This window comes from Maribacter algicola (assembly GCF_003933245.1).
GTDB classification, from domain to species: domain Bacteria; phylum Bacteroidota; class Bacteroidia; order Flavobacteriales; family Flavobacteriaceae; genus Maribacter; species Maribacter algicola.
Window position 1 is genome coordinate 1095761 of record NZ_QUSX01000002.1, and the last position, 57671, is coordinate 1153431.

Annotated in this window: 50 protein-coding genes (2 of these 50 running past the window's edge); 33 read left to right on the forward strand and 17 right to left on the reverse strand. The window is 39.3% G+C overall.

Annotated elements, in window-relative coordinates:
• Positions 1-620 carry the 3' portion of a 3'-5' exonuclease gene (locus DZC72_RS14025; RefSeq protein WP_125223529.1) on the forward strand. Its footprint begins 31 nt before the window's first position, so the window shows 620 of its 651 coding nt (coding positions 32-651); its start codon lies off the left edge, out of view; it ends in the stop codon at positions 618-620.
• Here DZC72_RS14025 and DZC72_RS14030 read toward each other — a convergent pair whose 3' ends face one another.
• Complete coding sequence (locus DZC72_RS14030) at positions 621-1571, reverse strand: phosphoribosylaminoimidazolesuccinocarboxamide synthase (RefSeq protein WP_125223530.1); 951 nt, start codon at positions 1569-1571, stop codon at positions 621-623.
• 5 nt (positions 1572-1576) lie between these two features.
• A complete protein-coding gene (locus DZC72_RS14035; protein ID WP_099547317.1) occupies positions 1577-2530 on the reverse strand; it encodes a PhoH family protein in 954 nt (317 codons plus the stop codon).
• 129 nt (positions 2531-2659) lie between these two features.
• Between DZC72_RS14035 and DZC72_RS14040 the strand changes: the two genes are divergently transcribed.
• Positions 2660-3490, forward strand: a complete 831-nt coding sequence (locus DZC72_RS14040; RefSeq protein ID WP_125223531.1) for an SAM hydrolase/SAM-dependent halogenase family protein — start codon at positions 2660-2662, stop codon at positions 3488-3490.
• Between the two features lie 298 nt (positions 3491-3788).
• Positions 3789-4907: a DNA polymerase III subunit beta gene (gene dnaN / locus DZC72_RS14045; protein WP_125223532.1), complete on the forward strand. Its 1119-nt coding sequence runs from the start codon at positions 3789-3791 to the stop codon at positions 4905-4907.
• Between the two features lie 64 nt (positions 4908-4971).
• Here dnaN and DZC72_RS14050 read toward each other — a convergent pair whose 3' ends face one another.
• Both DZC72_RS14050 and DZC72_RS14055 read right to left on the reverse strand, forming a co-directional pair.
• Entirely contained in the window at positions 4972-5337 is a 366-nt protein-coding gene (locus DZC72_RS14050) for a DUF4870 domain-containing protein (protein ID WP_125223533.1), read from the reverse strand.
• Positions 5338-5411: 74 nt separating this feature from the next.
• On the reverse strand, positions 5412-5822 hold the full coding sequence (locus DZC72_RS14055; RefSeq protein WP_125223534.1) for a hypothetical protein: 411 nt from the start codon (positions 5820-5822) through the stop codon (positions 5412-5414).
• Positions 5823-5918: 96 nt separating this feature from the next.
• On the opposite strand from DZC72_RS14055, the gene mnmE reads away from it, so the two are divergent.
• Together mnmE and DZC72_RS14065 are read left to right on the forward strand one after the other, a co-directional pair.
• Positions 5919-7325: a tRNA uridine-5-carboxymethylaminomethyl(34) synthesis GTPase MnmE gene (gene mnmE / locus DZC72_RS14060; protein WP_125223535.1), complete on the forward strand. Its 1407-nt coding sequence runs from the start codon at positions 5919-5921 to the stop codon at positions 7323-7325.
• 242 nt (positions 7326-7567) lie between these two features.
• A complete protein-coding gene (locus tag DZC72_RS14065) occupies positions 7568-8707 on the forward strand; it encodes a site-specific integrase (RefSeq protein ID WP_125223536.1) in 1140 nt (379 codons plus the stop codon).
• Positions 8708-8918: 211 nt separating this feature from the next.
• Here the strand turns inward: DZC72_RS14065 and DZC72_RS14070 are convergent, their stop codons facing one another.
• Complete coding sequence (locus tag DZC72_RS14070) at positions 8919-11144, reverse strand: FtsX-like permease family protein (protein WP_165869329.1); 2226 nt, start codon at positions 11142-11144, stop codon at positions 8919-8921.
• 737 nt (positions 11145-11881) lie between these two features.
• Here DZC72_RS14070 and DZC72_RS14075 point away from each other — a divergent pair.
• The 6 genes from DZC72_RS14075 to DZC72_RS14100 all read left to right on the forward strand — a co-directional run bounded on the left by DZC72_RS14075 (position 11882) and on the right by DZC72_RS14100 (position 15862).
• Positions 11882-12169 carry a helix-turn-helix transcriptional regulator gene (locus tag DZC72_RS14075; RefSeq protein WP_125223538.1) on the forward strand — a complete coding sequence of 96 codons (288 nt, stop codon included), beginning with the start codon at positions 11882-11884 and terminating at the stop codon, positions 12167-12169.
• Positions 12166-13023 (forward strand): toprim domain-containing protein, encoded by an 858-nt coding sequence (locus DZC72_RS14080; RefSeq protein ID WP_125223539.1) that lies wholly within the window; start codon positions 12166-12168, stop codon positions 13021-13023. Before DZC72_RS14075 ends, DZC72_RS14080 begins: the two co-directional genes overlap by 4 nt.
• A gap of 161 nt (positions 13024-13184) precedes the next feature.
• Positions 13185-13481 carry a mobilization protein MbpA gene (gene mbpA, locus DZC72_RS14085; protein WP_125223540.1) on the forward strand — a complete coding sequence of 99 codons (297 nt, stop codon included), beginning with the start codon at positions 13185-13187 and terminating at the stop codon, positions 13479-13481.
• A gap of 5 nt (positions 13482-13486) precedes the next feature.
• Complete coding sequence (locus DZC72_RS14090; RefSeq protein ID WP_317127159.1) at positions 13487-14347, forward strand: relaxase/mobilization nuclease domain-containing protein; 861 nt, start codon at positions 13487-13489, stop codon at positions 14345-14347.
• 4 nt (positions 14348-14351) lie between these two features.
• Positions 14352-14807: a DUF6730 family protein gene (locus tag DZC72_RS14095; RefSeq protein ID WP_125223542.1), complete on the forward strand. Its 456-nt coding sequence runs from the start codon at positions 14352-14354 to the stop codon at positions 14805-14807.
• Between the two features lie 233 nt (positions 14808-15040).
• Entirely contained in the window at positions 15041-15862 is an 822-nt protein-coding gene (locus DZC72_RS14100; protein WP_125223543.1) for a hypothetical protein, read from the forward strand.
• A gap of 135 nt (positions 15863-15997) precedes the next feature.
• Here the strand turns inward: DZC72_RS14100 and DZC72_RS14105 are convergent, their stop codons facing one another.
• Together DZC72_RS14105 and DZC72_RS14110 are read right to left on the reverse strand one after the other, a co-directional pair.
• Positions 15998-16975 (reverse strand): nucleotidyl transferase AbiEii/AbiGii toxin family protein, encoded by a 978-nt coding sequence (locus tag DZC72_RS14105; RefSeq protein WP_125223544.1) that lies wholly within the window; start codon positions 16973-16975, stop codon positions 15998-16000.
• Positions 16972-17703, reverse strand: coding sequence for a DUF6088 family protein (locus DZC72_RS14110; RefSeq protein WP_125223545.1), 732 nt, complete (start codon positions 17701-17703; stop codon positions 16972-16974). Before DZC72_RS14110 ends, DZC72_RS14105 begins: the two co-directional genes overlap by 4 nt.
• Positions 17704-18521: 818 nt before the next feature.
• Here DZC72_RS14110 and DZC72_RS14115 point away from each other — a divergent pair.
• Entirely contained in the window at positions 18522-18881 is a 360-nt protein-coding gene (locus tag DZC72_RS14115; protein ID WP_125223546.1) for a helix-turn-helix domain-containing protein, read from the forward strand.
• Positions 18882-19145: 264 nt separating this feature from the next.
• Here DZC72_RS14115 and DZC72_RS14120 read toward each other — a convergent pair whose 3' ends face one another.
• The 4 genes from DZC72_RS14120 to DZC72_RS14135 form a co-directional block, all read right to left on the reverse strand.
• On the reverse strand, positions 19146-19355 hold the full coding sequence (locus tag DZC72_RS14120) for a hypothetical protein (protein WP_243641750.1): 210 nt from the start codon (positions 19353-19355) through the stop codon (positions 19146-19148).
• Between the two features lie 150 nt (positions 19356-19505).
• Positions 19506-20009: a peptide-methionine (S)-S-oxide reductase MsrA gene (gene msrA, locus DZC72_RS14125; protein WP_125223548.1), complete on the reverse strand. Its 504-nt coding sequence runs from the start codon at positions 20007-20009 to the stop codon at positions 19506-19508.
• 108 nt (positions 20010-20117) lie between these two features.
• Positions 20118-20369, reverse strand: coding sequence for a peptide methionine sulfoxide reductase (locus DZC72_RS14130; protein ID WP_125223549.1), 252 nt, complete (start codon positions 20367-20369; stop codon positions 20118-20120).
• 10 nt (positions 20370-20379) lie between these two features.
• A complete protein-coding gene (locus tag DZC72_RS14135) occupies positions 20380-21942 on the reverse strand; it encodes a protein adenylyltransferase SelO (RefSeq protein ID WP_125223739.1) in 1563 nt (520 codons plus the stop codon).
• 444 nt (positions 21943-22386) lie between these two features.
• Between DZC72_RS14135 and DZC72_RS14140 the strand changes: the two genes are divergently transcribed.
• Positions 22387-23130: a tyrosine-protein phosphatase gene (locus tag DZC72_RS14140; RefSeq protein ID WP_125223550.1), complete on the forward strand. Its 744-nt coding sequence runs from the start codon at positions 22387-22389 to the stop codon at positions 23128-23130.
• Positions 23131-23320: 190 nt separating this feature from the next.
• Here DZC72_RS14140 and DZC72_RS14145 read toward each other — a convergent pair whose 3' ends face one another.
• Genes DZC72_RS14145 through DZC72_RS14160 form a run of 4 tightly spaced genes read right to left on the reverse strand, consistent with a single transcriptional unit; the run spans position 23321 to position 29576 of the window.
• Positions 23321-25693 (reverse strand): GumC family protein, encoded by a 2373-nt coding sequence (locus DZC72_RS14145; protein WP_125223551.1) that lies wholly within the window; start codon positions 25691-25693, stop codon positions 23321-23323.
• Positions 25694-25742: 49 nt separating this feature from the next.
• Complete coding sequence (locus tag DZC72_RS14150) at positions 25743-26504, reverse strand: polysaccharide biosynthesis/export family protein (RefSeq protein WP_125223552.1); 762 nt, start codon at positions 26502-26504, stop codon at positions 25743-25745.
• A gap of 46 nt (positions 26505-26550) precedes the next feature.
• Positions 26551-28491 (reverse strand): polysaccharide biosynthesis protein, encoded by a 1941-nt coding sequence (locus DZC72_RS14155; RefSeq protein WP_125223553.1) that lies wholly within the window; start codon positions 28489-28491, stop codon positions 26551-26553.
• Positions 28488-29576, reverse strand: coding sequence for a DegT/DnrJ/EryC1/StrS family aminotransferase (locus tag DZC72_RS14160; protein WP_243641757.1), 1089 nt, complete (start codon positions 29574-29576; stop codon positions 28488-28490). The genes DZC72_RS14155 and DZC72_RS14160 overlap by 4 nt, the downstream gene beginning before the upstream one ends.
• Before the next feature lie 277 nt (positions 29577-29853).
• On the opposite strand from DZC72_RS14160, the gene DZC72_RS14165 reads away from it, so the two are divergent.
• From DZC72_RS14165 to DZC72_RS14180, 4 genes are all read left to right on the forward strand, one after another.
• Positions 29854-31251, forward strand: coding sequence for a nucleotide sugar dehydrogenase (locus DZC72_RS14165; protein WP_125223555.1), 1398 nt, complete (start codon positions 29854-29856; stop codon positions 31249-31251).
• Positions 31248-32279 carry an NAD-dependent epimerase/dehydratase family protein gene (locus DZC72_RS14170; RefSeq protein ID WP_125223556.1) on the forward strand — a complete coding sequence of 344 codons (1032 nt, stop codon included), beginning with the start codon at positions 31248-31250 and terminating at the stop codon, positions 32277-32279. Before DZC72_RS14165 ends, DZC72_RS14170 begins: the two co-directional genes overlap by 4 nt.
• A 36-nt stretch (positions 32280-32315) precedes the next feature.
• Positions 32316-33590: a nucleotide sugar dehydrogenase gene (locus DZC72_RS14175; protein ID WP_125223557.1), complete on the forward strand. Its 1275-nt coding sequence runs from the start codon at positions 32316-32318 to the stop codon at positions 33588-33590.
• A 1084-nt stretch (positions 33591-34674) separates the two neighbouring features.
• Positions 34675-36546: an Ig-like domain-containing protein gene (locus DZC72_RS14180; protein WP_125223558.1), complete on the forward strand. Its 1872-nt coding sequence runs from the start codon at positions 34675-34677 to the stop codon at positions 36544-36546.
• 204 nt (positions 36547-36750) lie between these two features.
• Here DZC72_RS14180 and DZC72_RS14185 read toward each other — a convergent pair whose 3' ends face one another.
• On the reverse strand, positions 36751-37659 hold the full coding sequence (locus tag DZC72_RS14185; RefSeq protein WP_125223559.1) for a hypothetical protein: 909 nt from the start codon (positions 37657-37659) through the stop codon (positions 36751-36753).
• A 6-nt stretch (positions 37660-37665) separates the two neighbouring features.
• A complete protein-coding gene (locus DZC72_RS14190) occupies positions 37666-39129 on the reverse strand; it encodes an MBOAT family O-acyltransferase (RefSeq protein WP_125223560.1) in 1464 nt (487 codons plus the stop codon).
• A 154-nt stretch (positions 39130-39283) separates the two neighbouring features.
• Here DZC72_RS14190 and DZC72_RS14195 point away from each other — a divergent pair, with 154 nt between their 5' ends.
• The 16 genes from DZC72_RS14195 to DZC72_RS14270 all read left to right on the forward strand — a co-directional run.
• On the forward strand, positions 39284-40618 hold the full coding sequence (locus DZC72_RS14195; RefSeq protein WP_125223561.1) for a flippase: 1335 nt from the start codon (positions 39284-39286) through the stop codon (positions 40616-40618).
• Complete coding sequence (locus tag DZC72_RS14200; RefSeq protein WP_125223562.1) at positions 40615-41991, forward strand: phenylacetate--CoA ligase family protein; 1377 nt, start codon at positions 40615-40617, stop codon at positions 41989-41991. The genes DZC72_RS14195 and DZC72_RS14200 overlap by 4 nt, the downstream gene beginning before the upstream one ends.
• 35 nt (positions 41992-42026) lie before the next feature.
• Positions 42027-43142, forward strand: coding sequence for a glycosyltransferase family 4 protein (locus DZC72_RS14205; RefSeq protein ID WP_125223563.1), 1116 nt, complete (start codon positions 42027-42029; stop codon positions 43140-43142).
• A 2-nt stretch (positions 43143-43144) separates the two neighbouring features.
• Entirely contained in the window at positions 43145-44410 is a 1266-nt protein-coding gene (locus DZC72_RS14210) for a glycosyltransferase family 4 protein (RefSeq protein ID WP_165869330.1), read from the forward strand.
• Positions 44411-44486: 76 nt separating this feature from the next.
• Positions 44487-45686, forward strand: coding sequence for an O-antigen ligase family protein (locus tag DZC72_RS14215; protein ID WP_125223565.1), 1200 nt, complete (start codon positions 44487-44489; stop codon positions 45684-45686).
• Positions 45687-45897: 211 nt separating this feature from the next.
• On the forward strand, positions 45898-47013 hold the full coding sequence (gene gmd, locus DZC72_RS14220; RefSeq protein WP_125223566.1) for a GDP-mannose 4,6-dehydratase: 1116 nt from the start codon (positions 45898-45900) through the stop codon (positions 47011-47013).
• Between the two features lie 741 nt (positions 47014-47754).
• Positions 47755-48855 (forward strand): GDP-L-fucose synthase family protein, encoded by a 1101-nt coding sequence (locus DZC72_RS14225; protein ID WP_125223567.1) that lies wholly within the window; start codon positions 47755-47757, stop codon positions 48853-48855.
• 65 nt (positions 48856-48920) lie between these two features.
• Positions 48921-49793 (forward strand): glycosyltransferase family 2 protein, encoded by an 873-nt coding sequence (locus DZC72_RS14230; protein WP_125223568.1) that lies wholly within the window; start codon positions 48921-48923, stop codon positions 49791-49793.
• 21 nt (positions 49794-49814) lie between these two features.
• Positions 49815-50939: a non-hydrolyzing UDP-N-acetylglucosamine 2-epimerase gene (gene wecB / locus DZC72_RS14235; RefSeq protein ID WP_125223569.1), complete on the forward strand. Its 1125-nt coding sequence runs from the start codon at positions 49815-49817 to the stop codon at positions 50937-50939.
• A 97-nt stretch (positions 50940-51036) separates the two neighbouring features.
• Positions 51037-52110 carry a glycosyltransferase family protein gene (locus tag DZC72_RS14240; protein ID WP_125223570.1) on the forward strand — a complete coding sequence of 358 codons (1074 nt, stop codon included), beginning with the start codon at positions 51037-51039 and terminating at the stop codon, positions 52108-52110.
• A gap of 3 nt (positions 52111-52113) precedes the next feature.
• On the forward strand, positions 52114-53118 hold the full coding sequence (locus DZC72_RS14245; protein WP_125223571.1) for an SDR family NAD(P)-dependent oxidoreductase: 1005 nt from the start codon (positions 52114-52116) through the stop codon (positions 53116-53118).
• Positions 53119-53121: 3 nt separating this feature from the next.
• Positions 53122-53565: a WxcM-like domain-containing protein gene (locus tag DZC72_RS14250; RefSeq protein ID WP_125223572.1), complete on the forward strand. Its 444-nt coding sequence runs from the start codon at positions 53122-53124 to the stop codon at positions 53563-53565.
• Positions 53566-53594: 29 nt separating this feature from the next.
• Positions 53595-54746 carry a polysaccharide biosynthesis C-terminal domain-containing protein gene (locus DZC72_RS14255; protein WP_125223573.1) on the forward strand — a complete coding sequence of 384 codons (1152 nt, stop codon included), beginning with the start codon at positions 53595-53597 and terminating at the stop codon, positions 54744-54746.
• Positions 54747-54919: 173 nt separating this feature from the next.
• Positions 54920-56053 carry a non-hydrolyzing UDP-N-acetylglucosamine 2-epimerase gene (wecB, locus tag DZC72_RS14260; protein WP_125223574.1) on the forward strand — a complete coding sequence of 378 codons (1134 nt, stop codon included), beginning with the start codon at positions 54920-54922 and terminating at the stop codon, positions 56051-56053.
• A gap of 9 nt (positions 56054-56062) precedes the next feature.
• The gene (locus DZC72_RS14265; protein ID WP_125223575.1) at positions 56063-57262 is read left to right on the forward strand and encodes a glycosyltransferase family 4 protein; all 1200 of its coding nucleotides are present in this window, start codon (positions 56063-56065) and stop codon (positions 57260-57262) included.
• Between the two features lie 220 nt (positions 57263-57482).
• Positions 57483-57671, forward strand: partial view of a glycosyltransferase family 4 protein gene (locus tag DZC72_RS14270; RefSeq protein WP_125223576.1) — the 5' end (the start) only. 948 nt of this gene lie beyond the right edge of the window; only the first 189 of its 1137 coding nucleotides appear in the window; it begins with the start codon at positions 57483-57485; its stop codon lies beyond the right edge, outside the window.

The following is a 57671-nucleotide window of genomic DNA, read 5'->3' on the forward strand; positions in this document are numbered from 1 at the left end:
CAGAATATTGGAAAGAATATGTCGCACTATTTAGACCATCATTGCCCACGGAATTTGACCAACTCACTTTTGTGGTTCTGGATACGGAGACTACTGGTTTCGATAAAACAAACGATCGTATCCTTTCCATTGGTGCCCTAAAATTAAAGAGCGATCGTATCCAAGTGGATGATATGCTGGAAATTTATATAACTCAAGAAGCCTTTAAGAAGGAAAGTGTGCCCATTCATGGCATATTAAGGAATAGCAATCAAGATTGCATTTTAGAGGAGGAAGCAATACCTAGGTTCCTAAAATATGTGAAAAACCATATTATAGTGGCCCATCATGCGGGTTTTGACATTGGCATGATCAATAGTGCGCTCAAAAGACTGGGATTGCCCAAACTAAAAAACATTTGTTTGGATACAGGGGTTTTGTTTAAAAAGACGCTCATCAAATCCTATCTTGTCCAGCCCAAAGACCACTATTCCCTGGATGAATTGGCCGAAAAATTTTCGATTTCCAAAAAGGATAGACACACGGCTTTGGGGGATGCCTACATTACGGCAATCGCCTTCCTAAAAATTTTGTCAAAACTCAAGGAGAAAAAAGAACTAACCCTTAAAAATTTGAAATAATCAGGTTCCTAAATAATCCAAAATGTTCCTTTCTATCCGTTCGTGGATGTTTGAAGTGTCCGCCTTTTGAAAGGGTTCACCCGTGATATTTTCATAAAGCTCAATATACCTTTCAGAAACGGATGATATATACTCATCTGACATTTCAGGGACTTTTTGACCTTCTAGACCTTGGAAACCATGGGAAATAAGCCATTGCCTTACAAACTCCTTGGACAACTGTTTTTGGGGCTCATTTCTATCCTGTCTTTCCTGATAACCATTTGCGTAAAAGTATCGGGAAGAGTCCGGGGTATGTATCTCATCGATGAGTACTATTTTACCGTCCTTAGTTTTCCCAAATTCGTATTTGGTATCTACCAAAATTAGACCTCTTTCGGCTGCGATTTCCGTTCCTCTTTGAAAAAGAGCTTCGGTATATTTTTCCAGTATCTCGTAATCAGTTTTGGATACTATGCCTCTCTTCAGAATATCCTCCTTTGAAATATCTTCGTCATGATCCCCCATTTCGGCCTTGGTGGCCGGAGTAATAATGGGCTTTGGAAATTTATCGTTTTCTTTTAGACCTTCTGGCATAGGAACTCCGCAGAGTATTCTTTTTCCTGCCTTGTATTCCCTGGCCGCGTGACCAGACATATAGCCTCTAATGACCATCTCTACCTTGAAAGGTTCGCAGGAATGGCCAATTGCTACATTTGGATCTGGTGTCGCGGTCAACCAATTTGGAACAATATCGGATGTGGATGCCATCATTTTGGTAGCTATCTGGTTCAGAATCTGACCTTTGTATGGAATCCCTTTGGGCATTACTACATCAAAGGCGGAAAGCCGATCGGTGGCAATCATAATGAGTCGGTCATCTTCAAGGGCATATACCTCCCTAACCTTTCCTTTATACACGCTTTTTTGCCCGGGAAATTTGAAATTGGTATCAAAAATGGTGTTGGCCATGTCCTTTAGTTTTGGTGTTCTATGGTTTTATAGGCTTCTATGACTTTCTTCACCAGTTTGTGGCGAATCACGTCCTTATCGTCCAAATAAATAATTTCTATTCCTTCTACATTTTGTAAGATCAGTAGAGCCTCTTTTAACCCAGAAATTGTTCTTCTGGGCAAATCTATTTGACCAGGATCTCCGGTTAATAAAAACTTCGCGTTTCTGCCCATACGTGTCAGGAACATTTTCATTTGGGCATGGGTGGTATTTTGGGCCTCATCCAGAATAACAAAAGCGTCGTCCAAAGTCCTACCGCGCATGAAGGCCATGGGGGCAATCTGTATGGTCCCGTTTTCGATATAATGTGCCAACTTTTCGGCTGGAATCATATCCCTAAGTGCGTCGTATAAGGGCTGCATATAAGGATCTAGTTTTTCTTTTAAGTCCCCCGGTAAAAAACCAAGGTTTTCACCAGCTTCGACCGCAGGCCTCGTTAAGATGATTCGGCGTACCTGTTTTTCCTTCAATGCCTTCACCGCAAGTGCTACTCCGGTATATGTCTTCCCAGTTCCAGCAGGACCAATGGCGAACACCATATCGTTCTTTCTGGCCGCATCCACCAACCTCCGCTGATTGACCGTCTGTGCCTTTATCAACCTGCCACTTACCCCGTGCACCAAGGTTTCCCCACTATTTTCCGGGCCGTGATAGTCTTTGGAATCCGTGCTGGTAAGCACCCTTTCGATGCTATTTTCGTCCAACTTGTTGTACTTTATGAAATGCTCCGTAAGCATATCAAAGCGTTTGTCAAATTCCTCCAGTTGGTCCTCTTCCCCATAGGCCTTTATTTTATTGCCCCTGGCTACAATTTTTATTTTAGGAAAATACTTCTTTAAAAGTTCTATATTTTCATTTTGTTGTCCAAAAAACTCTCTTGGACTTACCTCGGTGAGTTCTAATATGATTTCGTTCAAACAGTGGGATTTTGAAGATTTTAATTGGACCAAGTTTAATTTCGCCTGGCTGTTTTTTTGTTTAATTTTGTATATCAAATTTAAGTAAAAATTAAGTTTGACTAACCAAAAACATATCAACATTGCTGCATGGCAATTATCACCCTTACTACTGATTTTGGACTGAAAGACCACTTTGTTGGGGTGCTAAAAGGTTCTATTTATAGCGAGTTGCCCGATGCCAAAATTGTTGATATTTCCCATGGCATTACCCCCTTCAACATTCAGGAATGTGCATACATTCTCAAAAACTCCTACAATAGCTTTCCAAAAGGTTCCATTCATATTGTGGGCGTAGACTCAGAGGCCACCCAGGAAAACCAGCATATAGCGGTTTTGATCAATGGTCACTACTTCGTTAGTGCCAACACCGGGGTGATAGGACTTATTACTTCAGAAATCAAGCCGGATAAAATCGTTGAGATCAAAATTCCCAATCCCTTTCACGGTTCCTTTCCGGTATTAAGTGTATTTGTTCAAGTAGCATGCCATATAGCCCGTGGCGGTACTTTGGAGGTCGTTGGCAAGCCTTTCAACGAACTCAAGGATTTACGTGAATTTATGCCAAGGATCGCAGACGATGGTAAAAAAATTATTGGGAGTGTCATCTATATTGACAATTATGGAAATGTAGTTACCAATATTCAAAAAAATCTTTTTGAGTCCTATAGAAAAGGTCGTGATTTTGAACTTTCGGTGAGGAACCATAAAATCAAAAAAATACATAAGGCCTATAATGACATCATTGATTTCTCCATTGAAAAAAGTAGACGGAAAGGAGACGGTGACCTGTTGGCGCTTTTCAATTCATCTGATTATATAGAACTTGCCATATTCAAAAGCAACCTCAAAACGGTTGGCGGAGCATCCACACTGTTGGGGCTGGATTACAGGGATACCGTAATGGTCGATTTTTTGTAAAAATTAGACCTTAAAAATTCCGTTAACAAAGTCTTTTTCCTTCCATGTCGATGTTATTATGAGTATTATTTCCAGATATAGTTAATAACTCCGTCTCCATTTTTGCCCAAAACACCAAATCAACCCTTATAGAATGGGAAAATAACGTCACTTGTAACCCTGTCTTACTGTTGATAAGTTTGTTTCCTATAAATAAGCATTTAAAATATCTTTGTTTGATAGCAAAAGCGGCAGCCCATAGGCATTTCCCTTTAGGCAAATAAGGCTTTTGGTATTGAAATAAAACATAGAACGACCAATGAAATTTATTGTCTCCAGTACGTATTTATTAAAACAACTGCAAATATTGGGTGGTGTTATAAACAATAGCAATACCCTACCTATTTTGGACAACTTCCTCTTTGATTTGAGCAAGGATAAACTTACGGTGTCGGCCTCTGATCTGGAGACCACTATGAGCTCCGTATTGAATGTGGATTCCGATAATGAAGGAACGATTGCGGTTCCCGCTAGATTGCTTTTAGAAACCTTGAAGACTTTTCCGGAACAACCACTGACATTTATTGTAGCCGATAATAACACCGTAGAAATTAGTTCCAACCATGGTAAATATGCTTTGGCCTATGCCGATGGCGCCGAATTTCCAAAGGCTGTGGAACTTTCAAGTCCCAGTTCAACAACTCTGTTGGGCGACATCTTGGCAACAGCCATTAATAAAACGATTTTCGCTGCCGGTAATGACGATTTACGTCCGGTAATGAGCGGTGTTTTCTTTCAATTTTCTCCGGAGAACCTAACATTTGTTGCCACTGATGCACACAAATTGGTAAAATACCAAAGGGAAGACGTCTCAGCTTCACAAGTAGCGGAGTTCATCATGCCCAAAAAACCCTTGACACTTTTAAAGGGAATTTTGGCAGGTAGCGAGTCGGACGTATTGATCGAATACAACGAAAGCAATGCAAAGTTCACCTTTGACGATACCGAGCTGATTTGTCGTTTGATCGATGGAAAATATCCAAACTATGAGGCGGTAATACCAAAGGAAAACCCAAACAAATTGACCATTGCGAGAAACCAGTTTCTAAGCTCGGTCAAGCGGGTCTCCATATTCTCCAATAAAACAACGCATCAAATTAGACTAAAGATCGCAGGTGCAGAACTGAACATATCAGCTGAGGACCTGGATTATTCCAATAAAGCCGAAGAACGTCTAACTTGTTCCTATCAGGGTGACGACATGCAAATAGGTTTCAACTCAAGATTTCTTGTTGAAATGTTGAACAATCTAGGGTCCGATGAAGTTTCACTTGAAATGAGCTTGCCTAATCGTGCAGGGATTCTAACGCCCATAGACGGTTTGGACGAAGGTGAAAATGTGACCATGTTGGTAATGCCCGTCATGCTGAACAATTAACTCGACACACATAAAATTAAAAAGGGGACCCAAATTGGCTCCCCTTTTTTTTATTTTAATCCTCTTACGATATAAACCGAATGGTTCCAAAGTAACTGGGCGATTCCCCATTCGCGGCCTTGACCGCATTCACTATGGGCATAACAAAGGATAAAATTCCAGCAAAGACCAAGAGTAGGATTCCAGCGCCCAAAAGTAAAATTGTGGGTATTCCAATAATTACGTACAATATCAAACTAAGTTGGAGGTTGATAATAGCCTTACCATGTTCATTCATTCCAAGTACGGAATCCTTTGTACTTAACCATAATATCAAAGGAACTATGAGTCCGCCAAATCCAGTGATGTAATCCAGATACTGACTAAGATGTGCGATTACCAACAGGTTCCTATCCTCCCTAAATACTATACTTTGATTTACTGCTTCCATTTTTGATTGATTTTAAGATGAATAACTACCTATATGACGGCAATAAAGTGGATTTGTTACAAAAATGTACCTACCTATTTTTTCCTTTTTAGCTTTTCCAATTTTTTGGATTTCTTCATGAGTTTCTCATTCAAGGTCTCAATTTTCTTATTCATTTTTTCAATATCATTTGGGGAAAGCTTCCCTTTTTGAGTGTCCTTTTCCAATTTTTCCTGAACGGAGATAAGCTGCTTTTCAATTTTGGAGATATCCTTTTCCTTGGATGTTATTTCTTTCATTAATTTTTCGGCCTCTTTGGCCTCCTTTTCAATACGTGCTTCCTTTTTCTCCTTTTTTTCCCTTTTATTGACCTCTTTCCTAACCTCCTTCAGCTCCTTTCTTTGTTGCTTTTCCAAAGCGGTTTCGGAAGGTAAAGTTTCTTCTTGTGCGTATAAGGAAGATATCGACGTAAATAATACTAGAATGAATGTAAAACCGATTTTCATAGTTGTGTTCTTTTATGCATTTGTTTGAATGTACTAATAAAACCCGTCATTAAAAAATTGCCGAACAGCTACTTTTTAATTGATTATTTTTGCGATATGAAGAGAAATGAGACCATAGTAGCCTTGGCTACCGCCTCAGGAGCGGGTGCCATTGCCGTTATTAGAGTTTCAGGAAAAGAAGCGATTACCATTACCTCCAAGCTATTTAAATCCGTTAGTGGAAAAAATCTCGAGACACAAAAAACACATACTGTTCACTTGGGACACATAGTGGATGGTAACAAGATTCTGGATGAAGTCCTCGTTACCGTCTTCAAATGTCCGCACTCATACACCGGTGAAAACGTTGCGGAAATATCCTGCCATGGTTCGCCCTATATCCAGCAGGAAATCATCCAGCTTTTTTTAAGGAATGGTTGCCGCATGGCCCAAGCCGGTGAATTTACATTGCAGGCCTTTCTTAACGGCAAAATGGATTTGAGTCAGGCGGAGGCCGTTGCCGACCTAATAGCATCGGACAATGAGGCCAATCATCAAATTGCCATGCAACAAATGCGGGGCGGGTTCAGTAATGAAATCCAGAAGTTAAGGGAACAACTGTTGAACTTTGCCTCCTTGATAGAACTGGAACTGGACTTTGCCGAAGAGGACGTAGAATTCGCTGATCGCACGCAATTTAAATCCTTGGTCAGTCGAATTCAAGAAGTATTGAAGAGGCTGGTGAATTCCTTCGCTGTGGGGAATGTTATAAAAAATGGTATCCCAGTGGCCATTGTGGGCGAGCCCAATGTTGGAAAGTCCACTTTACTGAATGCCCTGTTGAACGAAGAACGTGCAATCGTTTCGGACATTGCAGGAACTACTAGGGACAGCATTGAAGATGAAATTTCCATTGGAGGAATTGGCTTTCGGTTTATCGATACTGCCGGGATTCGTGAAACCGATGATATCGTGGAAAGTATCGGTATCAAAAAAACATTTGAAAAAATAGCTCAGGCTCAAGTAGTTATTCTTTTAGTTGATGGCGGCACTTTAAATCATGTAAATTCCACAGGCGATAAACTCCGACAAATAAAAGCGGAGGCAGAAAAAATAAGGGACAAGAATCCTGGAAAACCCTTTTTGTTGTTGATAAATAAATCCGATATTCTTTCTGGAGAGGCCAAGACTAATATTCAGTCAAACTTGGGAGAAGCTCACTTCATTTCGGCAAAAACCGGAAACGGTGTAGAAGATCTACAAAACCATTTACTACAATTTGTAAATACGGGTGCCTTGCGAAACAATGAGACTATCATCACGAATAGCCGTCATTACGACTCCCTCCTAAGGGCGTTGGAATCCATTGAAAAAGTTCAGATGGGCCTAAGTGAAGAACTTACCAGTGACCTTATGGCCATAGATGTTAAGGAAACCCTTTATCACCTAGGGGAAATAACGGGAGAGGTCACCAATGATGAGCTTTTGGGAAATATATTTGCCAATTTCTGCATCGGGAAATAACCGCTGGTTTTATTTGGTCTCATTTGGCTTCATTTGATTGCAAATCAGATAGTTAAAAAAAAGTTTTATCCTCGTTTATTTTCCTTTTTCCACCCATTTTCATACTTTTAGTACACCTCTGGTACACCTCGAACCCAATTTTAACAAAAAGGTGTACCAAAGGTGTACCAATTTCACCTCAGGTACCGCAGTTATTATCATTGAATTTTTTTTCGAGGTGTACTCATTTAAAAATTAAGGTTATGATTATAAGTCTAAAGCGGAAAAAACTTAAAAGTGGAAAGTCCAGTTTGTACCTCGAATTCTATGGTGGAAGTCGAAAGGACAAAAATGGCACGAAAAAGCATGTTAGGAGTTTTGAATATCTGAAACTATACGTCTATGATAAACCTCAAAATGCGGAGCAACAACGAAAGAACAAAGAAGCGTTGAAATTGGCCGAAAGTATTCTTACCATTCGTCAGTCGGATTTCATTATGGGCAAGTATAACATGAGGAATGAAAAGAAAGGGCAAATCACTTTTTTGGATTTCTTTCGCCAGATGAAAGAAGAACGCTACGAAAGCAATGCCAATTATGGCAATTGGGATGCAGCCCTAAAACATATCGAAAGATACTGCCCAGAGCATGTACAATTAAAAGATATAGATTCCGATTTTGTGAAAGACTTCAAGAAATATTTGGATACCAAAGCCAAGACGAAAGGAGGCACTCCCCTATCCCAGAATTCAAAATACACCTATTTCAATAAATTCAGGGCTGCACTTCGTGAGGCCTATAACGAAAGTTTTATCCAGCACGATGTTGTTAAATCGGTAAAAAGTTTTGAGCAAGCTGAATCGGTACGGGAATATCTTACCCATTCCGAATTACAGGCGTTGTCCCATGCTCATTGCAAATATCCTGTTTTAAAGAATGCCTTTATTTTTAGTTGCTTAACTGGACTACGATGGAGCGACATTGATAAAATGAAATGGTCAGAGGTCAGGGATGAAGATCAGGGTGCACGGGTCATCTTCCGGCAGAAGAAAACCGATGGATTGGAATACCTCTATATTTCAGGACAGGCAAGAAAATTGCTTGGTTATCGAAAAAACCCAAGCGACAAGGTATTTAAAGGCCTTAAATATGGTGCGCATTTTAATGCCCAAATCCTTTCTTGGTGCATGCGGGCAGGTATAACCAAACATATCACTTTCCATAGTGCTAGACATACCAACGCCGTTTTACTGCTGGAAAACGGAGCGGATATTTATACCGTTTCAAAACGACTTGGGCACCGTGAAATTCGCACTACGGAAATCTATACTAAAATAATAGATGAAAAAATGAAAGCGGCGGCAAACATGATCCCAGAATTGGAGATGAACATTGCAGTTTAAAGCAGCCAGCCAATTTGGGTCTAATGGAATTTTATAAAAGGTTACTTTGTTAGACTATTAAAAAAGAGGAAAATGAGATAAATATGTGTTATACTACTTCTATAAGTCTTGCAAGATGGCCGTTTTATTTGGATTCGTGAGGAAAATGCACTGTTTACCGTGAATTGTTACAAAATAAAAAATCGAAGCCCTTTAGTTGATACAACAATTTCTACTCAGTGCTTATTTCCTCGATTGGATTTTTTCTGGTCGCTTTTATTGTTTGCATACTTAAAGTCAACACAGAAATTAAAATTACAATAAGGCCCGATAGAATAAAAATCCATATGCTGAGATCAATCCTGTTTGCGAAACGTGTAAGCCATTGATTCATCAAATAATAACCCATGGGGATTGCTATTATGAAAGCTAGGAGTATACGTTTGCTAAACGCGTAAGTCAACAAATTCACAATATCTCTTGTCGAGGCTCCTAGTACTTTTCGAATTCCCATTTCTTTAGATCTACTTTGAGTAACTGCCCATGACAAAGCAAACAAGCCGAAACTTGCCAATATCATACTTATAATTGCAAAAGTCACAATGATATTATAGAAAAATGTGTCCTCTTTATACTTCTTCATGAGTTCTTCTTCAAGAATTTTGTAAGAAAAGAAATAATCTGGAAATAGTTCTTTCCATTTTGTTTCAATTTCCGGAAGAAGTAATCCTAAGTTAGTGCCTTGGTAATCAATGAGTAATAAAGGTCCATCCTCATAGTAAGCTATTATAACTGGCGGAATCTCCTCTTTAAAAGAACCACATGTAAAATCTTCCACAACACCAACAATTAAATCCTCAGTACCGGGCACTTTTTTTCCAATTGGATTACTTAGGTCAAACTGACGGATCAGTTTTTGATTGACAAGTTTACCGTTACGTACCGCCGAAGGCAAACTACCTTCGATTAAATTTAAATTAAGCGTTTCAATGAAATCTTTATCACCCCCAAATAAAAAGGGTGTATAATACTTTTCATTTTCAAGTTCATATCGCACCATTCGATTTCCGGATATCGGGTTTCCACCACTAACGGTTACACCTTTAACATTTGGCAACTGAGCAATTTTCTGTTTGAGGACAGGAAGAACTTTCGAGTATTTCGGGTCGGGGGTATCAAGTTGAATAATATTTCGGTTGAAACCGAGCGGAGCATTCTCAATATAGTTCATTTGTTCAATAATCGAGATGGAGCATATTGTTAGTGTAATTGAAATAATGAACTGGAAAGTGAAGAGAAATCCACTAAAGGTAACCTTGGAGGATTCGTTTTTCATTAAATTGACAGGTTTCATCCTCCATTGTTTGGATACGGAAAATGTTACTACCAAGGCGGCCGAGAAAAGAATGACTAAACCTATATATGAAGCAACCTCTATATTCAACAAATACTCTGGTGATAGGTTCGCCTCAAAAACAGAATTGAATACAGGAATTGTTAGAAGTGTTATAATAAGCGATAATAAAAAACTAGTAATAATGTAAAATCCCGCTTCTGCTATTGAGAAGTAGAACAATCCTTTTTGAGTAATTCCAAGAGTTTTTTTAATACCCATTTCCTTTCTTCTATCCTGCCAAAAAAGCAAGAATAGATTTATGAAATTAAAGCTTGCAATAAAGAGAATCAAGCCGCAAACTATATACCCGACCTTCAAAAAGGTAGGGTTTCTTGTTTTCATGTATTTCATTTTATTTTCAGCGGTGAAATAAGAATTACTTAAGGGCTCAAAGAAGTAGTCCATTTTGCCAGGGCCAAGTAATCCTGGTCGTATATTATCTGCCTTGATCTTGCTTTGCAAGGCTTCCGTAGAACTATTGCTCGTCATTAAAGCATAGCTGGGTCCGCCATTCCATCTATTTTCAAAATTGGAATGATGCACTAAGGCATCAAAAGATAAATGACTATTTGAGTTCGACTTTTTTGCAATAGCCGAAACGGTCATTTGCTGGATAGTATCGGGAGTAATTAAAGAAACAGACTTGCCGACCGCTTCCGAATCCCCAAATAAAATAGCAGCCTTTTCTTGTGTGAGTACAATATTACCAGGTGACAATCCCCCACTCTTATTTCCTTGACCAATAGGGAAATCAAAAACTGAAAAGAATGACTCATCGGCCAACAAAATATTTAAATCATTAAAAATGGTTTTTTCAACCTCAATTGAAGCTTTATCTAAATTTCCAATCTGACTTACATCGGCAATTTCTGGATAATTGTTGGTTAAATAGCCATAAAGAAACTTGGGTATATAAGGAATGCGGCCACTTTCGCCAAATGGATCATTACTGAATACTTGGAATATCCTATCTTGCTTGGAATGAAATTTATCCGTATTTGTTTCATAAACAAGAAATGATATGAGGATATTGCAACATACAAAAGCCACTACTAGGCTCAATAGAATAATAGAAGTATATATTTTATTTGCCCACAAATTCCTGATTATAAGTTTAAGATTATGACGTATCATAGAATGTTCAATAATTTAAAATATCCTATAATTAATGCTTGTAGCATAACTCACATTAATTATATACTTCTTTATTAAAAATAACAAATCCCTTTATAGTAACATATATCAAGGAATAAAATTAATCTAGAGCTAACTTCACAGCAATGAGCTTTGCTCATTTCGTGAAGTTCTATTCATAGATTTTCACTCCTGCTATTAAGTCGATATAGTAATTGATATTGACTAGAAATAAAATTTCTTTATTTCTTTGGTCCCAAGAAGCAAATCTTTAATATAATATGACAGCATTCATCAAAAAAATGTAAACATTCTTCAAATAACAATTATGTAATGGCCTGCTCCAAAACAATATTTTCGACCCTTTTTAAACCAGAATTTTCATATTCAGCTTTCTTAAATTGTTGATAACTCAAAATTCTTCCATTTTTAGCAAAAGTCAAATGATACCATTTGAAGCCATTTGAAACCAATTCTAAAATACGACATTATATATGGTTTCATTTGAATTCATTTAATGTAACTTATTGTATATCAGATTTTTGTGAATAACTAAAATCAAAAAACCAACTTTCCCCTTTCCTTTATTTTACCTTTATCCCAAGAATTCTTTAAAAGAAAACAAAAGCGCTTTTGTTCATTTCGTAACCCTAAAAAGGAAACCAATGGACAATTTTTTAATCCTTGAACGACTTGATCGTTTAGAACGGCTTTTAACAGCTCATAAGGAAGTACTCACCTTTGAGGAAACCTGTGACTATACCGGAATATCGAGAAGCTATCTGTACAAATTGACAGCATCTGGAAATATCCCGCACTCCAAACCCAACGGTAAACTGATATTCTTTGAAAAGGCCAAACTCAATACATGGCTTTTACAAAACGGCCGAAAGTCAAGGTCCGAAATCGAAACGGAAGCCCTGAACTACACCTTCAAAAACAAACGTAGATGAAAAGGGAACAAATAAGTTGGGAAAAAGTCCGTGCCGTTTGCATCGTAAAAACGATGGCAAAGGCCGGACACTTTCCGAAAAGGGAGACGGAGAAAGAAGCTTGGTTCCTAAGTCCGTTTCGGCCGGAAACCCATGCCTCTTTCAAGGTGTCTAAAATCAAGAACCTATGGTTCGACCACGGGGCGGGTTTTGGGGGAAATGTTCTCGATCTGGTTGTCCGGTTTTACGACTGCCGCCTTCGAGACGCGCTCGACTTCTTGTCGGACGTACCGCCCTCTCTTTCTTTTCACCCGCAACCGTTTATTCCACCATCCAACGATAAATTGATTATCAAAAGTGCCAATCCTATTTGGCACTACGGACTGAAAGTTTACTTGAATAAACGAAACATAACCCTAGAAACCGCAAAAAAATATTGCAAGGAAGTCCATTACTCCCGAAAAGGAAACCACTATTTCGGTATCGGACTACAGAACGATTCCGGTGGCTGGGAACTTCGAAACATGTACTACAAGAGTTCTTCCTCCCCAAAGGACATTACCTATTTTTCAAACGGATGTATGCAGTTAGTGGTGACGGAAGGAATGTTCGATTTTTTAACGGTCACCAATTTCTGTCACGATAAAATGTCCTTTCTCATTTTAAACTCGCTCTCCTTTCTTAAAAAGGCCATGAAACACATAGAAATGTTCAAGGATGTGAAACTGTATCTCGACAATGATAAAGCAGGAAAAGAAGCGACAAATTGGTTGATGCAAAACCATAAAGGATGCATCGATAAATCTTATTTATATAAAGACTACAAAGATATTAATGAGATGTGGATAGGGACAAATGGAGGATACGGAAGGTAGCTGTAAAAATGCGTCTGAGTAAGAATTCAAGATGTGTCATTGTCATGACAAATCTTGCTTTTGCTCCCGTTGGTCGCAAAAGAATGGGAATTGTTAAATGAGTTTTTGATATATGAATTGGCAAAGACTAATTCGATTGAAAAAGAATAAAAAAACATAAAGTGAAAAAGGAGTTTGTACAATTTCGATGTTCCATTTATGAGAAGAAACTGCTCAAAATCAAGGCCAAAAAGAGCGGACTTACCATAAGTGAATATTGTCGCCGTGCCGCCTTTGACCATAGAATTGTCGAACGGTTTTCCAATGAACAAATCGATGTTTACAAACTGTTGGTCCAGTATCAAATCAATTTTAAGCGTATAGGGAATATGTACCGAAAACGAAATCCAAAATTGGCTGATGAAGTGGTACAACTGGCCAATGAAATACGTAAACATCTTTACAATTTCAAGAAATGATAGGCATGGGAAAATCCATATCGCACACAGGAGCTTCTATGGGTTATGGGTGGAACGAGGAGAAAGATGCCAAGGTAGTTTATCGCGAACATTTAGCAGGCGACAATCCCAAAGAAATTACACAGGAATTCAAAATCATTCAATCGCAAAACCATCGATGTAAAAAGAATACGTTGAGTTTCGTCCTAAGTCCCACAATAGAAGATGGGCAAAAATTAAAAGAAAAAGAACTGAAGGAAATTACAGAAAGATTCATCAAAGAAATGAAGCTACAAGAACGACAAGCCATCGCTTTTGTACATCAAGATAAAAGTCACTTACATATCCATTTATATGTAAACCGAATCGGTTTTGACGGCAAGGCATACAAAGACAACTATATCGGAAAACGCAGCCAACAGGCGGCAGAAAAAGTAGCTCAACAAATGGGATTGACAACGGTAAGAGAAGTGCAACAAGAAAAACTGAACGAAATTAAAAATGTACGCCAGGAAATAAAACATGTCCATGAAAAGGTTATTGCAGAAATGAAACCCAAAGATTTTGACCAATACATCAAGTATATGAAACAAAGGAATGTAGAAGTCATTCCAAGCATCAATAAATCGAATCAGTTGCGGGGTTTCCGTTTTGAATACAACGGCCAAAACCTTAAAGGAAGTGAAGTACATCGTTCAATGTCAATGGGGCGAATCGCCGAACGGATTGGTTTTGATAGAAATGTTGCCCAAAAAATAGCCAAAGAAAACGCACTATCAATGCTAGGAAAAACTGTAGGGTTAACGCCCACCTTGGCAGCGAATATTGCAAAAAAGGCAATTAAAATGACTGTTAAGAAAACAATTGGATTAGGAATGGAAATATGATATCATGGCAAAACTAGACGAAATAGCAGAATTATTAACGGAAGAAATCAAGGAATTCGAAAACTCGGTCAGTCGCCTGGAAGAACTGCAAGCTTTTTTGATGAACTATAAAATAAAGCCCGACACCTCTGATATTGACTTTATTTTGAGACAATACAATGACCATCAAAAGAAAGCAATCGAAGACCAACACAAACTAATGGGGAACGTAATCTACTATATTAAAAAGTCAATGACTTTTCCGAAATGGGCAACAAAGCTGTTTTGTGGTCTCTTAGTAATTATCTTTCTGGTATTGGGGTATTCCGTTTACAAAGTCTCCCGAATCCCTGAAATAAGGCAAGTAGCTTTTGGTCAGGGAGAGGAAAAAGCGGTTGGGCATTTCAGGGCATTCTTCGAGGCCAGCCCAGAGGCCAGCGAACTCTACCAAAAATGGCGAGAACCCCAAAGCAAAAAGTAGGGTGCGCCCTATCCGGTTTTTGCTTCACGCTAATCTGCCGGAATCGCTACAAAAACCGGACAGGATCCACGCGCAAAGTTTTTGGGGTAAGATTTGGGAACTAAAATAAAGTATGACAAGATGATATTCTGCCTACATACCTCGTTAATAAGTGCTTACAACTAAAAACTATTGGACTCATTCCTTTGCTTAAATTTGGAAGTAATGACGAATTATGATTAATCGGTGTTGCAATGACCAATAAGTTTAATAATATACAGTTTCCTACTCATCTTATCCCCGTGGGATATATTGCGTTGGTTTGTCTTGGATATTTTGTTAAATCAATCTATTACCAAAAATTTGATATTGAAATAGAAAACTACTTAAATTTTCAGGAGTATCTCTTTATTTTTTTACCGATTGGTTCGGGCATAATCGTGGCTCTAATAGCAATTACAGCTTTTTTTGGCGGACTTTACGTTATTACCACAGACTTTGTGGACAAGAACCCAACCAAGGAAAAATTGAGGCGAACCAAGCCACCTTCTACCCAAAATGATTGGAAAATAAAAAATAAAGTTTTGAGATTTTTAATCAGGGCGAAAGACATATTCCAAGGAGTACTAATATTTTCTCTTTTTTTCGGGCCTATAATTTTGCTTCTTTACTATGGAATCACAAAAGATATTAGCGGAAGAGTAGTTGTGCTTACCTCCCTTATATGGGGATTCTCGATTATGTCATTCTATTTTTTTGGTAACTTAAGAAAAGAAAAAGAACCTTGGAAGAATCTCATACTACTTTACGCCTTCCTGATTTCCATGTGTCCTATGATTATAGACATTAAAATGGATAAGGCCGATTTAATCTTATCAGGCGATGCGAATAAATCCGTTAAACTCTTATTACAGGAAACAATTATATCAACGAACGACTCTCTCATTTATATAGGACAAACCAAAGATTTCCTTTTTCTAAGAGATTTGAAGGCAAACGGAAATCATATTTATAATAAGAAAGATATAAAAGAATTGATTTTTACTGACCTTCGAAAAGATAAGCGAGCAGACTAGTTTAATTTACGAGCATCGATTGACAACAATTGATACTTACTTATTAAATCTAAAAAGGTGATTTGTCAATTAATAGATATTGTTGCCTTCATTTAATAGCAAATCAATAAATTATTGAAAGGTATTAGTCTTTCTTCATAGCCCTATTGACCAGTCAACTTTTTGCAAACGCTGCGACACTTCAATAATTGTGGACAAAACTTCCTTTTCATTTGGAAATTCTCCATAAACCAAAAACTTAAAATCATTCTGATAGGTGTCTTTAAGTTGGTTCCACGTTTCTTCAGGTTCTTTAAAAATCAACGCTTCTTTTGGGTGGTGCTTTAACCAATCGTTGTTGTTCTTAAAACTTTGCAAGTCATCATGGGCAACTTTTAGGAGCATTGCATCAAAAGCATCTGAAGTAAAAAACGCTTGAACCGTTTCATCTTTAAGTAGTTGATAAATATCGTACACATGCCTGATTTTAGCATTGAGGTCGATAATTGGTTTTTCAGTATATGAAAACCGTACCAAACTCATTATCTTTTCACAAAGCGTTCTTCGAGAATCCAATACAAGAGCTTCAAAGGGCAATAGGTTGTATTCTTCCGCCAATGTCGTTTGGTTATTGGCATTCATCATATCATAGATATAGGTATTCAGGACTCGTTTAGTGTGTGGTTCAAAATAGCCCAACCAAGTTGCTTCTATGATAATTGCATCCCTTATCTGCCCGTAATTTCCTTTGAAAATTTTGGGGTAGTTATATGCTATCTTTCGAATCATTCCCATTTTGTTGGTAATCCCTTCCATTTCTACTTCCACGAATGGTGAGGTTATTTCCTTGGTAATTTTTTTGAGCTTCGTCTTTAGTTGGTTCCCTGTTTCTTCTTCTCTTCGTATTACGACTAAATCAATATCCTCGGAAAAACGTTCAATGAACTTATAACACTTTGACAAGGCCGTGCCACCCTTAAATATGACTTCATCTTTAATAGCACTATTAAAGATTAGTTTTAAGGCATAGCATACCCAATAGTCCTTTTCGATGTAGATATCTGAAATACCCATCTGTTGTGCGGTTGCTTGTACCGCTTGCCTGAAAAGTTCTTCGTTTTCGTGCAACTTCATTTTATATTCCAGTATTTAGCATTTGACAACACCTTTTCAGAAATATCAAAATTATAAACCGTTATTGGGTTTAAACTATCTTGAAGGTCTCTTATTTCAATCTCTGCCTGGCAATCAATCTCTCTTAACAATGCACCCAATAAAGCTCTGGTTGCGGGGGAATATTTAAAAGCCAATTTTATAAGTTTTATCTGTTCGCTAGTTTTCAATTCGCGCAATAATGCCATAAATCGAATACAACTTTTATCAATATTGGTATCCGGTATTTTCTTTACGTAACGCATGGCATCCAATAATCGTAATAACGGAATATTTTCTTTATTTATCGTATTCTTTTGTTTGATGAATGAGATTCTAAAACGGCCTCTTTTAAAAGATGGCCTTATTTCCCGTTTACCAATCTGTATCGTATTACTTACTTGTGTGGTAAGCCCTAGGGAATTATAAACGCTATACCCCGTAATATATCCGACAAGTTTGCCATCTTCCTCCAACAAGTCTTTTACAATTTGGTGTTGGTCTGGCAACAAAGTACCAAATACGGTTTCTTGCGGCTTGAAGTATTTACCTTTGGATAGCTTGTTTATCTTACCGGAAGCAGCCATTCTATTTAGATGTTTAATGATGGCTTCCCTCCTAGTCACCTCGTTCATAAAATCCATATAGGTAAACACATATCCTTTGGGCAACTTATTAATCTTATCTTCAATGTATTCAGAGGTTTTCATTGGAAACTATTTCTACAAAGGTATTTAAAATGTCCAGTTTATTTATTAAAAAACTGGACATATTTTAATAAGTGCTGATAACTTTAGTTGCATTGTTTCATTAGTCCCTGTAACTTGCGAGTGTCTTTACCACTCGCAAGTTACAGGGACTATAGCATTGCATGACTATTTTAATCTGAAGTATCCCATTAATACCTTCTTCCAAGAAATCTAAAAGGCCAACGAGTCAAGTTTTTTGCGCAAAAAACTTGACATAAAACTACTGAAATAAAAAAGCATTTATACCATATAAGTCCATGTTCCTGCAGCAGTTGGAAAACCTATGGTTTTCCAACACCCTCGGCACCGTACATAACCGCATGGAGCGTGAAAAAACGCCCCATGCAGTTATCTTGCCCGCGCTCAATTATAACTTCACAGCCATTCCTATTTAGCCAAAACAAGAAATAGATTTAGGTTGTATCTTTAATGAGAAAACACTTGAAAAGTGCCACAAAAACGAACAGAACATATTATCCATCCTGATGAAATTGAAATCGGGCCGTTCCAATTGCAGTTAATGTTTGGGAAATCTTTTAAAGAAGATTTTGAACTGTACTTAGGTAATATATTTTGTGAATGTGAAATTCCCACTAAAAGATTAGTTCACTATAAGAGTTATCTCAATAACTTAAATGATGTCGCATTAAAAGGTAAATGCAGCGGTTGTGGGGGTATTGCGGTCAGATACATAGAAACCGGAGAGCGGCAAGGAATCGATAGAATCGCAAATAAAATCAGGTCTCTCAACAAAAGCTAATTTCAAGATACAAGGATACATGAAATCTATAACCCATAAACAATACGTCAAAGCTAATCTTCGATTGGAGGAATTAATAAAAGTTGTAGATGATAGCACTCCATCAGAAAACCCATTAACTAAAGAATTTTTAGAGGTCAGTAATCTGATTGAGCAATATGAAGAAGTCCACTACCCTATCGGCATGCCAAGTTTACGAGAAGTAATCGAATTGAGAATGCTGGAAATGAATCTGAAAACAAAAGATTTGGCCGCTCTTTTAAACACGAGCGAATCTAAAATAAGTGGGTATTTGAAAGGCGAAAGCGAAATAACTTTTAAGCAAGCCAAAATAATTCATGAAGAATTAAACATTAATGGCGATATTATTCTGCAATAATTGATTTGAATTTACAATTTCCAACATTGACCAATCCATCAAATTCAAAATTTACAATTTCAAATAAGGGGTATTTTTAGCTCAAAATCACACAATTTTCATACCTTTAAAGTGTTAAAGTTTTGCGCGGGAATATTTTCGAATATTTACAGGAAAACATTAAAATATAAGTACACCTCGGGTACACCTTTGCCTTCTAAAGCCCGATGCTACAAGGGTTAGTTACTTACTGTATCGGGAAATAGAGGCAAAAACCGGCATGTACTAATTTTCGATATCAATAAAGCTATTGACCGAGGTATACAGTTTGAACGTGTTGAACAACCTATTCTGAAATTTTCTGGCAATCTCAGGGTCGTTGAAAATCCATGCTTCCGATATGGATGGGGAAAGTACCAATTCGCCAAGAAGATACTCCACAAAATAGGAGCCTGATTCTGTAAGCAGCACAAAGTTAGGTCCGGTACATTTCACAATTGGGTGATGTCGAATACTTTGAAGGTAAAAATAATCACTTTCCCGTAATTATCCACATTCTAGAATTAGAATTTCCGATGACTAAACCAATACACTAAAAAAAGGACCTTTTTAACCGATTTTTCTTTAATCCATTCCCTATTGTCGCTATCTCAAAAACGACTCGCTATCGTCGAACCTAACAAAATGACAGGTATACCCATTGGGGTTTTTCACTAGGTAATCTTGATGATAGTCTTCGGCAGGCCAAAAGGTGGTCCATGGTTCCAAGGTAGTTACCACTTTGGATGGCCATTTCCCCGATTGGTCCACCAAACGGATAACTTCCTCCGCTTCTACCCTTTCCTCCTCGTTTTGATAGAATATGGCCGACCTGTAACTGGAGCCGCTATCGTTTCCTTGTCGGTTTACCGTGGTGGGGTCATGCATCCGAAAGTAAAAATCCAACAACTCCTTAAACGAAGTTTTTTCTGGATCGTATGTAATCTCAATACCTTCGGCATGGCCTGGATGGTTATGATAGGTTGGGTTTTTGTTCTGGCCACCTTGATATCCCACCTCTGTAGCGACCACCCCGGGACGCTTCCTAAAAAGGTCTTCCATGCCCCAAAAACATCCTCCCGCTATATATGCTTTTTTATACTCCTTCATAGACTTATTAATAGCTATTGTAAACAGATTTACACAAAGATACGCCCCATCTGGAAATTTTAGTCTTCTTTGAATTTTTGGTCAAATTGAAAACGTGTAACCACTTCCCTATCCCTTTGGTTCCAAAAGCTTTACCTTATTTATAAAATCCACAACCTTTGCTTCAGACATTTCACAAGGTTTCAACAACTCCTTTTGTTTTGTCTTATAGTTATTGAGACTTATAAAATCGCTTCCTCCCAATTCCTCGGCAAATAATTTAAAGGATTTTCCATGATTGAAGGTTTTCTTGGTTATACCATATTTTTTGACTTTATAGATTCCTTCAGAATACCCCTCTGGAATTTTTTTAAAATCCATTACCTGTATTTTAGGAACTGCACGAGAGCATGGAACAACCGACCTTGTGTCGGGCCCAATCGGGTCTTTTGGCGAACCATTTTTCCATTTGGGGCTGTTCATCATAAGGCCTTTTAAGTAACTGAAAAAGCTCATCTATTAAGGAATAATCCTCTTTGTCCGCAGCATCAATGGCCAATTGGGCCATATAATTACGTAACACATATTTGGGATTCACCTCGTTCATTCCACCCTTTCTTTGTACATCGGTCAATGCTTCTTGTTGCAGCCGGTTGCTATAGTTCAAGAACCATTGTTCCCATTGTTTCTGTACCTTGCCCTGGATTTCATAGGGAGAATAAAAGGCTTCCTGTATAACTTCAATTCCGGGGATACTTCCATCCTTTTTATAGTTCGCCAAATGCCTAAAAAAAATGGTCATATCGGTTTCCGAAACCTGTAAAACGGCTTCCAAATCGGCTATAAAGCCAGAATCCCCCTCCGATGCTGTTTTCAGACCCAGTTTTTGTCGCATCATGTCTTGATAGGCTTTCGGGAAGTCATTCTTATACTCCATTAAAATTTCTTCTAAAGGTTCTGCCTCCTCGATTAGGGGATACAATGCATTCGCTAATTGCAAAAGGTTCCATAATACGATTTGTGGCTGTGTTCCAAAGCGGTACCGCTTATGGGTACGGTCCGTGGTATTGGGGGTCCAACCCTGGTCGTACCCCTCCAACCATCCGTAGGGTCCGTAGTCGATGGTAAGACCTAAGATGGACATATTATCAGTGTTCATAACCCCATGCACAAAACCCACGCGTTGCCAATGGACCACCATGGCAAGACTTCGATGGGCTACTTCTCGAAAGAACTTGAGATAGGTAACCTTCGAAGGAGTTCCCAAGTGTGGAAAATGATGTTCAATAGTAAAATCGACCAGTTTTTTGAGCGTTTTATGGTCACCTCTGGAAGTGAAAATTTCGAAATTCCCGAACCGAATAAACGATTCCGCAACCCTACAAACTATGGCCCCTTTCTCGTATTTGGGATTGCCATCGTAGAGCATATCCCTCAGGACCTTGTCTCCACTTAGCATGAGGGACAAGGCCCTAGTAGTGGGAATCCCCAGATGATGCATGGCCTCGCTGCAAAGGTACTCCCTAATAGAGGAACGTAGAACAGCCAATCCATCCGCCGATCTAGAATAGGGCGTTTCTCCCGCTCCCTTAAGTTGTAGGGCCCAAGTCTTTCTAGCGAGTTCAACTTCAAAGAGATTGATGGCCCTGCCATCGCCCAGCTGTCCGGCCCAATTACCAAACTGATGGCCCCCATAGCACATGGCATAGGGGTTAGTATTCGGAAGGACCTCGGCTCCCGAAAATATTTTTAGAAATTCATCTGATGTTGCGCAGGCGATATCCAAACCTATAGCCTCGATCACATCTGGACTAACGTGTACCAACGAAGGGTTGCTGGGTATCTTCGGTCTTACAAAGGAAAAACAGGCTTCGATTACCTGACGCCGAGCCGTATCGGTCCTTGGGTCGGTCGGTAGTTTTTTGTTGAATTTATCCCGTATATTCAGTTTGATGTCGATCATGATTCTATGCTATTCTCAATATACCAAAATTACCAAGGTTGGCTCACATTTATCGTATTCTTGTTTTTGATTGACAAGATTAAATGGATTTACAGCTCCCATTTTAAAATAAAAAATATCACAATATAACAAGTAATTAAAGTTATATGTACCGTATTCAGTTGGATGTAGATATAAAGCATTTCCCTATTTTGGATGGATTTTGAAATATGGGAGGTTATAATTTTTTGAATCCTTCCTTAAATACAGGAAATACAGTGAAAAAACCGATGAGGGAAAGCAGCTCCATTGTCTTGTAAACGAACTTAAAATTCTGGCAATTTCCTTGTTCTTAATGTCGTAAATGAAATATCTTCGAGCCATAAAACAATTTTTCGTCCATTTTTTAAAAAATAAATCGGTACTTCCGAAATAAAAATTTCCTTAACTACTTAGATGTTTAGTTTTTTTACAAAAAAGCACTTTTTAATTGACCATTTGGATGGTTTTGTGGATATCCATAATCATATACTGCCGGGCATTGACGACGGCGCAAAAACGGTGGAAGATTCACTTGCCCTTATTACCGGTTTCAAAGAATTTGGTGTGAAAGATTTTATCTGTACGCCCCATATTATGGAAAACTACTACCCCAATACGCCGGATACTATCAACAATTCGCTGGCCCTTTTGCGGAACGGTTTAAAAATGAACGATTTAAACCATGTTTGTTTAGAAGCTGCCGCGGAACACATGATCGATGCAGGCTTTGAAGGGAAATTGGAAGAAAACCGCATCATGCCACTTGCAGAAAGCTATGTCCTCATAGAAATGTCCTATTTGCAACCTTCCCTGAATTTATTCGATATGGTGGAAAAAATCTCCGAAAAGAGCCTCTACCCTATTTTGGCCCATCCAGAACGCTATAACTTTTTACACGGGAAGCTAAAGTCCTTTGAAGAGTTCAAAAAGAAGGGTATGCTCCTGCAATTGAATATTCTTTCTGTATCCGGCTATTATGGCACAGAAGTACAAAAGACGGCAATGTCCCTTTTGAACAACAATCTTTTGGATTTTATTGCGACGGACATACATAACCGCAAACAATTAAATGCCTTAAAGGAAATGGAGCTAAAGCAGTCCGTCATAGATTCATTACTTCCTATTATCGAAAGGACCACCTACAATTTTCGAAGATAATTTATACTCAGGGAGTTTTAGGTGAAAAGGAAGAATCCTTCGAGATTTTGAGTTTCAAAAATTCCAGGTTTCAATAAAAAAAGCACCCCGTTTTTTTAGGTCTTGCCCTAAAAACTGGGTGCTTTTTTCAAAATAACGGGTGTGGACACCCTTTATTACAGGAGCTAAATTTATCTCTAAATTCCCCTATTTAAAATTTCCACCATTTTTTGGTGGTTTTGCTATAGCCATATCCATATTTTCCGCCATAACCCAAGTTGTCCAGACTAACATCGTTTACTACAAAGGACAAATTTTTCAATTTGCCTTCGGCCTTTAATTGTAATGGGAACTCCACTGCGTGTTTATCGGTGACACCCGCACGGGTCACGTAAATGAGGAAATCCGAATAGGGCGTAATCAATAGGGTATCACTAACTACCATCAAAGGAGCTGTATCAACAATAACATAGTCATACATATCTGAAACCTTTTCAAAGAGCTCTTCTACTCTGGATGACATTAATAATTCCGCAGGGTTTGGAGGGATTTTTCCAGAATAAATTACGTCGATGGTATTGTGATGTACCAACATAGGGTTTATGATGTCATTAATCTCAATTTTATCATTGAAAATAAATTCGGTTAAACCGGCATCCTTGTTCTTGCCTGCACCGCTTTTCATTTTATCGATGGAATCACCCGTGAAAAAGGAATAAAATTTTGGGTTTCGAATATCAGCCCCAATTAATAACACTTTCTTATTCGTACTTGCCAATATCATCGCAAGATTCGTAGAAATAAAAGTTTTACCCTCCCCAGGCACACTGGAGCTAATAAAAATCCTGTTGTTCTTTTTATGATCTACCGCAGTTTTGGATTTTATAAGGTAATCCAAGTTGGTTCTCAATATGCGCAGGGCCTCGGCCAGAACGGATCGGTCATCCTTAATAATTAGCTTTTGGTCTTTTTTTCCTAAACTGGGTAACTCCCCTAGTACAGGAACATCCTTGGTAATATCTTCCAAGTTATGCTTGTTGTGAATTTTGGTATCCAACAAATCCTTACCATAAATAACACCAAATGGGACCAACAGCCCCAATATCAAGGCGGCCAAATAGGTCATGGCTTTTTTTGGCTTTACGGGATTTGGACTGGCCAGATAGGCCCTATCCACAATGTTCGACTTTGGAGCCGCGGAGGCAAAGGCGATTTGGGATTCTTCCCGTTTCTGTAATAAATAGAGATATAATGATTCCGTGGTTTCCTGTTTTCGGGTGATATTTCGTAATTCACGTTGGTTCTCAGGTGCCGAATAGATTGTGCCCTGAATTCTCCCCAATTGGCTTTGTAAAGTACTTACGTTCATACCTACATTACGTTCAAGGGCGTCCAAACTAGACTGCATGGTAGACTTTATACCATTCAATTGACGGTCTAGATTGACTATCATTGGGTTTTGTTCGTCCGCACTCTGCAAAAGTCGCTTCCTTTCCGCTACAAGGGTATTATATTGTGTCGTTGCCTGAGCTATAGCACCACTTCCCACATCTACTACAGGCATTTCCTCAAAACCGGTCTCTTGGCTTACATAATCTTTTAAACCGCTTACGACTTCCAATTGCACGCGTGCATTTTCTAAATTTTGACGACTACTGGCACTCACTTGTACGGCGGCACCAACTTCCAAACCAGATCCGGTCATCCCCTTTTGCGTCAACATTTCCTGTGCATCTTGGTCTACAGTTGTTAGGGTGCCTGAAATAAGTTGTATTCGATTGTCAATGAATTCTGAGGTCTTGTCCGCAATCCGCTTCTTGTCCTCCACAGCATTTCTATTATAGATTTCGATCAACGTATCAATGATATCCCTGGCCTTGTTTGGCAGGGAACTGGTCATGGAAATGTCCAAAATGTTAGAATATTCCCCGGTTTCCGCAATGGTAATGGCATCCTTATAACCAATGGCGACTTCATCAACCGGATTGATTTGTACTTGATATCGTTTACCTTCCAAACTACCAGGATCATCTACATTGGGGGTGATTAAGATATCACCCAAAGGAGTAGGCATCCCGGCTCCGTAGGAATACACTTTATTGGGCCCGTTTTCATCCTCGGAAAAATAATAGGTAGTAGCCGTATTCAGCTCAATAAAAAACTTGTATTTGGCCTTGTTCAAGGTTGAGTCTGGAGCGATCACATTGATATTAAAGGGCTCGTTGCCATAGACCTCGGAATTGATAATATTCCCCAAGGAAACTATCTTTATATTGGTACCCAGTTCCTTGACAACCTCTATATAGTTGGAACGCGATCCCAATATTTGGATTTCGTCCTCAATTTCGCGGGAATTACCGGATAAAATATCCAAATCCTTGAAAACGCTCAGTTCGCTAGTGGCATTTTTCTCTTGAACCACCTGTATTTGGGAACTAATCTTATACTCAGGAATGGTATATCGGATATTTATATAGGCCAGAACCAAAGCAATGATGGCAGACAATAAGAACCACTTCCATTTGCTTAGATACACATTCAATACGTCACTTAAACTGTCGTACTTCTTAAAGGGATCGTTCATATAGTATAAATCTTTTTTTCAGTAATAAGTAAAATACCAAAAACAAAGGTTAATTTCTAGTTAGTAAGATTACAGTAGAGGTAATTAATACAGAGGCTATAGATACTAGAATAGAGGCCCTGTTATCCAAGTTGGATGTTCTCACAGCGGAATTATTGGGTTCTACGTAGACCACATCGTTCTGTGTTAGATAGTATACCGGGGAATTCAAAGCTTCCTTTTTGGTAAGATCAATTCTGTTGTACACCTTGGTTCCATTAAAATCCCGTATGACCAACACATTGTCTCTTTCCCCTTTAATATCCAAATCCCCGGCAAGTCCCAGGGCTTGGAAGATGGTAATCTGTTCTCCGTTTACCGGATAGGTGCCAGGATTACGTACCTGTCCCAAAACGGTCACAACAAAGTTGTTCAAACGAATATTAATTATTGGATCCTTCAGATAAGGTGACAGCTTTTCCTTCAATAACACTTGGGCTTCCTGTGGCGTCAGTCCTAAAATTTTAACACTTCCAATGACTGGAAAGTCTATGTTTCCGTCCTTGTTAACGATGTAATCGATTTGTTCTGGAATAAAACCTCCCTGCTGGGAGCCCCGGAATAAATTGAAGGGCATACTCGCTTCTGGGTCCAAGGTGGAAACATTGATACTGACCAAGTCGTTGGTCTTAAACTTGTAGGCATATAAATTATCACCTACAAGAGTTTCAAAATCGTTGGCATCGTTAAAATAAACAAGGTCCTTTTTGGAAGCGCATGACCCCAAAAGCAGAATTAATATAAGGGACGTAAGAATTTTTCTGTAGTTCATGGTTGGGTGTTTAAAGCTAAATAGTGTAGTGATAAAATTTCAAATATTAGGATTGTACAATCTTTAAGTTAGGTGTTGGTTTAGGCTCATTGGAGCTATCTGTTTTTGAATCGAATTCACTCAATGTGGAGTTTTGGGAAATGTACTCGGGCACTATTTCCTTCATCAATCGTACGGTATTGCCATTAAAGAACATGTTCGTGATGCATAGTTCATCGATTTTGGAACGCACCTTGGCATAATCCAACTCCCTTACCTTACTGATCTTAATTTTTTTGTGGTAGGTAGGCATGGTATTCTCACCGTTAGCCAATAATTCCTCGTACAACTTTTCACCCGGCCTTAATCCTGTGATTTTGATATCGATATCCTCTGGATACCGTAAACCGGACAGTTTGATCATGTTCTTGGCCAAATCAAAGATTTTGACGGATTCTCCCATATCGAATATAAAGATTTCCCCGCCTTCGCCCATGGCACCTGCTTCTAATACCAATTGGGAAGCTTCCGGTATGGTCATAAAATAACGTGTGATTTCTTTATGCGTCAGTGTTAGCGGGCCACCTTTTTCTATTTGTTTACGGAACAAGGGTATGACAGATTCGTTGGAACCCAAAACATTTCCAAATCTTGTAGTTATGAATTTGGTTTTATTTTCCTTTTGCATACAGCTGATGTACATCTCGGCAATCCGCTTGGAGGCTCCCATAACATTGGTAGGGTTAACTGCCTTATCCGTAGAAACGAAAACGAACTTTTCAACTCCGTGGATAAGGGATAGGTCCGCAATCGTTTTGGTACCCCCTATATTGATTTTGATGGCCTCATAGGAATTGTATTCCATTAAGGGAACATGTTTGTAGGCGGCTGCATGGAAAACCACATTCGGTTTATGTTCCTCAAACAGTTGGTTCATTCGATTTTTATCCCGGATATCCCCTACTATGGGAATGAAGTTATGAAAACCATTCTGTTTTAGTTCCTGTTGCAGGTCATATAGAGCGGATTCCGCTTGATCGACGACAAGCAAGGAATTATATCCATAATTACAAATTTGCCGAACGATTTCACTTCCAATGGAGCCTGCTCCTCCGGTAACCAAAATGGTTTTGTTCAAAAGCGCTACTTCGATCTTACTATTCTTTATTTGAATCGGCGCCCTGTCCAACAGGTCTTCTATCTGAACTTGTTTTATCTGGGAAACCTTTAGTTCTCCGTTGATCCAGTCTTCGATCGGGGGAACAATTTTGACAACCACGGGATAATCCACAAGGCCTTCCACCGTTTTCCTCAATTTCAGGGAATCTATATTCTGAATGGAGAAAATGATCTCTGAAATCCTGTTTTTCTCTATAAATTCCTTGGTTAGCGTCCTTCTGGCAAAAACGGGAACCCCATTTATTTTTTTACCTATTTTCTTTACGTCCCTGTCAATATAACCCAATACGCGGTATTCGCTTTGGGCATGGTTTGTAATGGCACCATGGGTCAAAACCCCAGAGTCGCCTGCACCATAGATGAGCACATTCTTGAAAGGCCTGTTGCCCTGATGCATGCCATTGTAAAGGGACTTAAAAACAAATCGTGAGGCCGTTAGTCCTATAAATGTTATTAGGCTGTTGATAATGATAATGGACAAGGGAATGGTGAATAGTGAGAACATACCGAACAATCTGTTCGAAAGCACGATAAAAATCACCAGAATACTGGAGAGGCATACTGCATTAAAAATATTGTATACGTCACGCACGCCCGTATGCCTTACCACACCCTTGTAGGAACCAACGATTAAAAAAGCGGCCAAGGAGGTTAGGAGTACCAAGGGCAATTGGACCAAAAGATTGGAAACTTCAAAATCCAGAGTTAGGTTAAACCGTATGAGATAGGAAAGCACAAAGGCGAAAGCTACGGTAACCAAGTCTATTACTAGAACCAACCATTTTGAAGCGTAACGCTCTGCATTATAGGTTATGTATTTTTGAATCATGCTAAGACATTTTTAATGATGGTAACAACACGTTCCAAATCCCCGGGCTCCAAATTGGAGCCACTGGGCAAGCACAATCCCCTTTCAAAGAGGTTTTCTGAGGTTCCATCCATAAACTGTTCATACTTCTGGAAAACAGGTTGCAAATGAAGTGGTTTCCAAAGGGGCCTAGATTCAATATTTTCGTCCAATAGGGCCAAACGTATTTTTTCCCTTGTCCCATAATTCGCTGTTAAGATACAACTTAACCAGCGATTGGAAAAAAATTCTTCGGGCTCGGGCAAAAATGAAATTCCGGGTACACTCCCTAGTTCCCTCTCGTAAAACGCATAATTATTTCTTCTGGAAGCCACGCGAAGATCCAAGACCTCCATTTGACCCCTGCCAATACCTGCCAACACATTGCTCATACGATAGTTATAGCCTACATGGCTATGCTGGTAATGGGGGGCATCATCCCTGGCTTGGGTGGCCAAGAAAATGGCTTTGTCCCTTAACTCCTTGTTTTTGGAAACTAAGGCCCCGCCGCCAGAGGTAGTTATGATTTTATTCCCATTGAAGGACAATATCCCTATGGTGCCAAAGGTGCCACAGGAAATACCCTTGTATTTACTGCCCAAGGCCTCGGCACTGTCTTCTATCACAGGTATGTTAAATTCTTTTGAAATGTCACCAATGGCCTCCACCTGGTAGGGCATACCATATAAATGTACTGCAATGATAGCTTTTGGCTTTTTAAAGTGTTCAATCCTATGTAAAATTGCTTCCCGTAATAATTCAGGACTTAGGTTCCAAGTACCTGCCTCACTATCAATAAAAATAGGTTTTGCCCCTAGGTAAAGAATGGGGTTTGCTGAAGCGGAAAACGTTAGGCTTTGGCATAGGACCTCGTCCCCGGGACCTACGCCCAATAATTCCAAGGCCAAATGGATGGCTCCCGTTCCGGAACTCAACGCCGCTACATGTACATCATTTTCCAATTTGGTTTCCAAGGCCTTTTCAAAAGCGTTTACATTGGGACCTAAGGGTGCTACCCAATTGGTATCGAAAGCTTCATGGATGTACTTTAATTCGTTTCCGCCCATGTGCGGAGAGGATAGCCAAACTTTAGTAGGATTTAGTACGGTTTTCAAAGGGTTTATTCGTTTAGGGTTACAAATATAGTCACCAAAATTAATCATATCTGTGCTCAATTGAAGGAATAATTGGACAATATTCGTCTAATTCCTATAATTGATCGGTTAAACGGATTTTGACCATCATTTTAACCGTCTTGAAGGGGATTTGGTCTTTTTATCATCGGGTAGCCTTTTATATACTTTTTTAATTTGTCATCTTTGCCCTTTATTTGTAAATATCAAAATGAAAAAAATTTCCAAGATTTGCTGTATTGGGGCGGGCTACGTTGGCGGTCCTACCATGTCCGTCATTGCCAACCAATGTCCCCATATACAGGTAACCGTAGTGGACATCAATGAAGCCCGTATCGCCCAATGGAATACAGAGGATTTGAATCAATTGCCCATTTACGAACCTGGCCTCAAGGAAATCATAGCGGAAAGCAGGGGAAAAAACCTGTTTTTTTCCACGGAGGTGGACCAGGCCATCGCCGAGGCCCAAATGATATTCATCTCCGTCAATACCCCTACCAAAACCTATGGCAAGGGTAAGGGACAGGCGGCCGACCTAAAATTTGTAGAACTTTGCGCCCGGAACATCGCCAAGGTGGCCAAAGAGGATAAGATCGTGGTAGAAAAGTCTACATTGCCCGTAAGAACGGCGGAAGCCATTAAAAACATTCTGGACAATACCGGAAACGGAGTACGTTTTGAGATATTGTCCAATCCGGAATTTTTGGCGGAGGGAACGGCCATAGAGGACCTTTTACATGCAGACAGGGTCCTTATTGGAGGGGACGACACGCCTACCGGCAAGGCTGCCAAGAACGCTCTAAGCGAAGTGTACGAAAACTGGTTGCCCAAGGAACGTATCCTTCAGACCAATGTTTGGTCCTCGGAATTGTCCAAGCTGGTGGCGAACGCCTTTTTGGCACAACGGGTTTCCTCCATAAACTCCATTTCCGCCCTCTGTGAAAAAACCGATGCCAATATAGCTGAAATTTCAAGGGCCATAGGATTTGACAGTAGAATAGGACCCAAATTTTTGAATGCCTCTGTAGGCTTTGGGGGATCTTGTTTTCAAAAGGATATTTTAAACCTCGTCTATATTGCCCGCAGCTTTGGCCTCCCGGAAGTGGCGGATTATTGGGAACAGGTCATTCTTATGAACGACTATCAAAAACGTCGCTTTGCCGATCTTATGATCCAAACCCTCTACAATACCGTTTCCGGGAAGAAAATCGTATTGTATGGTTGGGCCTTTAAAAAGGATACGAACGATACCCGCGAATCCGCCGCCATTTATATCGCGGATGCCCTCATGGACGAACAGGCCCAATTGGTGGTATATGATCCCAAGGTTCCCAAAGAACGCATCTATGCGGACCTTGATTATTTGGGCACGCGCGACCCACAGAAAAATAGGGACTTATTGACTGTGGCAACGGACCCTTTGGAAGCCACACGCGATGCACATGCGGTAGCCGTAGTTACCGAATGGGACGAATTCAAAGGCTATGATTGGAAAAAAATATATGAGCATATGTTGAAACCCGCTTTTGTCTTTGACGGCAGGCGATTGTTGGATACCCATACCATGAGGGACATTGGCTTCAACTATTATAAAATTGGGGAAGCATGACCCTTTTGGTAACCGGTGCCGCAGGTTTTATAGGCTTCCACCTTTCCAAGGCCTTATTGCAAAGGGGATACAAGGTGGTGGGCCTGGACAACCTTAACAGTTATTACGATGTGGGCCTAAAGTTGGGCCGTTTGGAACAATTGGGAATTCCAGGCAACCAGGCCCAGGCCTTCCATAAGGAAGTGGAAAGTACTGACTACCCGGCATTTTCCTTTGTACGCATGAACCTTGAAGACCGGGAAAACCTCCCCATTCTGTTCAAAAAACATAGGTTTCAGCAGGTATGTAATTTGGCCGCCCAGGCCGGGGTGCGCTATAGTCTTGAAAATCCGGAAGCTTATGTAGATAGCAACCTAGTTGGTTTTATGAATCTTCTGGAATGTTGCAGAAATGGTAAGGTAGCACATCTAATCTATGCCAGCAGTTCCAGTGTGTACGGGTTGAACAAAAAGGTGCCCTTCGCTACATCGGACCGGGTGGACAAGCCCATCAGCCTGTATGCCGCCACAAAAAAGAGCAATGAGCTCATGGCTTATACCTATAGCCATCTTTTTGGCATCCCAACGACCGGACTTCGTTTTTTTACCGTATATGGACCGTGGGGAAGACCGGATATGGCCTATTATAGCTTTACCGAAAAAATTTTACGAAACCAAGCCATCCCTGTTTACAACCATGGCAACCTTTCGCGGGATTTCACCTATATAGACGACATTGTCAATGGTATTATTCGCATAATAGAGGTTGGGTTCCGGGCTAATAAGGGTTCCTTGGAGAATGCATGCATCTACAATATAGGTCGCGGCAAACCTGTAAACCTAATGGAATTCATACGTATTATTGGTGAACAGTTACAGATTAAACCTATACTGGATTATATGCCCATGCAGGAAGGGGATGTCCATACCACATGGGCAGACACGTCAGACCTTGTTGTCAATTATGATTACCAGCCCGTTATAGACTTGGAGGAAGGGATTGAAAAATTTATAAGTTGGTATAGGAATAGAAAAGGCCAATTCATTTAAAAACACCTAAGAAAAAAACGAAATTTATAGAAAAATATGAAAATAGGAATCATTGGATTGGGATATGTAGGCCTACCCTTAGCGGCCCTTTTTGCCAGAAAATACGCGGTTGTGGGTTTTGATATCAACCAAAAGAGAGTTGACGAAATCAATGCCGGTAAGGATACCACCTTGGAACTTACAGACCTGGATCTGGAAAGTGTCCTGATTACAAAAACAAAAAGTGAGGAACAGGGCCTTGTCTGTACGACGAATCTCCAAGATTTAGCCGACTGTAATTGCTACGTTGTCACGGTTCCTACCCCTGTGGACGATACCAAAAGACCGGTATTCACACCTTTGATAAAGGCCAGTGAAACCGTAGGAAAAGTGCTCAAGAAAGGGGACATTGTCATTTATGAATCTACGGTATACCCAGGTGCGACAGAAGAAATCTGTATTCCGGAACTGGAACGGTCCAGTGGCATGGTCTTTAATACCGACTTCTTTGTGGGGTACTCCCCGGAACGTATAAACCCGGGCGACAAACAGCATACCGTGGAGAAAATTCTAAAGGTTACCTCGGGCTCCACCCCGGAAATCGCCCAAAAAGTAGACCAATTGTACGCCTCGGTCATCTCCGCCGGTACGCATCTGGCCCCCACCATTAAGGTAGCGGAAGCATCCAAGGTGATTGAAAACACCCAGCGCGACATCAACATCGCCTTTATGAACGAACTGGCCAAGATTTTCTATCTGTTGGGTATCGATACCAATGATGTTTTGGAAGCGGCCGGCACCAAGTGGAATTTTTTACCCTTTAAACCTGGCCTTGTTGGTGGCCACTGTATTGGGGTGGACCCTTATTATTTGGCACAAAAGGCCCAGGAAAATGGATACAACCCAGATTTGATCTTGGCAGGTAGGCGCATCAATGATGGTATGGGCGATTATATTAGCTCGCAGATCATCAAGTTGATGTTGAAACACGATCTTCAGGTAAAGGGTGCGAAGGTATTGGTGATGGGTATCACTTTTAAGGAGGACTGTCCGGACATTCGTAATACCAAAGTGGTGGATATGATAAAGCACCTGAACGAATACCGGGTACAGACCACTATTTACGACCCTTGGGCAGACCCCAAGGAAGTAGAACATGAATATGGCTTAACCACCGTACAGGAAGCGCCCAAGGAACACTTTGACCTGTTGATCTTGGCCGTGGCCCATAAGGAATTCATTGAGGGGGACCTCAGCCCGTTCAAACACGAAAAAACCCTAGTCTATGACGTTAAAGGAAAATTGAAAGATGGTTGGACGGCGAGGCTTTAGGGAGTTCTTGGTTTTTAGTTCTTTGTTTTTAGGTCTTAGTTTACAGTTCAAGAAAGAAAATAAAACCTAGCATAAACTACAAGATATAGTACGAAGTACTAGGACTGTTAATTGCTAATTGATAGACGTTAAACGCTTAAAAGTTTTTAGTTAAACGTTATTAGTTCATATTCCGAGGGATTATGAATTGTACTTCGTTTCTTTCTGAAAGACTAAGGAAAAACTTTTGTCATGCTGAGCAATGCGAAGCATGCCACTGCTAAGCAAACCCATTGGTTCAAGGGATTCTTCACTGCACTGCTAAACGCCAAAAGCTAAAAGCCAACAGCTAATAGCTAAAAGCCATTCCCAAATTCTAAAATCTAAATTCCAAATTCCCACATCCAGCTTCAAACTTTTAACTTTGCACTCCGCACTCGGAACCGCTAAACGCTTTTTTTTAATTTTTTCTAACTTTTGGATTCAAGTTTGAAGTTTCAGGTTTCAGGTTTTAAGTTTTTTATCGAACTTTTCATTTTTCATTTTTCACTTCTAACTTTCAACTGTGCACTCCTCACTCCTCACTCTGCACTCCGCACTCTGCATTCTGCATTCTGCACTCCGCACTTGGTATCTCTAACCGCCAAAAACCAACAACCAACAACGAACTACGAACAACCCCTGCCCTGAGCGTAGTCGAAGGGAACAACCATCAACGAACAACCCCTGCCCTGAGCGTAGTCGAAGGGAACAACCAACAACGAACAACCCCTGCCCTGAGCGTAGCCGAAGGGAACAACCAATTTTACCGTTCATCGAATATACTCTTAATAAAATGTTAAAAACGCCGATAAAAACATCTAAATCAACGTCCAACGGCGTAACTACCCTGTTTTGAACTGAAAAAAGGAAAACACGTGTATCAAAAAATGTTGTGGAAAATGGCGCCCAAGACCCCAAAAAAATCGCTGATTGCAACAAAAAATTTAGCAAAAGAGTGCAGTTCATCGAAAAAAATGTGCTTTTCAACCGACAGTTAAAATTAAGTGTTATACTTGTTTCCCAAATACTATGAACCATTAATTCTTATTGCAATTACCTACTTATGAAGCTTACCTACCCCACCCTAAGCAAGGCATGTCTCGGATTGATTGCCAGCTTCTCCCTTTATTCCTGTAGCAAGGATGCCGACCTACTCTCGGACTATGTAATTAACAACGACGCCAAGGATGTCCTCAACAAATTAGTCGTGGACGATAGTTTTTATGTGCGTGCCCAACGTACCCTTATTTTGGATGTACTCAGCAACGATGCTTTTGAAGATTTGGGCAATGTACGGATTATCAATACCACCGCCCCAGAATTGGGAACGGTAGTCATCAACGATAATAACACCTTGACTTATACGGTGTACGAACCTGTGGTAACGGAAACTACACCTCCCGCCACGGAAACTACACCTCCCGCCACAGAAACGACGCCTCCCGCCACAGAAACGACTCCTCCGGCCACGGAAACGGCACCTGAGCCCTCACAACCAGCGCAGGAACCGGCACCGGCACCTGCCGCGGAGGAGGACACCTTCACGTATACGGCCGAAGAAACCGATGCCAGTGGCAATACCACCACACAGCAAGCCACGGTTACCGTAAACATTATTAATGATAAGGCCCCTACTACGGGTGCCAACGTATTTTATGTAACCGCCAATGGATCGGCCGGCAATAATGGAAAAAGCGAGAGCGCCGCCTGGAGTTTGGCCCATGCGTTTGCTAATGCTAAGGCGGGAGATTATGTACACATCAAGGCCGGTAATTATGGCGGGCAGCAGCTTTCCATCAACCGTTCCGGTAGTGCGGGCAACCCTATTGTATTTATGGGCTATAAAAACACCCCAGGTGATATTGTCGCCTCCCAAGGATCAACCTTTTCCTATGGCGACCAGGCCAATGCGGCAGAAATGCCCTTATTGGATGCCAACAACACCGGGGAAGGTATCAAAATTGGGGGCAGCTATGTGGAACTCCAAAACTTTCAGGTAAAGGATTACAGTAAGGGGATTCAGGTGACTGGAAACCACGTGCTTTTGGACAATGTGGTCGTTTTGGATATGGGCAATCAAAATGTGAGTGGCTATGATGGTTTTGGTATTCACATTATGAATACGAACAATTGCCTCGTTCAGAACTCCTATATTGAAAATGCCACCGCGGAAGCCTTTAAGATTTATGGAGGTGGAAACAATCAAGTTAGATATTTAGAAGTACGTTCAGATAACATTCCTAATCCTACGGGATATTATATACTTTTAACAAATACCGCCAACAATGTTGTTGAAGATTCTCGTGTGGAACGGGCTCCAGGGCTTTCGCATCCTGGACATGGATTAGTATGTAAATGGAATTCCAAAAACAATGTTTTTAGACGTTGTGAAACAAAATACACAAATGTTGAAATGAATTTTAGCGATGTTACTGGAAATTTATATGAAGACATAAAGATTATAGGACAAGGCAGAGATCATTATGAAGGGCATGTTGAATTTAGAAATGGGGCAAACAACAACACAATAAGAAACATAGTTATTTCTGATGTAAGTTACGCCTTCTCATTTTCTGATATAGACGATGGTTTCACACCTTCTCCCGATACCGATGCTCCAAATGCAGGCTTCAACAATTCTATACAAAATGCTACAGTTGAAAACGCAGGGGCAATTTTCAGAGCACTCCCAAGTTATACCATAGGTGGAGACATAAACGCGTTTATGCGAAATAATACATTTGAAAATTGTGCCTTCAATAATTATAGCGTTTTAGCCAACTTACTAATGCGTAATGAAGGAAATGCCTTTATTAATTGTTCCTTCAAAAATGGTTCAAATGGTGTAAAAGCAATAAATGGTAGTCCATATAGGTCGGATATAATAAATAACATAAAATTTACTAACTGCACCTTTGAAAACGCGACTCAATAGTAAGAATCATATATTATCAAGATATTAAAAAAAACAGCTCATAAATTCGCTGTTTTTTTTAAATATTCATAGACGCTTTCAATCTAAAACAACCATAAGATATTGGATTTCGATTACTGTTTGTTAACAATACATTTTTAATAATAATAGGAAAGTCCAACATTGTTTAAAGTGATTGACAAATAATTTTTTTTTACATAGCAATTAATTGCTATAGTAATTTCTCAAATATTCTATGACTTGGTTTGTAAACAATACAGCACCATCCTTATTTAAATGGGTAGCATCGTGATAATAATCACTATCACTATATTGGGAAGTTGAGTTACTGTAAATGTAGTGGTGTACCTTCTTATCCGATAGTTCCTTTATTCTCCTTTCAAAATCCGGGTTATGGGCTTTAAAATTTGGAGGAAATACAATGTGTAAATCAATATCATTTGTGAGACAAAGTTTTTGAAATCGCTCAAAAGCATTAATTAGTACCTCATTCTCTTCATTTAAGCTGTAATGATCTATCTTCCCGTAATTAAATTTGATATTTTCTTTCTGGAAGGATATGGGCATAGAACCACACACTTGTATTGAATCAACGGTATTGAAGCGTTTCTGTAAAATATTCAAATTAGATTGGTTAAATCGGGCCAAAACCAAAAATCTAGACAACACATTCTTTTCTTCTCTTTCTATTAATTCGTTATTAATATAATTGTATTTGGCAAGTGGATACATACGATCAAATCTAAAGCCCAAGGACTCATTGGATATAAATTCTACTGGATCATCAACTGTAAGTAACACTGCCTTTGGCGAAGTATTGTATTTTAAAAGAGATTCCAATAAAAACTCATGAAATTCGATATTGGAACCTGGGTAGGAGAGATTAAAAGCGGAAAGATTTAAAGAATCTTCAATTTGATGGGCTATAAGATCTCTTGCTCCTCTTGAAGATCCAAAAATGACCAGATCTTTATTTATATTACCTTCTAATAGGTTCTCCAATCTTCTATCCACTTCTAAAGAAGGAGAAATAAACAAAAAGAAGTAGAATAATTTCTCCACTACAAAGAAAACTATAGAAAACAATAATACATTTCTAATAAATTTTTTCATGCAAATCTAGAATTGAAAATATATAAACTGTTGTTCCGTACCACTAAAAACAAATAGTATGGATATTAACAAAAAATAAAAGCCCCATCTGTAAAATCTACTTCTTTTAAGCACCAAATTTTCTAGGGCATATTCATCTTCACGGCCCATCCATTCAATAAACAAAAAGAAAAAAATCAAAACTATTTTCATCACCGCAATGGCTTTTGCTTCCAAACCAACCAACTGCAAATTTGGTATGGTAAAGAATGATTGGGAAGCGATTTCGCTTATAATGGAAAAAGCATGGTTAATATTTTCAGCTCTAAAGAATATCCAAGCGAAGACCGTCAAAGTAAATGTGATAGCTATTTTAATTATTTCTTTATATGAAGGAAATAGCTTTCCTTGAGCGACAATCCCTAAATTGTTTCTATTGTTATTGGTTAAAAGTAGTGGCAAAAAATACAAGGCATTTAACCCGCCCCATACAATAAAGGTCCAATTGGCCCCATGCCAAAAACCACTAATCAAAAAAATAATAAAAGTATTACGGACTTTCATCCAAGTACCTCCCCTACTACCTCCCAATGGTATGTAGAGGTAATCCCTAAACCAAGTAGACAGGGAAATATGCCAACGACGCCAAAATTCAGCTATATCCCTTGAAAAATAAGGAAATGCGAAATTACGCATTAAGTCAAAACCAAATAATCTAGATGTGCCAATGGCTATATCCGAATATCCAGAGAAGTCACCATAAATTTGAAAAGTAAAGAACAAAGCACCTATAGCCAGTGTACTTCCAGACATTTCGTGTGAGTTATTAAAAATTTGATTGGCAAACTCTGCACAGTTGTCTGCGATAACCACCTTCTTAAATAGCCCCCAAAGTATTTGACGCATACCGTCCACCGCTTTGGAATAGTCAAATGTTCTTTTCTTGTAGAATTGTGGTAATAAATGCGTAGCTCTTTCAATAGGCCCCGCAACCAATTGCGGAAAAAAACTTACAAAAGCCGCAAACGCAATAAAGTCCTTTGTGGGTTCAAGTTTTCTTTTATAGACATCAATGGTATAACTTAATGTTTGAAAGGTGTAAAAGCTTATTCCTACAGGTAGTATTATATCTAGTGAGCTTGCATTTATTTTCTTTCCCATGAAAGAAAATGCCATTATAAAGTTATCTAGAAAAAAGTTGTAGTACTTAAAGAAACCTAAAAAGCCAAGATTTACAATTATACTTACCCATAATAAAACCTTTCGTTTTATGGCTTTGTCTTCAACTAACAACATTCTGCCAATCGAATAATCAATAATAGTGCTGAATAGAATCAAGGATAAAAATCGCCAGTCCCACCATCCATAAAATAAATAGCTGGCAACAACAATAAGCAAATTCTGAAGTCTTAGTCGTTTATTGGTAACGAACCAATACAAAAAAAACACTATTGGTAGGAAAATAGCAAAATCCAAGGAGTTAAAGAGCATTATCTTTTAATTGTTTCCTATTTTAGAAAATAAATTTTTTGGTCTAATTTTTATATAACGCAACATTTATTTTAATATTTGGTCTATTTTAAAATTTGCCACAACATAATTTTTCAATTGCTTTGGAGTTTATATGATGAATACAACTAAATAAATGATAGCCAAACTAAAAAAAATCACTGCAGAAATTGGGTTTAAAAGGTATTTTAAAAATACTGTATGGGTATTTGGAGGAAAGGTTTTACAAATTATTTCAGCTATTTTTATTGGTGCATGGGTTGCTAGGTATTTGGGGCCTGACCAATTAGGTATATTGAGTTACTCCCAAAGTCTAATCGCCCTTTTCTTGGCATTATCTACACTAGGCCTAAATGGTATTTTAGTTCGTGAATTAGTTAATAGGCCAGAAAAAAAAAACGTACTACTTGGCACTTCGCTAATTCTTCAGACTTGCGGTTCCATTTTTTTAATGCTACTGTTAGTATATTTTGTCTATAGTTTTGAAGAAAATGAACTTACAAGGAAAATTATTATCATATTAGGTTCAGCAACATTTTTCGATAGCTTTACCGTAATCACCCTTTATTTTCAGAGTACCGTAGAGAGCAAGTTCACAGTTCGAATAAACATTGCTGTACTCTTAATTTCTGCATTCGTCAAGATATTTCTCATTTTAAGTAAAGCGCCTTTAATATTTTTTGTAATACTTATTCTGGCAGAATCTATTTTGACAACAATCGGTCTTATTTGGTTATATACAAACAAAGGACTTACCCTTTTTAATTGGTCATTTTCAAAGAAAATAGCAAAGAAATTACTAAAGGATAGTTGGCCATTGATTCTAAGTGGAATAATTGTATCAATATACATGAAAGTAGATCAAATCATGATAAAGGAAATGATGAATACGGCTTATGTTGGACAATATTCAGCTGCGGTGAGGCTTAGTGAAGCTTGGTATTTTATTCCATCCGTAATTAGCACTTCGCTATTTCCAGCTATAGTAAATGCTAAAAAACGATCTGAAGAATTGTATTACGAAAGACTACAAAAACTCTATGATTTAATGACCCTTTTTTCTATTTCCATAGCCTTGCCCATGACCTTTCTCAGCGGATGGTTGATTAAAATCCTTTATGGAGAAGCTTATTTTTTATCTGGGGATGTATTGAGTCTTCATATTTGGGCGGGGGTCTTTGTATTCTTGGGTGTATCCAGAGAAGGATGGATACTGAGTGAAAACCTACAAAGGTATACAATGGTATACTTAGGATTGGGGATGATTTGTAATATACTTCTAAATCTATTTTTAATTCCAGGTTATGGCATAATTGGAGCTGCAGCTGCCACATTAATAGCCCAAGCCGTTTCAGTTTTAATAGCGCCTGCTTTATTTAAGAGCACAAGAATATCATTCGTTATGATGATAAAATCATTGACCTTCTATTCAATATTTTCCAGAATAACCCTAAATAAGGAAATTAAATGAAGAAAGTTTTTTACTCCTTAAAAGTTTTTTTAAGAAAACCTAAAATACTAAATAAGTTATATAGCTTTCTTCATAAGTTAAGAAGTAATAGAATTCATGAAAATATCTTAAAAGAATTATTCGAATTAGAAAAATCGACTGAAGAAGAAATTAGCATAAACCAAAGCAGAAAATTGCAAAAGACTTTGCGGTATGCGTTTGAAAACACGATTTACTACAAAGAAGTTTTTATAAATCACCGAGTAATTGATGGTAAAATATTTGATTTAAAAAAAATCCCAATTCTTACCAAGGACATCATAAGAAAAAATCAACTACAATTAATTAGTAAGGAATTCCATATTGATTATTTAAGTAAAAAAAATACTGGTGGGAGTACTGGAGAGCCACTTGTTTTCTATACGGACTCCAAATCGGGACTTGTAGATAACGCGCATCATTACTACCTATACACTTTAATGGGATATACCCCAAACGACACGATCGTAAGTTGTGGGGGGTTCGAAATTGATAAAAAAACAAGGGAAAAGAATATTTATTGGGTTCATAATTCTAAGGATAATGTCTTTGGAAGTCTCAGGTTTTCCGTGTTATACTTGAATGATGATAATATTTCTTACTATGTGATGAAAATATTGGAAATCAAACCTAGTATACTTCGTGGTTATCCATCTTTTTACTACACTATTTCCAAGTTTATCTTAAAAAACAATATATCAATAGATTTCCAAGTTAAAGGCATTAATCTAACATCTGAGATGTGTTCCCCGGATCAAAGAGAAATTATTGAAAGGGCATTTTCGACCAAAGTATTTTTTGAATATGGTCACACAGAAGTATGTTTATTTTGCTACACTAATGGTCACGATTATACATACCATTCTTCTCCCATTTATGGTTATCTAGAAGTGATTAATGAAGACGGTTCCGACACGGAAATTGGCCAAGTTGGAAAAATAATTGCTACAAGCCTAATTAACCATGGTATGCCCTTTGTTAGATATGATACTGGTGATCTTGGTGAAGTTGCCTATAGAAAAGGAGGGTATTTAAAATTTAGTAGGATTTATGGTAGATCACAGGATTACATAATCACTAAAGACAATCAAAAGGTCTTCTTGACCGCTTTAATTTTCGGCCAACATTTTCAAGCATTTGCTAGAATTGAAAAATGGCAAATAATTCAAAATTCAAAAGGAGAAATAAACTTTCTTATAATACCAACTAATTCGTATGATAAAAAAGATGAATTAGAAATTGAACAAAAAATTAAAAATGTAGTTGAAATAGACATCGCATTTGACTATGTTGATACTATACCACTAACAAGTATGGGCAAACATCTTTTTCTTAAACAAAACCTTAAAGTTTGAAAACCATTCTTCATAATTTTCAAATACAAAAGTAAATGATTGAACCCAAAATTTGCTGTATTTTTAATTTGGCCCCACACTACCGGGCCCCCATTTTTAAGCTCATGGACCAAGAATTGGGCTGTGACTTTTATTTTGGCGATAGGGTTCAAACCCCCATCAAAACCATGGAGGTGACGGAATTAAAGGGGTATCAAAAAACCCTGAAAAACATTTATATTCCCAAAACAGGCTTTGAGTGGCAAAAAGGGGCTTGGACTTTGATTTTTAAACCCTATACCCACTATATCATTACCGGTACCCCGGGTTCCCTCTCCAATTGGCTATTGCTTATTTGGAGCAAGCTACTGGGTAAAAAAGTTTTTGCTTGGAGCCATGGCATCAAGGGGAATGAGACCAAAAATGGCCTCTTGATTGCCAAAAACTTTTATAAACTGTGCGACAAGATATTGCTTTACGGGGAGCGGGGAAAAACAAAAATGGAAGCATTAGGCTTTGCGTCAAATAACTTAGTTCCTATCTATAATTCCTTGGATTACAAAGTTCAATGGCCCATTCGACAACAATTAAAACCTAGGGATATCTATTACAATCATTTTAACAACCACGACCCCGTCCTTATATATGTTGGCCGAATCCAGAAAAGAAAGAAATTGGACCTGTTGGTGCAAGCCGTCCATGATTTGAACCAAGAGGGAACACACTGTAATTTGGTAATCGTTGGATCGGACGTGGATGACAACGAACTACCCAAAATGGTTGAAATGCTAGGTATACAGGATAAAGTTTGGTTTTTTGGCCCTTGCTATCTGGAGGAAAAAATTGCAGAACTTCTTTTCAATGCCGCTGTATGTGTTACACCAGGCCCTGTTGGCTTAACTGCCCTACATGCCCTAACCTACGGCTGCCCTGTAATTTCCAATGACAATTTTGAAAATCAAATGCCTGAATATGAGTCTATTGTTCCAGGGGTTAGTGGTGACTTTTTTCAAGATGACAACCTTACAGATCTTAAACATACCATAACTTCATGGATTACAATGGATGACAAAACAAAAAAAGAAGTTCGAGATAATGCTTCAAAATTAATATCTGAAAAATACAATCCAAATTATCAAATTGAGGTTCTTCAAAATATACTAATATGTTAAGCATGAATATACTTTGGGTTTCCAATCAAATTTTTCCGGATTTTGCACCTACTTTGCATCAGAACAAACCTATTAACGGCGGATGGCAGTTTGGTATGGCCAAGGATTTGGTAAACGCGGGTATTGAGCTGAGTATAGCAACCGTTAGACCAAATATCCCGGATACCCAAAAAAAAATAGAGGGTATTCATTATTATCTTCTTCAAGGAAAAAAATCCATTCTTCATTATGATGCCAGTTTGGAACAAAAGTGGAAAAGTATCGTCGAAAAAATACAACCCGATGTAATCCATATTCACGGTACGGAATATGCACACGGATTGGCCTTGGTAAAGGCCTGCCCGCAAGTAAAGATAGTAGTATCCATTCAAGGATTGGTTGGGGTCATTTCCAGATATTATCGGGGGCAAATGCCCCTGTTGGATATCTTAAAGAATCTAACCCTTAGGGATATATTACGCCAAAACTCCATTTGGCATGCCCAGCGCAAATTCCAAAAGAGGGGTAAACTAATCGAAAAAAAGTATTTGACCCTATGCACCCATTTTATAGGGCGTACCCAATGGGACCACGACCATGTGATTTCTGGCAATCCCAAGGCCATGTATCACTTTTGCAACGAATCCTTGCGGGATGCTTTTTATACGGCACCCAAATGGGTAATGAAAAACATAAATAGGCATACCTTGTTTTTAAGCCAGGCCCTCTACCCTATCAAAGGCCTGCACAAGGTATTGGATGCCTTGCCCTTGGTGAGGGAAGTTTTTCCGGATGTTCAGGTTCGGGTAGCGGGGATGGACATTACGAAGACGGCGACACTGATGGATAAACTCCGTTTGGACAACTACGGGAAATACATTAAAAAACAGCTTAAAAAATTGGGACTTGCCCAACAGGTCACCTTTACAGGACCTTTGGACGAACAAGGGATGGTAGGGGAATACTTGGCCTGCCATGCCTTTGTTTGCCCGTCCAATATTGAAAACAGCCCCAATTCCTTGGGGGAGGCCCAATTGTTGGGAGTTCCCTGCATCGCTTCCTATGTGGGGGGCGTACCGGATATGGTGGACCACGGCAAAACGGGCCTATTGTACCGTTTTGAGGAAACCGAAATGCTGGCGCAACACATCATCCGATTGTTTCAACAGGATGCCTTGGCCCAGGCCTTGGGTGAAAATGGTATTCCTGAGGCCCGGGATCGACATAATAGAAAGACCAATTGTGAGACCACCTTGGCCATTTATAAAAAAATTCGGGATAGCGAATAATCCATTCAGCTCTAAGTGCACCTGAAATACATTTTAACCTTAGTTTTGCAGTGAAAACCAAAATTATCTTTTATACATGAAATCCTTAGCCGTTTTTTGGAAGCCCATGACCTTGGTATTTTTGGTGCTTTTGACAGTTTACCTTCTGAATCCTTTTAATCTTGGATATCTAATAGGCTACCTGATTGCCTGTTTAATACTTTTACAAGGCTCTTTTTTGGCAAAAAATCTGGATTTAGATTTTGTCTTGTTATTGCTTTTTTCAAGTACCTATGCGCTTTTTTATGCCTTTGATTATGAAAGCAGGGGTGCCCAATACATTGCAATTTTCGCCATTACGCCTCCTTTTTTTTATTTATTGGGAAAATATTTGGTCAGAGATAATATTCATACAAAAAGTCTCTTTTTTCTTCTCTTTGCCATATCTATCATTTTCTCCACAACTGCGGCAATTTCCGTTTTTATTAACTTCTTAAAAGGAGGTTTTGTACAACTAGAACGCACCATTGGGATGTTTTGGGACAATTCCCCAACCTCCGCCACCATCATGGGGTCCTTTTTTACGCTCAACATGTGTATTCCAGCTCTATTAATTATTGGTGTAGGAAAAAAAATCATTAGTTTTAAGGTATTAGCAATTGTTGTCTTTATTATCTCATTAATTTGTTGTATCCGCTTGGGAAGTCGTACCCAATTGGGTATTTTTTTGATTACTTCTGTTTTATCTATTCTTTACATAATTCCAAAACAAAATTCAAAACAAAACCTCATGCTTTTTTTCGTATTAGGTGGAATTGGATATTTTATTTCAACAAAGGTCTCTTTTGACTTAGATGCGGATTGGTTGACCACTTTTGCCGATCGTATGGAAGGCAAGAATACAGGAATTGCGAGTGGCGGTGGACGTACGGAACGATGGGTGAAGTCTTTGGAGTATCTGTTTAAATATCCCCTAGGTTGGGATGTCAATGAATTTGGTTTTGCCCATAATTTTTGGTTAGATGTATTGAGAGCGAGTGGTATAGTCCCCTTCATTATCCTAATTATTTACACAATACGATCGTTCATGCAACTTCGAAAAACACTAGGAATGATTAAAGATGATATTATTTTTAAAGGGCAAATTCTAATTTATTTTTTTGCATTTATGATGATCTTTATGGTGGAGCCCGTTATGGAGGGCATTTTTATGACCTTTATTGTTTTTTGTATCTATAAAGGTATCATCAACAAATACCGTGATACGTTGCAATCTACAACAGGGGAAACGCCGTAGTTCCAATGAAAGAGAACTTAAATAATTTTGGACATGCCTCATCGTCATTTATTTGACTTCTTTGCCTCTTTAACAATAATCTAGCTTTTTTCCTGTTTTACCCATTAGTTAAACGAATTTACCGGCCCTTGTACCCAAAAGTTATGGCGGCCCGTCATTTTTTACGACTTTTGCAAACTGAAATATCCAAATACCTAAAGAATAATTGACCATGAGCAAAGTAGCCTTGATCACTGGCGTCACCGGCCAAGACGGTGCCTATTTAAGTGAATTCCTATTAAAAAAGGGATATATAGTACACGGCCTCAAACGCCGATCTTCCTTGTTCAATACGGATCGTATTGACCACCTCTATCAGGACCCGCACGAAAAACAACGGAACTTTATCCTCCACTATGGGGATATGACGGACAGTACCAACTTGATACGCCTCATCCAAGAGATCCAACCGGACGAAATCTACAACCTGGCGGCCATGAGCCATGTACAGGTATCCTTTGAGGTACCGGAATACACCGGAAATGCGGACGGCCTGGGCACGCTTCGAATCTTGGATGCCGTACGTTTACTGGGATTGGAAAAAAAGACCCGTATCTATCAGGCCTCCACCTCGGAACTGTATGGAAAGGTGCAGGAAGTTCCGCAATCCGAAACGACGCCCTTCTATCCCAGAAGCCCCTATGCCGTGGCCAAAATGTATGCCTACTGGATTACGGTCAATTACCGGGAAGCCTATGGCATGTATGCCTGTAACGGAATATTGTTCAACCATGAGTCCCCCATCCGGGGAGAGACCTTCGTAACCCGAAAGATTACTAGGGCCACCTCCCGTATCGCCTTGGGCATGCAGGATAAGTTCTATCTAGGGAATTTGGATGCGCAGCGCGACTGGGGCCATGCCAAAGACTATGTGCGCATGATGTGGATGATCCTTCAAGCGGATAAGCCAGAGGATTGGGTCATTGCAACGGGCAAAACGACCCCAGTACGCGATTTTGTACGAATGGCCTTTAACGAAGTGGGTATTGAACTCGAATTTAAAGGTACCGGGGTGGACGAAAAGGCCTATGTAAAAGCCTGTACCGATCCCAAATATTCCTTGGAAATCGGAAAAGAGGTCCTGGCCGTAGACCCCAAGTATTTTAGACCCACGGAAGTAGACTTATTGATTGGGGATCCCACCAAGGCGAACACCAAATTGGGCTGGAAGCCGGAATATGAATTGGAGGATTTGGTAAAGGACATGATGCGAGGAGACCTTAAACTCATGCAAAAGGAACATTACCTCAAGGAAGGTGGTTATAGAATCATGAATTATTTTGAATGATAGAAATAGTCAGGGATTAGGAGATAGGAGTTGTTAGCTAAAAGTGGCCAGTTTTCAGTGCACGTTGCGCAGTAGTCAATTAAGAATTATGCATTGGCATAGAGAGAACGGTGAATTGCTAAGAGTTCAGAGTTAGGAAATTGAGGTTATTAGATCAAAACCTGAAACCTGAAACCTGAAACCTGAAACCTGAAACCTGAAAGTTAGAAGTTAGAAGTTAGAAGTTAGAAGTTAGAAGTTAGAAGTTAGAAGTTAGAAGTTAGAAGTTAGAAGTTAGAAGTTAGAAGTTAGAAGTTAGAAGTTAGAAGTTAGAAGTTAGAAGTTAGAAGTTAGAAGTTAGAAGTTAGAAGTTAGAAGTTAGAAGTTAGAAGTTAGAAGTTAGAAGTTAGAAGTTAGAAGTTAGAAGTTAGAAGTTAGAAGTTAGAAGTTAGAAGTTAGAAGTTAGAAGTTAGAAGTTAGAAGTTAGAAGTTAGAAGTTAGAAGTTAGAAGTTAGAAGTTAGAAGTTAGAAGTTAGAAGTTAGAAGTTAGAAGTTAGAAGTTAGAAGTTAGAAGTTAGAAGTTAGAAGTTAGAAGTTAGAAGTTAGAAGTTAGAAGTTAGAAGTTAGAAGTTAGAAGTTAGAAGTTAGAAGTTAGAAGTTAGAAGTTAGAAGTTAGAATAAAGTAAAATAGCAAAAAACCAACAACGAGCAACCCTTGCCCTGAGCGCAGTCGAAGGGAACAACTAACAACGAGTAATGAACATGAACAAAAATTCCAAAATATACGTGGCGGGACACAGGGGTTTGGTTGGCAGTGCCATTGTCCAAAACCTAAGGAACAAAGGCTACCATAATCTAATCTTCAAAACCCATACCGAACTAGATCTAACGGACAGTGCCCGAGTTGCAGATTTCTTTGCGGCCGAAAAACCAGACTATATATTTTTAGCGGCCGCCAAAGTGGGCGGAATCGTAGCCAATAACACATATAGGGCCGACTTTATCTATGAAAACCTGATGATACAGAACAATGTCATTCATCAGGCCTATATCAACGGGGTAAAAAAATTGTTGTTTTTGGGAAGCACGTGTATATATCCAAAAAACTGCCCCCAACCCATGAAGGAGGAATATCTCTTAACGGATGTTTTGGAATATACCAACGAACCCTATGCCATTGCCAAGATAGCGGGAATCAAAATGTGCGAAAGCTACAACCTGCAATACGGAACCAACTTTATTTCTGTAATGCCTACGAACTTGTATGGGCCCCAGGACAATTTTAATTTGGAAAAATCCCATGTGCTGCCCGCGCTAATCCGTAAGATCCATTTGGGCAAGGCCTTGGAAGAAGACAATTGGCGTGTGATCGATACGGACCTCGACCATCTGCCCATTGAAGGCGTCGATGGGTCCAACACCACCCTTGAAAAGCTGGCCATCATGGAGCAATATGGCATCAGAAAAGAGGGGAATAACGTGCATGTGGAAATCTGGGGCAGTGGAAGCCCCATGCGGGAGTTTTTGTGGTCTGAGGACATGGCGGATGCCTGTGTATTCCTTATGGAAAACCGGGACTTTGCCGATACCTATGCCAAAAACGAGCGGGAGATTCGAAATACCCATATCAATATTGGTACCGGGGAGGACATCAGCATTGCCGATCTGGCCCAGTTGATTAAGGAAACCTTGGGGTTTCAAGGGGATTTCGTTTTTAATACAGACAAACCCGATGGTACATTAAAAAAACTAACGGATGTGAGCAAGCTCCATGCTTTGGGATGGAGGCATTCCATTGCCCTTTCCGATGGTATAAAAAAAGCCTACAACTGGTATCTGGAATTGGGGCGAAAAACAACCTAAAATATATAGCTCTTTATTGCCATTTAAATAACTAAGACCCAAACAATTAAAAACCTCTAAACCTGATGTACCGTATTGCTGTATTGTTAACCTGTTTCAATCGCAAGGAAAAAACCCTAAAGGCCTTATCCGCCCTTCACAAAGCCCATGAAATTGAAAAGGACCGGATTTCGATGTCCATTTACCTAACGGATGACGGTTCCACCGATGGCACCGGAGAAGCGGTTAAAACGGCCTATCCTGAAATCAAGGTATTACAAGGTACGGGCGATCTCTATTGGGCAGGAGGCATGCGCCATTCCTGGACAGAGGCAAAAAAGCGGGACTACGATGCCTATTTGCTCTTAAATGACGACACTTTTGTTGAGTCTCGCCTGTTTACAGAACTCCTTGATACGCACACCTATTGTTTAAAAAAATACGGCCAAGGTGGCGTTTATTGCGGAGCAACTAAAGATAAGGAGACACAGGAATATACCTATGGAGGGCATAACTTTACGAACAAATTTTTTGCTGCTTTTAAAAGCGTTATCCCTAATGGTAAAACTCCACAAGAATGTGAGTTGGGAAACGCCAATATCATGTGGGTCAGCAAAAATGTGGTCGATAAAGTTGGGATATTGTCTGATGGTTATGTTCATGGACTGGCCGATTACGATTATACTTTAAAAGCCGTAAAAGAAGAATTACCGGTACTAATAACCCCTAATTATTTGGGCACCTGTGTGAATGATCATTCCAATCCCTACATAAAATTTCCAAAATTATCATTTAAGCAACGATTGGATTTTTTATACAATCCTATTGGACTAGACTTTAAATCAAATTTAACCTACAATAAACGCCATTTTCCAATTCGTTATCCATTCGTTTATTTAACCGGTTGGCTGAAAGTCTTTTTTCCAAATATTTATAATAAAAGACACAGGCACATTTAATTGACCTCAAATACAAACCAAATGAAAATAAAGAATTTAATCGTTTTTGGAACTAGACCTGAAGCTATCAAAATGGCGCCTTTGGTAAAGGCCTTTAAGAAAAACGAAGATTTTGTAACAAAGGTATGCGTTACCGCGCAGCATAGAGAGATGTTGGATCAGGTGTTGGACTTTTTTGATATTGTTCCTGAATATGATCTTAATTTGATGAAGCCTGGTCAAAATTTGTATAGCTTGACTGCCGGTATTTTAATGGAATTGAAACCAGTTTTAGAAGAGTTTGAACCAGATTATGTTTATGTGCATGGGGACACCACTACCACAATGGGATCAAGTATCGCAGCTTTTTATTCCGGTGCCAAGGTTTGTCATGTAGAAGCGGGGTTACGAACCTTCAACAAACTATCACCTTTCCCAGAAGAAATTAATCGTACCATAACTGGCCATATAGCGGATTATCATTTTGCCCCTACCCAAACCTCTTACAATAATTTGTTGAAAGAAGGAATTCCGGCAAAGTCAATATTAATAACAGGAAACACAGTAATTGACGCATTAATGGAGAGTGTTTCCATTGTTGATACGGCGACTAATTCAGAAATTGAAAAATTAAAATCAACATTGGATTTTTCAAAAAGGATTATTTTGGTAACTGGACATAGGCGTGAAAATCATGGTCAAGGATTTATCAATATCTGTCATGCCCTAAAGGAAATCGCTGAAAAACAGGATAATATACAAATTGTCTACCCCGTACACTTAAACCCCAAGGTGCAAAAACCAGTATATGAAATTTTGGCGAAAACTGACAAGGTTAAACTTATAGATCCATTAGCTTATCCGGCCTTTGTTTGGCTTATGAATAAATGCGATTTGGTCATTACGGATAGCGGAGGGGTGCAGGAAGAAGCGCCAAGTTTAGGAAAACCTGTACTGGTTATGAGGGACACTACGGAACGCCCGGAAGCTGTAGATGCTGGGACCGTTATACTGGTAGGAACAGACAAGGATAAAATAGTTTATGAAGCCTTGGATTTATTGACCAATGAAAACCGCTATCAAAAAATGAGCAAGCTTCATAACCCCTATGGAGACGGAAAAGCTAGCGAAAGAATTGTAGATTTTATAAAAGACTTGGATGATTAGTCTGCCAAAAAAAGTTAGTTGAACCTTTATAAATCCTAATTACTTAGTTAAAAAAATTAAACAGATTCTTCCTCAAGAGCTATAAAATCAAAATTTTATGAAAATTGCATTAGTATTTCCAAACAACGTATTTAGTGCACCTTATTTGGATTATTATACCAATTTCCTAAATAAAGAAAAAACATCTTATAAATTGATAATTTGGAATAGGGCAAATGAGGAGGAAGAGAATACCATTGCCTTTAAAAGCAACTCTAAATCAAGTTCACCTTTTGCAAAAGCATTAAACTATTACAAATTTGGGTCTTTCTGTAAAAAGGAAATAAAAAATGGAGACTTTGATAAGGTCATTGTATTTACACCCCAATTGGCAATTTTTTTGTACTCATTTTTAAAAAAGCACTACTCAAATAAGTATCTAATTGACATAAGGGACTATACCACAATTATACCTTATTTTAAGAGAAGATTTTTTAAGCTAATAAAACAGGCCCAAACAGTTTGTATATCATCCGAGGGTTTTACTTCATGGCTACCTAAGAACAGGAATTATATTATGAGCCATAATGTTCACCTCCAAAGAATAAATCACTATTTATTGAAGGATTACAATAAAAAAAATTTTTTCAATGATGGTACTATAAATTTTGATACAGTAGGAGCTTTAAGGGATTTCACAACAAATTCTTCGATAATGAAAGAGCTTGGTAATAGAAAAGATTTCTTTTTAAACTTTATAGGAAGTGGTTGGGCCTTACCAATGCTTCAAAAATTCGCATTAGATGAAAATATCAACAATGTTCATTTTCATGGAAGATATGATAAGAAGGAGGAAATTCAGCTATTACAAAACACCGATATTTTGAACATTATCCAAAATGCGGACAAAATTAGCAACTTTGCCATAGCTAATAGACTTTACCTTTCTGGTTTACTAAGAATTCCATGTATAGCTAGAAAAAACACAGAACATAGTCGTGTCATCCATAAATATGGATTGGGCATAACAATAGAAAATTATAACGAAATCCCAGAGAAAATCATAGAGTATAAGAGCACATTTAATAAGGAACAATTTATTAAAAACTGTACCGTTTTCTTACAGGATGTAAAAAAAGACTACGACCGTTTTGAAAATGCGGTCATCCAATTTATAAATGAAACCCATTAATCCATGTTCAAAAATAAAACCTTACTGATCACCGGGGGAACCGGCTCTTTTGGCAATGCCGTACTCAACCGTTTTTTGGAAACGGATATCAAGGAAATCCGCATCTTTTCGCGTGACGAGAAGAAGCAGGACGATATGCGGAACCAATTGAAGAATGAAAAAGTAAAATTTTACATTGGCGACGTACGGGATTACAACAGTATTGAAAAGGCCATGCGGGGCGTGGATTATGTGTTCCATGCAGCTGCATTAAAACAAGTACCTTCTTGTGAGTTTTTTCCATTGGAAGCGGCACGAACCAATGTCTTTGGTACCCAAAATACCATAGACGCGGCCGTGGCCAACAAGGTGAAGCGCATTATCTGTCTCAGTACGGACAAGGCCGCCTACCCCATCAATGCGATGGGAATAAGCAAGGCCCTTATGGAAAAAGTGGCGGTAGCGGCCTCCAGAAATATTCCCAATGACGAAACGATCGTATGCCTCACCAGATACGGTAACGTTATGGCTTCAAGAGGTTCCGTAATACCGCTTTTTGTCAAACAAATTGAGGAAAATGTGCCCCTAACCGTTACGGATCCCAAAATGACCCGTTTCCTAATGTCCCTGGAAGATGCGGTAGACCTTGTTCTTTTCGCCTTTCAACATGGCAACCAAGGGGATCTTTTTGTAAACAAGGCCCCCGCCAGTACCATTGGCGACCTGGCCGTGGCCGTTAAGGAAATCTTCAACGCAAAAAATGACATTAAGGTTATTGGAACCCGCCATGGGGAAAAGCTCTATGAAACCCTTTGTACCCGTGAGGAAATGCAAAAAGCGGAGGATATGGGGAATTTTTACCGTATTCCCGCGGACAATCGCGACCTTAATTACAGCCGTTATTTCTCTGAGGGCGAGACCAATATCAGCGAAATAGAGGATTACCACTCCCACAATACGGAGCAGTTGTCCAACGAAGGTCTCAAACAGACCCTACTCAATTTGGAGTACATCAAAAACCTGTTGTAGCCTTTGGCTTCCTTGGTGCACATACCTGGAGCTGTTTTTGAGGACGAAAGAGGCCTGCTTACCTTTTTCAATACCTTTGACATGTCGGCAGTTAAACGCTTGTACCAGATTGCCCCTGCGAACACCCAAATCATAAGGGCTTGGCAAGGACATCAAATTGAACAGAAATGGTTCTACTGTATCCAGGGCAGCTTTTTGATTCAGACGGTAGCCATCGATGATTTTGATGCACCAAGCCCAAAAGCGGAAATCCAAAAGCATCAATTATCCGAAAAGGAACCCAAGGTGATGCACTTACCGGGCGGACACGCCTCTGGCATTCAAGCCACAGCACCTAATTCCGTATTATTGGTGTTTTCCGATGTAACCTTAGATGAATCCAAAGCAGATGATTATCGATTCCAAGTTAATTACTGGAAGACGGAGTGGATGGTCAGTAGTCAGTAATTAGTTAAAGAAACGAGAAAAAAATTAAAATGCAAGGACATAACAACATACGTGTAGGCATCACTGGACAGGCCGGTTTTATAGGCTACCACCTTTATCAAACCTTGGCCTTACGCGAGGACGTGACTTTGGTAGATTTTGAACGTTCCTACTTTCAGGAGAACAGGAAACTGGAAAAATTTGTAAGCACCTGTGATGTTATTGTGCATTTGGCCGCCATGAACCGGCATGAGGACCCACAGGTCATCTACGATACCAATGTGGATTTGGTCCAAAAATTAATCCAAACCTGTAAGGCTACCGGAGCAAAACCGCATATCCTATTTTCCTCTTCCTCACAGGAAGAAAAGGACAATCTCTATGGAAAATCCAAAAAGGCTGGGAAGCAACTTTTTATGGAATGGGCAGCCCGAAGTGGCGGAAAAGCTACCTCTTTGACAATACCCAATGTCTTTGGCCCCTTTGGAAAACCCAATTACAACTCCGTTGTTGCCACTTTTTGCCATAAAGTAGCTAGGGACGAGGAAGCAAACATCATCAATGACGGGAAAGTGGGACTGATCTACATTAATGAGTTGATCGCTCATTTTGTTTCGGTCATCTTTGGAACTACAAGCGGAGAAACTATTGGTGCAAACGGTTATGCCTTGAACATCGCCCCCAATCACTATGTCAAGGTCTCCAAGATCTTGGCCCTTTTAAAGCAGTATAAGATGGACTATATGGAAAATGGAATTTTCCCCAATTTGGAAGACCCCTTTGAAAAGGCCTTGTTCAACACCTTTCGATGCTATGTGCCTGAGGAACACTATCCCGTTAAATTCACCAAACATACCGATAATAGGGGAAGTTTTGTAGAAATTGCCAGAACCCAGACCCCAGGTCAGTTTTCATTTTCTACCACGGTTCCCGGAATTACCAGAGGCAACCACTTCCACACCCGCAAGGCGGAACGCTTCGCCGTCATTAGTGGAAAGGCACGTATCCAGTTACGAAGAATTGGAACAAAGGAAGTAATAAATTATGATTTGGACGGTGACGAACCGGCCTACGTGGATATGCCCATTTGGTACACGCATAATATTACCAATGTGGGGGATACGGAACTTATAACCCTGTTCTGGATCAATGAACCGTACGATCCTGCGGATGCCGACACGTATTTTGAGAATGTGGAGTGATGGTGTTAGAAGGGCGGAGTGAAGAATGCAGAGTGCGGAGATAGGAGTTAGGAGTTAGTGGTTGAAAACTAAAAGTTAGTAGAATTTAAAATTAGCGTAATGTGTATGGTGCGGTCACTGAGCGTAGTCTAAGTGAAAGCGAACAGCGAATACCGAATAGAAAAAACAAAAACATGAACAAACTTAAAGTATTGACCGTAGTGGGGACACGTCCCGAGATAATCAGGTTGGCATGCGTGCTCAACGCCCTGGATGCCCATGAAGCTATTGAGCATACCTTGGTGCATACGGGACAAAACTACGATTATGAACTCAATGAAATCTTCTTTGAGGATATGGGTATTCGAAAGCCCGATATATTTTTAAATGCAGCAGGAAAAAATGCTACTGAAACGGTAGGTAACATTCTCATTAAAATCGACCCCGTTCTGGAAGAGAAAAATCCGGATGCCTTTTTGGTATTAGGCGATACAAATTCCTGTCTTTGTGCCATACCGGCCAAAAAGCGAAAAATACCTGTTTTTCATATGGAAGCCGGAAATCGTTGTTTTGACCAAAGGGTTCCTGAGGAGACCAATAGAAAAATCGTGGACCATGTTGCCGATATCAACTTAACGTACAGTGATATCGCCCGTGAATATTTGTTGCGGGAGGGACTGCCCCCAGATAGGGTGATAAAAACAGGAAGCCCCATGTTCGAAGTATTGAACCAGTTCAAGGAAAAAATCGAAGCCTCCAATGTACTGCAAAAACTCAACCTGAAAAAAGGAGAATTTTTCGTTGTTTCATCCCACAGGGAGGAGAACATCAACAATCCCAAAAACTTTGAGGGACTGATTACCTCCCTCAACCTTATTGCCGAAAAATACAACTATCCCGTCATCGTTTCTACACATCCCAGAACCCGTAAGATGCTGGATTCCAAAAATGTAAAAACCCATAAAAACATACAATTTTTGAAACCACTGGGCTTTTCGGACTATAATGCCCTACAACACCATTCCTTTTCCGTACTTTCGGACAGTGGAACAATTTCTGAGGAATCCTCCATCCTAAACTTTAGGGCACTAAACATTAGGGAGGCCCATGAAAGACCTGAGGCCATGGAAGAGGCATCGGTAATGATGGTAGGTTTGAATCCTGAACGAATCATGCAGGGATTACACGTAGTAGGTGCACAACTACGCAATCCTGAACGGAATTTTAGACCCGTAGCGGATTATTCCATGCCCAATGTGAGCGAGAAGGTAGTCCGTATCATACTCTCCTATGTGGATTATGTCAACAGGGTCGTATGGTCCAAATAAATAACGGTAATGGATAAAAAGAAAATACTTTTTTTAGGCTTGACCTTTCCTCCTATAGATAAAAATACCAATCTATATACGGACCTTATGTATGCCTTTCATGAAATGGGGCACGAAGTGACCGTTATTGCCCCTGATGAGGAGGATAGAAAATCATCAGAACTCGTAATCGAACATGAAATTCGAGTACTTAGGGTACCAACACTGGCATTGTTCGGCAAGAACAAGATCGTTAAGGGACTTTCCAATATTCTATTATCGAATCAATACAAGCGAGCTTTTAAGCGACATGGACTCACCGCCGATTTTGATACCATCATCATCCCTACCCCGCCTATTACGCTGATCGATTTTGCGGTGTGGATAAAAAAGAAATCCAAAGCAAAATTGTACCTGATTTTGCGGGACATCTTTCCACAAAATGCCGTTGACTTGGATATGATGAAGAAAGGAGGTATAATCTACAATTATTTTAGAAAAAAGGAAAAAAAGTTATATGACCAATCGGACAGTATTGGCTGTATGTCCCCGGCAAATATTGAATTCGTAAAAAAACACAATCCTGAAGTAGCCGTATCCAAATTACACCTGCTGCCCAATTGGGAAAAAATACACGAATGGCCCCAAAACCAGGATGAAAAAGCACTTCGAAAAAAATATGGCCTCGAAAATCGCATCATTGCCATATTTGGAGGTAATGTGGGTATTCCCCAACGTGTGGAAAACATTATATTTTTGGCAGAGCAATGCCAAGAACTTAAAGACCTGGTATTTTTTATCGTAGGTAGGGGCACGGAAAAGGATAAGATAAGGGCCCTGATAGCGGACCGAAAGATAAATAACGTGATCCTTAAGGACAATCTACCCAGAAAAGACTATAACGATGTATTGGCCCTGGCCGATATAGGCTTGATTTCCCTGAACCAGGATTTTACCATTCCCAATTTCCCCTCCAAGGTCAATGCATATTATTGCTTTAAAAAACCAGTTTTGGCTTCCGTGGATGTAAATACGGATTTTGGAAGCGTACAAGAGGAGATCGGGGCCGGTTTTTGGTCCCCGGCCGGGGATACAGAAGCCTTTAAGAAAAACCTGTTACAGCTTTATTCGGATTTGGAATTGAGGAAGACTATGGGAGAAAATGGGTATAAATACATGAAAGAACACCTAACACCAGAAAAGGCATGCCTTACAATTTTAGGGCGCTGATATGATACCTATTCCCCTATTGTACACTTTGCAACCTATTTACGTATTTAACCTATTTCAGGAACCATAGAACCCAATTTTTGTGTGATTCGTTTTTCAAATGTGACCTTTGTACAATGACCAAACATGTATATCCGATATTAGTTTTTTGTTTAGATCAAACCCAAATGAGTGGATATGCAAAAATTAAGTGAGAAGGCTTGCAATAAAAAAATATGATATGAGGATAATTTTTATAGCCATGCGTTTACGTAGGGACGGATTTGCGACCAATGTACTGGATTTGGCGGAAGGGCTCATTAAGGAAGGCCATGAAATCCACTTGATCACCACTGGATTCCTAAAAAGTGAAAAAGCGGATGAGGATGCCTATTTTAAGAGCCTCCAGCGGGATATCCAGGATTGGGGC

What these genes read in the sequence shown, in the direction of transcription:
- DZC72_RS14030 (WP_125223530.1), bottom strand. Translation starts at nt 1,571, where the DNA reads ATGGCCAACACCATTTTTGATACCAATTTCAAATTTCCCGGGCAAAAA.
- DZC72_RS14040 (WP_125223531.1), top strand. Translation starts at nt 2,660, where the DNA reads ATGGCAATTATCACCCTTACTACTGATTTTGGACTGAAAGACCACTTT.
- dnaN (WP_125223532.1), top strand. Translation starts at nt 3,789, where the DNA reads ATGAAATTTATTGTCTCCAGTACGTATTTATTAAAACAACTGCAAATA.
- DZC72_RS14050 (WP_125223533.1), bottom strand. Translation starts at nt 5,337, where the DNA reads ATGGAAGCAGTAAATCAAAGTATAGTATTTAGGGAGGATAGGAACCTG.
- DZC72_RS14055 (WP_125223534.1), bottom strand. Translation starts at nt 5,822, where the DNA reads ATGAAAATCGGTTTTACATTCATTCTAGTATTATTTACGTCGATATCT.
- mnmE (WP_125223535.1), top strand. Translation starts at nt 5,919, where the DNA reads ATGAAGAGAAATGAGACCATAGTAGCCTTGGCTACCGCCTCAGGAGCG.
- DZC72_RS14065 (WP_125223536.1), top strand. Translation starts at nt 7,568, where the DNA reads ATGATTATAAGTCTAAAGCGGAAAAAACTTAAAAGTGGAAAGTCCAGT.
- DZC72_RS14075 (WP_125223538.1), top strand. Translation starts at nt 11,882, where the DNA reads ATGGACAATTTTTTAATCCTTGAACGACTTGATCGTTTAGAACGGCTT.
- DZC72_RS14080 (WP_125223539.1), top strand. Translation starts at nt 12,166, where the DNA reads ATGAAAAGGGAACAAATAAGTTGGGAAAAAGTCCGTGCCGTTTGCATC.
- DZC72_RS14090 (WP_317127159.1), top strand. Translation starts at nt 13,487, where the DNA reads ATGGGAAAATCCATATCGCACACAGGAGCTTCTATGGGTTATGGGTGG.
- DZC72_RS14095 (WP_125223542.1), top strand. Translation starts at nt 14,352, where the DNA reads ATGGCAAAACTAGACGAAATAGCAGAATTATTAACGGAAGAAATCAAG.
- DZC72_RS14100 (WP_125223543.1), top strand. Translation starts at nt 15,041, where the DNA reads ATGACCAATAAGTTTAATAATATACAGTTTCCTACTCATCTTATCCCC.
- DZC72_RS14105 (WP_125223544.1), bottom strand. Translation starts at nt 16,975, where the DNA reads ATGAAGTTGCACGAAAACGAAGAACTTTTCAGGCAAGCGGTACAAGCA.
- DZC72_RS14110 (WP_125223545.1), bottom strand. Translation starts at nt 17,703, where the DNA reads ATGAAAACCTCTGAATACATTGAAGATAAGATTAATAAGTTGCCCAAA.
- DZC72_RS14115 (WP_125223546.1), top strand. Translation starts at nt 18,522, where the DNA reads ATGAAATCTATAACCCATAAACAATACGTCAAAGCTAATCTTCGATTG.
- msrA (WP_125223548.1), bottom strand. Translation starts at nt 20,009, where the DNA reads ATGAAGGAGTATAAAAAAGCATATATAGCGGGAGGATGTTTTTGGGGC.
- DZC72_RS14130 (WP_125223549.1), bottom strand. Translation starts at nt 20,369, where the DNA reads ATGGATTTTAAAAAAATTCCAGAGGGGTATTCTGAAGGAATCTATAAA.
- DZC72_RS14140 (WP_125223550.1), top strand. Translation starts at nt 22,387, where the DNA reads ATGTTTAGTTTTTTTACAAAAAAGCACTTTTTAATTGACCATTTGGAT.
- DZC72_RS14145 (WP_125223551.1), bottom strand. Translation starts at nt 25,693, where the DNA reads ATGAACGATCCCTTTAAGAAGTACGACAGTTTAAGTGACGTATTGAAT.
- DZC72_RS14150 (WP_125223552.1), bottom strand. Translation starts at nt 26,504, where the DNA reads ATGAACTACAGAAAAATTCTTACGTCCCTTATATTAATTCTGCTTTTG.
- DZC72_RS14155 (WP_125223553.1), bottom strand. Translation starts at nt 28,491, where the DNA reads ATGATTCAAAAATACATAACCTATAATGCAGAGCGTTACGCTTCAAAA.
- DZC72_RS14160 (WP_243641757.1), bottom strand. Translation starts at nt 29,576, where the DNA reads ATGGGCGGAAACGAATTAAAGTACATCCATGAAGCTTTCGATACCAAT.
- DZC72_RS14165 (WP_125223555.1), top strand. Translation starts at nt 29,854, where the DNA reads ATGAAAAAAATTTCCAAGATTTGCTGTATTGGGGCGGGCTACGTTGGC.
- DZC72_RS14170 (WP_125223556.1), top strand. Translation starts at nt 31,248, where the DNA reads ATGACCCTTTTGGTAACCGGTGCCGCAGGTTTTATAGGCTTCCACCTT.
- DZC72_RS14175 (WP_125223557.1), top strand. Translation starts at nt 32,316, where the DNA reads ATGAAAATAGGAATCATTGGATTGGGATATGTAGGCCTACCCTTAGCG.
- DZC72_RS14180 (WP_125223558.1), top strand. Translation starts at nt 34,675, where the DNA reads ATGAAGCTTACCTACCCCACCCTAAGCAAGGCATGTCTCGGATTGATT.
- DZC72_RS14185 (WP_125223559.1), bottom strand. Translation starts at nt 37,659, where the DNA reads ATGAAAAAATTTATTAGAAATGTATTATTGTTTTCTATAGTTTTCTTT.
- DZC72_RS14190 (WP_125223560.1), bottom strand. Translation starts at nt 39,129, where the DNA reads ATGCTCTTTAACTCCTTGGATTTTGCTATTTTCCTACCAATAGTGTTT.
- DZC72_RS14195 (WP_125223561.1), top strand. Translation starts at nt 39,284, where the DNA reads ATGATAGCCAAACTAAAAAAAATCACTGCAGAAATTGGGTTTAAAAGG.
- DZC72_RS14200 (WP_125223562.1), top strand. Translation starts at nt 40,615, where the DNA reads ATGAAGAAAGTTTTTTACTCCTTAAAAGTTTTTTTAAGAAAACCTAAA.
- DZC72_RS14205 (WP_125223563.1), top strand. Translation starts at nt 42,027, where the DNA reads ATGATTGAACCCAAAATTTGCTGTATTTTTAATTTGGCCCCACACTAC.
- DZC72_RS14210 (WP_165869330.1), top strand. Translation starts at nt 43,145, where the DNA reads ATGAATATACTTTGGGTTTCCAATCAAATTTTTCCGGATTTTGCACCT.
- DZC72_RS14215 (WP_125223565.1), top strand. Translation starts at nt 44,487, where the DNA reads ATGAAATCCTTAGCCGTTTTTTGGAAGCCCATGACCTTGGTATTTTTG.
- gmd (WP_125223566.1), top strand. Translation starts at nt 45,898, where the DNA reads ATGAGCAAAGTAGCCTTGATCACTGGCGTCACCGGCCAAGACGGTGCC.
- DZC72_RS14225 (WP_125223567.1), top strand. Translation starts at nt 47,755, where the DNA reads ATGAACAAAAATTCCAAAATATACGTGGCGGGACACAGGGGTTTGGTT.
- DZC72_RS14230 (WP_125223568.1), top strand. Translation starts at nt 48,921, where the DNA reads ATGTACCGTATTGCTGTATTGTTAACCTGTTTCAATCGCAAGGAAAAA.
- wecB (WP_125223569.1), top strand. Translation starts at nt 49,815, where the DNA reads ATGAAAATAAAGAATTTAATCGTTTTTGGAACTAGACCTGAAGCTATC.
- DZC72_RS14240 (WP_125223570.1), top strand. Translation starts at nt 51,037, where the DNA reads ATGAAAATTGCATTAGTATTTCCAAACAACGTATTTAGTGCACCTTAT.
- DZC72_RS14245 (WP_125223571.1), top strand. Translation starts at nt 52,114, where the DNA reads ATGTTCAAAAATAAAACCTTACTGATCACCGGGGGAACCGGCTCTTTT.
- DZC72_RS14255 (WP_125223573.1), top strand. Translation starts at nt 53,595, where the DNA reads ATGCAAGGACATAACAACATACGTGTAGGCATCACTGGACAGGCCGGT.
- wecB (WP_125223574.1), top strand. Translation starts at nt 54,920, where the DNA reads ATGAACAAACTTAAAGTATTGACCGTAGTGGGGACACGTCCCGAGATA.
- DZC72_RS14265 (WP_125223575.1), top strand. Translation starts at nt 56,063, where the DNA reads ATGGATAAAAAGAAAATACTTTTTTTAGGCTTGACCTTTCCTCCTATA.